Here is a 55,464-nt window from a genome sequence, read left to right as displayed (position 1 = left end):
AATCAAGTGGCCAATCCGCGCGAAGCGGCATTGCAAGGCTTGGCCAAAATGAAAGCCTTGGCCGATTTAGGCTATCGCCAAGGCGTATTGCCGCCGCAAGAGCGGCCGGCATTGTGGATGTTGCGCGACCTGGGGTATACGGGTAGCGACGCCGAAATCATTGCTGCTATGGGTAATACCCCTGCTGGTTTTTTGTCTTCATTGAGTTCGGCGTCTTCGATGTGGACTGCCAATGCGGCGACAGTCAGCCCATCAGCCGATACGCAAGATGGCCGGGTGCATTTTACGGTGGCGAACTTACAAAATAAATTTCACCGCGCCATTGAGCACAAACAAACCGCTCGCACGCTAAAAAGCATTTTCGCGGATTCGCAGCATTTTATGGTGCACGACGCGTTGCCGATGCTTGCGGCTTTAGGGGATGAAGGCGCGGCCAATCATACTCGGCTGTGTCATGACTATGCCGATCAAGGGGTGGAGTTTTTTGTCTATGGCCGTCAGCATTGGGGCGGCGCAATTGCGCCGCAGCGCTATCCGGCCAGACAAACTCGAGAAGCGAGCGAGGCGGTGATTCGTCGGCATGGTTTAGCCGCCAGTCACACGGTGTTGGCGCAGCAAAATCCCGCAGTGATTGATGCCGGGGTATTTCATAATGATGTGATTGCGGTGGGCAATCAAAACGTGTTGTTTTGTCATCAAGATGCGTTTTTAGCCTCTGATCAAGTGTATGCCGAGTTGACGGCCAAAATGGCCGGGCAGTTACACATTATTGAAGTGCCGCGCAATGTTGTGAGCGTGGCTGACGCGGTGAAGTCGTATTTGTTTAATAGCCAATTGCTGGCCAAATCCGATGGCAGTCAGCGTTTGGTCATTCCTGAAGAATGTCGTAATACGCCTGCGGTCTGGGCTTATTTGCAAGCATTGCAAGCTGCTGGTGGCCCGATTAATGAGTTGCTGGTGTATGACTTAAAGCAAAGCATGCAAAATGGCGGCGGCCCCGCTTGTTTGCGCTTACGAGTGGCTTTAAACGACACTGAGGCCAAAGCAGTCAATGCTGGGGTGTGGATGAACGACGCGCTGTATGCACGGCTGACGCAATGGGTTGCGCGGCACTACCGTGATCGTTTAGTTGAGACCGACTTGCTTGACCCAGATTTTTTAATTGAAGTGCGTAGTGCATTGGATGAATTGACGCAGATTTTGCAATTAGGCTCGATTTATCCGTTTCAGATGCAAGGCGTGGATGTTTAAGAACGCCCGTGTCATGGGCTGATCCTGCTAAAATTAGCTCACCATTATCGGTTTCCCTTGGGTTAAGTGCAAATGAGTCGTTTTTTACAAGAAACATTATCAGGAAATACCGCCATCGCCTTGCCGTACTGCTTGCCAACTGGGGCTGGCGTACAGGTTATGGATGAGGGGGTGATTCGCTTTGAGCCGCAAGACATCGACAACACGGCATTAGATCTGGTGATTTCTTGCGGCATTCATGGCAATGAGACTGCGCCGGTTGAATTGGTCGACCAATTGATTGAGCAAATCATGTTGGGGGCGATTAAAGTGCGCGCGCGCGTGCTGTTTATTTTTGGCAATGTGGCGGCGTTGCGATCAGGTTGTCGGTTTGTTGAAGAAGACATGAATCGACTCTTTTCTCGTACGCCCGAAGTTGAAGATGGCGTAGAAAAAAGACGCGCCGCCATGCTAGAAATGCATATCATGCGGTTTTTTCAAGCTAATGCGCCAGCCAAAAAGCCACGCTTTCATTACGATTTACATACCGCAATTCATGGCTCTTTGATTGAAAAATTCGCAATTTATCCGCTGCCTAAGCCGGGCAATGCTTTCTCTAGGGTTGAAATCGCGCGTTTGTCATTGGCGGGGGTCGATACGGTGTTATTGCAATCGACGGTATCGAGTACCTTCTCGTTTTTTTCCAGCCGACATTGTAATGCTGCGGCATTTACCATTGAATTGGGCAGTGCGCGTCCATTTGGCGAAAATCAGCAAATCGATTTATCTAAAATGGCGAGCTATTTGCAGCAATTAATTCAAGGCGAGTTACCAACGCCAGATCTCGTGCCGGAACAGGTGCAAGTATTCCGTGTTTCGCGTGAAGTGATTAAAAAAACCAATGATTTTAAATTTGCCATTGATGCTAAAACCGATAACTTCACGCCTTTAGCGCAAGGTTTGGTTTTGGCGGAAGATCAGGGTGAGGCATTTATTGTTGAAGAAGCTAACGCGCGGATTATTTTCCCGAATCCCGATGTGCCACCGGGTTTGCGAGCAGGCTTGGTGATTGTGCCCGCTAAAGATTTTGATGCTTAAACGCAAAAAAATAAAAAAAGCCATTCGTTTTGAATGGCTTTTTTGTGGGCGAAATGAATTATTTTTTATTTTGACTGCTTGTTTTCGGTTTGGCCGTACTGGTTTTAGCGACGGCTTTACGCGGTGTTTTAGTGGCGGTTTTGTTGGTGGTTTTGCTGGTGGTTTTTTTTGCCGTCGTCACTTTTTTAGTTGCGGTTACTTTTTTGCTACTGGTTTTTCGGCTGGTAACGGTGCTTTTTTGTGCTTTTGTCGTACGAACTTGTGCCGTACTTGGCTTACTGCTAACCGTTGAGCATTGCGTCACTGTTTTTCTATTCTTACCTTTGCCGGTCACCACTTTTTTACACACCCGCTTGCTGCCACTGCTGACTGCGGTCGTTGCTACGGCGCTGCGTTTGTTTTCATTGCTGCTGGCAGCCAGCATGGCGTTGACGTTTAAGCCCTCTGTATTGCCGCCATCGGCCATTCGCCGCGCACCGGTAAAGCGCGAGGTCCAATAGTTAATGCCCATATTGGCCACTTCAACGCTGCGCCCTGCACGGGGTGAATGAATGAATCGATTGTCACCCAGATAAATGCCAACGTGAGAGAACGTTCTGCCTAAGGTATTGAAAAAAACCAAATCGCCCGGTTTTAATTCTGCTTTATCAATGGTTTTGCCTTTTTGCGCCATTTCAAAGGCGGTGCGCGGCAAGGTTAAATTCATCGAATTTTGAAATACATAGCGAATAAATCCGCTGCAATCGAGTCCGGACTCTGGGGTGTTGCCGCCCCAAGTGTATTTCACGCCAATTAAGCTCATCGCCGACAAAAGTAAATCCTGAGCCGGTGTATAGTCAGCTTGTTTTTCTGTCAGTTTGTCGGTGGGTTTTTTGTTGCGCTTCGCCTTGCTCGCCGAATTGCCGCTAGGCTTGCTGCCCCAGCTACTTGGGGTCGCAACTTCGCCAATCGGCATTTCCTCGTCGGCATAGACAGATTGTGCGCTCAAGCTTAAAAGTGTGGTTAGAATGATGATCCATTTCATGGGCAGGAACTGTACGGATGTGCAATCGGGCTGTAAAGCATAAAATTGAAAAATTCCGAATTTTATTGGTTTGATTTAAGGAAATAAGACTTAATGCTGAAAGAAACGTTCACTGTTGTCAGAGATTTACCTCGAGTGAGGGAGATTGTAGCGATTTTAATTCGCTATGGTCTTGGCAATTTGGTGCAAAAATTAGGCTTGAACAAAGGCATAGAACGCGCTAGTGATGCTTTGCATTTGCCCGGCGAGCATGAAGTTGAGTTGTTAGAGCCTGCCGTACGGGTGCGAAAAGCATTAGAGCAATTGGGGCCGACATTCATCAAATTGGGGCAGGTTTTGGCCACTCGGGTGGATATGTTTACCCCGGATTGGATTGCTGAATTTGAAAAACTACAAAGTGAAGTGCCGCCTTTGGATTTTGCCGTTTTATTGCCCGAATTACAGCAATTATTAGGCGATGATCCGCATGTGATTTTTAAGGCTTTAGATCCTATCCCGGTCGGCTCGGCATCGATTGCCCAAGTGCATCGAGCGCAATTGCAAGATGGCACTGAGGTGGTGCTTAAAATCCGTCGCCCAGGGATTATCGCCAAAATTGAGGCCGATTTACGTATTTTGCGGCATGTCGCCAGTTTGGCCGAATTTGAATTTCCTGATTTGCGCCGCTATCAGCCGGTGCGCATTGTCGATGAGTTTGCCAAGTCAATTCGTCGAGAGCTTAATTTGTCGACTGAAGCGCGCAATTTAGAGCGCTTCGTACAAAATTTTGCTGGGCATGACGATATTGAAATTCCGCGCATTTGGTGGCAATGGACTGGCGAGAGCTTGAACGTGCAAAGCTATATTGGCGGCATTGCGGGCAATGATTTAGCTGCGGTCGATGCTGCGGGTATGGATCGAACCATATTGGCGGCACGTGGCGCGGATGCGGTACTCAAAATGGTGCTGATTGATGGCTATTTTCATGCGGACCCGCACCCGGGGAATGTGAAGTATTTGCCGGGCAACCGGATTGCCTTTTTAGACTTTGGCATGGTGGGGCGATTGCCTCGGCCACGACGCGATCAAATCGTCGATTTATTGGCGGCATTAGCTCAGCGTGATGAGCACGGCATTTTGAATGTGTTGCTGGAGTGGACGGGTGACACCTTAGTGGATGAAACTAAATTGGCCAGTGATATTGCCGATTTTATGTTTAATTACGAAAATCTACCGCTAAAAGACGTTCCTTTTGGGCATATGCTCAACGATGTTGCCGTCATTATGCGCGACCATGAAATCACATTGCCATCGGATTTGACGCTGCTGTTTAAGGCGCTGATCACCTTGGAAGGCTTGGGACGGCAGCTTGATCCGGATTTTAAAATGGTGCCGCATCTGACGCCTTTTGTAAAAGAAGTCATTCTTGAGCGCTTGAGTCCTAAAGCTTGGCTTAAAACCGGCAAAGACAATGTGTTTGAAGCCTTCAGTGTGTTGTCCGGTTTGCCCAGTGATATTGGTAAATTGATCAAGCAAGCGAGGCGCGGGAGTTTGAAGGTCGATTTGGATTTAAAGCGCTTGGATCGTTTTGGCAGTTTACTGGCTAAAAGTGCCAATCGCTTAACCATGGGCATTGTGACTGGGGCCTTGATTATTGGTTCGTCGATTGCCATGACGATTAAAACCGGCCCGACTTTATTTGGTATGCCATTGTTGGGATTTTTGGGTTTTATCGTGGCTTTGGTGAATGCCATGTGGCTGATGTTTGCGATTTGGGCTTCAGGTAAAGATGAGCGCTAGGTTTTTAAATAGGGCGCAAGCGCAGTGCGCCAAGTATGGCATTTCTGATTGAAACTCAGGGTATACGCCGGACTACTCGATGGTAAAACGATTTGCTTTATATACCCAGGGATGAGTTTGCTGCCATATTGAGCGGCGGTTTGGCCGTTAAAGGCCACTAACTGCAATTGATCGAGCTCGGCGCACCAAGTGTGTAGCGAGTTCAATTGCGGCGCTTGAATCGCTGTATCTAGGCTGCCAACACGGCTCGCTTGTTGCACCACATCCCAGAGCGCAATGCCGTATTGCTTGATGAGGGTGTAGCGTTCAGCAAAGGGGCGTTGTGTTAAGTCGACGTCAATGAGCTGACTGATGATGGGCCAAAAGGCGTTTCTCGGGTGGGCGTAGTAATGCCCTGCGGTAAGCGAGGCGTCGCCAGGTAAACTGCCTAGTATCAATAGTTGGCAGTGTGGGTCAAAAACGGCATTAAAGCTGGCTTTTTGCATTGGGAGATTGGTCGCTGATTCTCAAGGCCGGTAGCGCTTTGAGCGGTAGTTTTGCGACGCAGTGCCGCAGTGGTTTTGATTCTCGTGATCGACTTACCTCGCCAACGCCTTGTGCTGTCGTCAATGAACGAAGGCGCTGGCTCGATGCAATCCGGTCGAGCTCAGGGGTGCGTTGAGCTCAGAGGATGTACTTAGTTGCCAAAAGCAAGGGCTAAATCATCCAGCGATAAATGCCATTTTTTCAGCATGCGGCTAAATACGGCCAGTTCGGCATCGCAAATTTCTTGATCTGATTTGGCGATGTCCAATGCCAGCGCCGCCAATTGCAGGCGTTTTTGTGGCTCATCAATGGTTTCAAGTAGATCGTCAATGCGTTGCTTATCAATTAAACGAATCTGGCCGTTTTCATCGGCTTCATCGCTAATGTCGGCGCAATAAGCTTGTAATACTTGGATGAAGCCTTTGCGGGTAATGCCAAGAATTTCATAGGCACGTAAGTGCTCTAGTTCTTCGATTTCTTCTGGATCAAAGCTACCGTCACACATCATTTGCATGACTAGGATGCGTGCCATGGCTTCTGGGCTATTGCTGGGGTATTTTTTCATTTCTATTGTTGCTCCTGACTTTTAATCGCCTGCCGAAAAAGGATGGGCAGGGACGTAATTTTTCGTTCGGTATAGCTAAAACAGGCCATGGTTGTTTTTGCTTTAGCAATTGGATGTACTTGGGTGCTGACATCATAATAAAGTTCAAACCGAGTTTGACTGATTTCGTCAATCCCAAGGCGAATCTGCAACACGTCACCATAAAAGGCTTCGTGTAAAAAAATAACGGCGACATCACTTAAAATCAAACCAGCGCCACCGATGTCAACTTCACTGCGATAACCAAGGCTGGCAAGCCATTGCAGCCTAGCTTCGTGCAGTAAGCCCAGTAAGGCATCATGCGCTAAATGCTGGCCATAGTTAATATCGGTAATTCGAACCGTAATATTGCACTGAAATAGATTGCACTCTGGTAAGTCGAGTTTAATTCGTGGCATAGTTAGTTTTAAGTATTGATCTTGCTTTGAGTTTAAGCGTGTCAGCGCATTGCTGCAATAAGCTTTACCTTGTAAGGCTAAAGTCGTTATTTTGGAGGAGTTTGCCCTATGTATCAACGTATCTTAGTGCCAGTCGATCACAGTGATACCAGTGCTGCGGCACTACAAGAAGCCAAGCGCCTTGCTGGGGAGCAGCGGGCGATACTTCGGTTGATTCATGTGATTGACCTTGCGCAGTTTGCTTGGAGTGCCAATGAGTTTTTGGACGTGCCGCAATTACAGGCGTCGCTGCGCATTGGCGGGCAGGCCTTACTGGATTCAAGAGCTGAAGAGTTACGAGAGCTGGGTTTAACGGTGGATGTGGCTTTGCTAGAAATCTGGGGCGGACAAATTGCCCGCACGATTGTCGATGAGGGTGAAAAATGGCATGCCGAGTTGTTGGTCATGGGTACGCATGGCTATGGCGGCTTGACGCATCTGTTGCTGGGTAGTGTGGCTGAGGGCGTACTTCGGCATGCTAAAACGCCGGTTTTATTGGTGAGAGCGCCTGAGCATGTCGCTTAAAACACAATGGACTGCGCCGCTACAGGTGAATGATCATCGACGTGATATTGCCGGTTTGACGTATGTTTATCCGGTGGTTTCTCGCCGTGCTGGCGGGGTTTCGGTCGGCATCAATTTAAACCCAAACAATGCCTGTAATTGGCGCTGCGTGTATTGCCAAGTGCCTGATTTGCAACGCGGCTCCGCACCAGAGATTGCGTTGCCGCAACTGGAGTCTGAGTTAGATTTGATGCTGGGCGACATTGTCAACGGCGATTTTATGCTTCGAGTGGTGCCCGATGGCGTGCGCCGATTGAATGATATTGCATTCTCAGGCAATGGTGAGCCGACGACTTCGGGGCAGTTTGCTGAATGTGTGGCCATTGTTGAGCGTGCACTAGATCGCTTTGCGCTGCGTGGGAAAATCAAAGTCGTGCTGATCACCAATGGCAGTCAGCTCGATAAGGCCCATGTGCAGTTTGCGCTTGAAAAAATGGCGTCATTGCAAGGCGAGGTTTGGTTTAAGGTGGATCGAGCGCCACAGGATGGTTATGAATGGGTTAATCAAATTCGATTGAATCGGCAACAAGTAGTGCGCCGCTTAGCGCAAGCGGCCGCTTTGTGCCCAACATGGATTCAGACGTGCATGTTTGCTGTGGATGGGCAGTTGCCATCGGAGGAAGAACTGCAGGCCTATTTAACGTTTTTGGCGCAGCAAATAGAGGCGGGTGTGCAGCTAGAAGGGGTGTTGTTGTATGGCATTGCGCGTACTTCGATGCAGGCTGAAGCGTCACAGCTAAGTGCTGCACCCATGGTGTGGATGCAGCACTTAGCTGAACGAATTAGATCTTTGGGCTTGCCCGTTAAGCTGACTGCTTAGTGGCTTGCTACTTCATTTTGTTGTGCTTTTTGTAGTAACTCATTCATCAGTTCAGGACGTTCGCTGCGTAAAAGTTCTAATACTTGAATTTCTTCTTTGCGTAGTTTGGCTAGGTCAATGCCTTCGATGTGCACCACGCGTAGTAATTCGGCAACGGGCTTGGGCATGTTGCGGCCACTTTCGTAGCGCGAACCGCCACTTTGCGTTACGCCAATTTGACTCCAGAAGTCTTGCTGGTTCATGCCCAATTGTTTACGGATATCGCGCGGGCTGAATTTCTTGGTCATGTTGAATCCTTTGTATTGCATGATGATTAGATTTTCTTTCATCATATAAGTCATCAAAGTGAGAAACACGGCACTATTCCATATGATTAATGGTGTCTTATTTACTCGCGCAAAACGATTATTTTTGTTAGGCAGCAGGTTCAGCGCATGCGGCGGGTGGAAAATTCAGTCAATGCGCGATGTATTGCGCGCTTACGCTGATTTCACATGCCCTGGCGAGCAATACGCTATAGCGTTCACTTTTTTCTTGAGAAAATAAATCGAAGTCATCGCATGATTGAATGAGGAAATAGGCTGGGTATTTGGGCTTGGCTTTGTTATTGCGTACGCTAAGGCGTGAATTAGGTCTTCGCTGGAGTGGCCATCGCGGCGACTCGATTCTGTTTGCGATGCGGGTGGGTGCTGCTTTAAGCGCGGTGGATGTGGATGTACGCTCATGGGTCTTGCTTGAAGGATTCTTTCTTAAACCTGTCGTTTTTTGATGGGTGGGTTGATTTAAAATGACGTTATCTTGACCACAAACGAGGCTGAGTGTTGGGTAAATAGGGTATTGCGGCTTGTCGCGATATGCCTTCTGTGCTAACTTCGGGAGTTCCCCGATAGTCTCTTTTGCGATGATTGTTATGGCTCAAACGCTCTACGACAAACTTTGGCAGTCCCACGTTGTGCATGAAGAAGCCGACGGTACTTGCTTAATCTATATTGACCGTCATTTGGTGCATGAAGTGACGAGCCCGCAAGCTTTTGAAGGCTTGAAACTGGCCAATCGCCAGCCATGGCGTAATTCATCCATCGTTGCGACGGCGGACCACAATACGCCGACCAATGAATGGGAGAAGGGGATTCAAGACCCCATTTCTCGCTTACAAGTCGAAACGCTCGATGCCAATATCAAAAAATATGGCGCTTTAGCTTATTTCCCGTTTAAAGATTTTCGTCAAGGCATTGTGCACGTCGTTGGCCCAGAAAATGGCGCGACCCTGCCGGGTATGACCGTGGTTTGTGGCGACAGCCATACGTCGACGCATGGTGCATTTGCGGCGTTAGCGCACGGCATTGGTACCTCAGAAGTTGAGCATGTACTCGCTACGCAAACGCTGGTCGCTAAAAAATCCAAAGCTATGTTGGTGCGTGTTGACGGCCAAGTTGGCCGTGGTGTAACGGCCAAAGACATTGCTTTGGCGATTATTGGCAAAATTGGCACTGCCGGTGGTACGGGCTTTGCGATTGAGTTTGGCGGTGAAGCGATTCGTGCCTTGTCGATTGAAGGTCGTATGACGCTGTGCAATATGGCGATTGAAGCCGGCGCACGTGCGGGTATGGTCGCCGCAGATCAAAAAACCTTTGATTACTTAAAGGGTCGTCCTTTTGCGCCGACAGATGCGCAATGGGATGCGGCCGTTGAAAACTGGAAAAATCTCGTTTCTGACCAAGGTGCGGTATTTGACGCGACCGTGGTGTTGCAAGCGGCCGATATTGAGCCGCAAATTACTTGGGGCACGTCGCCTGAGCAAGTGCTCGGCGTCTCTGGCAAAGTACCTGATCCTGCGGCGCAAACCGATGCCACTAAGCAGGGTAGTTACGCGCGCGCCTTGCAGTATATGGGCTTGGCGGCGAATACCCCACTAACTGACATTATGATCGATAAAGTCTTTATCGGTTCCTGTACCAATAGCCGGATCGAAGATTTACGTGCTGCGGCGGGTGTTGTTGCCGGTAAAAAGAAAGCCGATAGCGTCAAACTGGTGCTGATTGTGCCAGGTTCTGGTTTAGTCAAAGCGCAAGCCGAAGCTGAAGGGCTAGATAAAATCTTTATCGCCGCCGGTTTTGAGTGGCGTGAGCCGGGCTGTTCGATGTGCCTCGCGATGAATGCCGACCGTTTGGAATCGGGCGAGCGCTGTGCCTCTACGTCCAATCGCAATTTTGAAGGTCGTCAAGGGCAGGGTGGGCGTACGCATTTGGTGAGCCCTGAGATGGCGGCAGCGGCAGCGATTGCGGGCCATTTTGTTGATATTCGCACCTTCTCTTTGCAATAAGGGGCTGCGCGTGATGAAACTATTCGCAAGCCTGTTGTTGGTATTGTTCACGTTAACGGCATGCAATACGATGTCGGGCTTTGGCAAAGACTTGAAAAAAGTCGGTAATGAAATTGATAAGGCGGCAACAAAATGAAGCCATTTACTAAACTAGATGGTTTGGTCTGCGCGATGGATCGCGCTAACGTCGATACCGACGCGATCATCCCTAAGCAATTTTTGAAATCAATCAAACGCTCAGGCTTTGGGCCTAATCTGTTTGATGAATGGCGTTATCTTGACCACGGCGAGCCGGGAATGGATAACAGCCAGCGTAAACTCAATCCTGAGTTTGAGTTGAATTTGCCGCGTAACCAAGGTGCACAAGTGCTCTTGGCGCGCGACAATTTTGGCTGTGGTTCATCGCGCGAGCATGCGCCATGGGCGATTGAAGATTTCGGTTTTTGTGCGCTGATTGCGCCCAGTTTTGCCGATATTTTCTTTAATAATTGCTTTAAAAATGGTTTGTTGCCGATCGTGCAGCCAGCGGCCGTGATTGATCAACTATTTACTGAAGCCAAAACTGAAGGTTATCGCTTAAAAATTGATTTGCTTGAGCAAACTATCACGACCCCCAGTGGCGAGGTGTTTGCATTTGACGTGACCGAGCATCGTAAGCATTGTTTGCTCAATGGTTTGGACGAAATTGGTCTGACCTTGGCCCATAGTGACAAAATTAAAGCGTTTGAAATCCAGCATGAAGCGGCGCAGCCTTGGCTGTTTGTTAAATAAAGTATTGCGCGGTGGCGCGCCAATAAAATGGCGCGCGTCAACGTATGGCTAATGGATTTTTGATGGTGGTGTCGATCGTAAGGTCGATCAGGCTAGTGGCCAGCCGCATCATGATGCATCAGTTGCAAATGCAATATTTAATTCGAGCTTGTTGATCGGTATTTATTTAGACTGAATCAATATTGTTATTCGAATTTTATCGTATCCTTTTAAAGTCAAAATTAATTTTGGAAAGAAAATCAATGATCTTGCATAAATTTAAAAATCAAAGCGATTTAGATCGTGCAGCAGCAGATCTAATTATTGCCATGGTGCGTGCAAAGCCAAATGCAGTATTGGGTATGGCTACAGGCGGAACGCCAGTGGGTTTGTATCAAGAAATCGTTAAAACCTATCAATCAGGGTTAGTGAGCTTTGCGCAAGCAAAAACATTTAACTTGGATGAGTATGTTGGCTTGCCAGTAACGCATCAAGAAAGCTACCGCAATTTTATGCAACGTAATTTGTTCGATCACATTGATATTCAAGTGGCAAATACGCATGTGCCTGATGGCAATGCGGCTGATATTGATGCTGAATGTCGTTTGTATGACAAAATGATGTTCGAGCAAGGCCCGGTTGATCTGCAATTATTGGGTATTGGCGGTAATGGCCATATTGGTTTTAATGAACCAGATAGCCAATTGTCACGTGGCACTTATCAAGTCACATTAAAAGAAGAAACGCGTGAAGCTAATAAGCGTTTCTTTAATCATATCGATGAAGTACCAACTCAAGCAGTAACGATGGGTATGGGCTCGATTATGCAAGCGAAAGTGATTTTGTTGGTCGTTAAAGGCCAAGAAAAAGCTGAGATCTTAGATCGCACGCTCAATGGCCCTATCACCACCCAAGTGCCTGCGTCATTGTTGCAAACGCACCCACGCGTGATTGTCATGACCGATTGCGATGTGAACTACAAAGTATCGTATTAATTGTTTCGAGTGAATTAAAAAGAGGGGCTAGCCCCTCTTTTTCTACGTTTAAAAATTAAAAACAAAATACCGCGAGAACAGCATGAAAGTATTGATCCTACCCGGCGATGGCATTGGTCCTGAAATCGTAGCGCAAGCTAAAAAAGTACTCACTGTGTTAAAAAATGATGGCTTAGATTTAGAGTTGCAAGAAGCGCCTCTTGGTGGCGCCGCTTATGATCAATACGGTTCACCTTATCCAGAGTTCACGCAAAAATTGGCACGTGAAGCGGATGCGATTTTGCTTGGCGCGGTGGGCGGCCCGCAATACGACACACTCGATCGTCCGCTGCGCCCAGAGCGTGGTCTATTGGCAATTCGTAAAGATCTGAGTTTGTTTGCCAATCTGCGTCCAGCCATTTTGTATCCAGAGTTGGCCAATGCGTCGACTTTAAAGCCTGAAGTCGTTTCAGGCTTAGATATTTTGATTGTGCGTGAATTGACCGGCGATATTTATTTCGGTCAGCCACGCGGTATTCGTGTGAATGAAGCCGGTGAGCGCGAAGGCTTTAACACCATGCTGTACGCCGAAAGCGAAATTCGCCGTATCGGCCACGTGGCTTTCCAAGCGGCGCAAAAACGCGGTAAAAAATTGTGCTCAGTGGATAAAGCCAATGTGCTGGAAACGACTGAATTCTGGAAAGAAATCATCAGCGATATGGCCAAAGAATATCCCGACGTTGAACTCAGCCATATGTTGGTTGACAATGCGGCGATGCAATTGGTTAAAGCACCGAAGCAATTTGACGTGATCGTTACCGGCAATATTTTTGGTGATATTTTGTCGGATGAAGCCTCGATGTTAACCGGCTCGATTGGGATGTTGCCAAGCGCATCGCTCGATGCCAACAATAAAGGCTTGTACGAGCCAAGCCATGGCTCGGCGCCGGATATCGCTGGCAAAGACATCGCTAATCCATTGGCGACGATTTTGTCGGTGGCGATGATGCTGCGTTATACGTTTAACAATGAAGCGGCGGCCCAGCGTGTCGAAAACGCAGTGAAAAAGGTGCTGGCGCAAGGTTTGCGTACGGGTGATATTTTTGAGGTAGGCACTACTCGTGTTTCTTGCTCAGCAATGGGTGATGCGGTCGTTGCTGCTTTGTAATTTGTAATCATTTGTCGCTTAATAATAAGCCCCGCCGCAAATTGCGATGGGGCTTTTTATTGCGGGAAAACCAAGCTAATTAGAGCATCTCGGCTGCATAGTCGGCCAAGCGCGAGCGTTCGCCTCGGGTTAAGGTAATATGCCCGGAGTGGCCCCAGCCTTTAAAGCGATCAACGACAAAGGTTAAGCCTGACGAGCCTTCGGTGAGGTAGGGCGTATCAATTTGGCTAATATTGCCAAGGCAAATCACTTTGGTGCCAGGCCCTGCGCGCGTGATCAGGGTCTTCATTTGTTTTGAAGTTAGATTTTGTGCCTCGTCGATGATAAGGAATTTTTTAAGGAAGGTGCGGCCGCGCATAAAGTTAAGTGATTTGACTTTGATGCGCGAACGAATTAAATCGCGGGTTGCTGCGCGCCCCCAGTCGCCCGCTTCGGCGTCAGTTTGGTTAAGTACGTCCAGATTGTCCTCAAGCGCCCCCATCCACGGCATCATCTTTTCTTCTTCGGTGCCAGGTAAAAACCCAATGTCTTCACCGACCGGGACTGTTACGCGGGTCATAATGATTTCGGTGTAGATTTTGGATTCAAGCGTTTGTGCTAAGCCTGCAGCCAGCGTGAGTAAGGTTTTCCCGGTGCCGGCTTGTCCGAGTAAAGATATAAAATCAATGTCCGGATTCATTAATAAGTTTAACGCAAAGTTTTGTTCTCGATTACGCGCGGCAATGCCCCAAATGGCATTTTTGCTGTGACCATAATCTTTTAGGCTTTCGAGTACGGCGGTTTTACCTTCGATGCTAATCACTCGCGCCTGCATCGGCGTTTCGCCCGATTGAAATAGCAGCTGGTTGACATACAGGTCGACCACATCAGGGCCTTTGATTTTCCAATAGCTGCGATTGCCTTCTTGCCAGCTTTGTAAATCTTTGCTGTTGCGCTCCCAGAACGGCTGATCTATTTCGCGCATGCCGTTGTAGAGTAGGTCGGTGTCTTCGAGGACTTTGTCGTTAAAGTAGTCTTCAGTTGCCAGTCCTAAGGTACGGGCTTTGATGCGCATATTGATGTCTTTGGACACCAAGATGACTTGTCGATTGGGGTACATTTGCTGCAGATGGTGCACGACGCCTAAAATTTGATTGTCGGCTTTGCCCATGGGTAATTGAGCTGGCAAAACGCTGGTAATGGCTTCGGTTTGTAAAAATAATCGACCCGTGGCCTGCTCTTTGCTGGTGGCGCTCAGTGAAACACCGTCATGCAAACTGTGCTCCATGCCGGCGACGAGCTCTTCCATAAAGCGACTGGCTTGCCTGGCGTTTCGCGCGACTTCGGTGAGGCCTTTTTTGTTGGAGTCGAGTTCTTCAAGCGTCATCATTGGGACAAATACATCGTGTTCTTGAAAGCGGAAAATCGAGGTGGGGTCATGCATCAACACATTGGTATCTAGTACAAAGAGTTTGCTGTCACTGGGGGCTTTACGTTTACGGGCGGCCATGATGCACTCCTGATCGTGTGAGACTGTGTTTGAGGATGAGTGTTAGAGCGCTTAGTCGTGTTAAGTGGGTTGAAAAAAAGCGGCCATAAGGCCGCTGCTGGTATTACGGGGTGGGCAGGCTTTGCACAACAGCCAAAACTTGCGCGGCATGATTGGGGACTTTAACGCCGCGCCATTCTTGAATAATGATGCCGTTTTGAATCACAAACGTGCTGCGTTCAATGCCACGCACTTGCTTGCCATACATATTTTTGAGTTTCATCACGCCAAATGCCTCGCAAGCGATTTCATCGGGGTCGGAAATAAGATCAAAAGGCAGGACTAATTTGGCTTTGAAGTTTTCGTGGCTTTTTAGGCTGTCACGACTTAGACCAAAAATAGCGCAATTGGCGGCTAAAAATTGCGGATATAAATCTCGAAAATCGCTGGTTTCGGTGGTGCAGCCGGGGGTGCTATCTTTGGGGTAAAAAAACAATACGAAGCGCTGATTGCTTAGGTTTGCAGTATCAAATACGACATTGCCAGTCCCCGTTAGTGTGAGGGTTGGGCAAGGGCTTAAACTCATGAATTACTCCGCAGGGTTGATGGATGATGCTTACTTTATTGTCGGCAATCTCAGGTATTTGAGCAAGGTTTGTGAGTGCAAAATACAAAAAATGCCGAAGTGGCGCAATTAAGTCGCATTGCTGAGTACAAGCCCTTAGCGAGGCCGCTTAATAACGTTACAATATGGCTAATAATGGTCACATCTGAATGACAGGGCTGTGACAAACCTGCACCAATTACAATGAGTACACACTATGAGCATTAAGTCGGATAAATGGATACGCAAAATGGCACAAGAACACGGCATGATCGAGCCGTTTGTTCCAGGTCAGGTGAAAGAAGTCAATGGCGAGCGTATCGTATCGTACGGCACTTCAAGCTATGGCTACGATATTCGCTGTGCAGATGAGTTTAAAGTGTTTACCAATATCAATTCGACGATTGTTGATCCAAAGAATTTTGATGAAGGCAGTTTTGTCGATGTGTCAGGCAAGGGCTATTGCATTATTCCGCCAAACTCATTTGCGCTGGCGCGGACCGTGGAGTATTTCCGTATCCCACGCAATGCACTGACCATTTGCTTGGGTAAATCGACCTATGCGCGTTGCGGAATTATTGTGAATGTGACGCCGTTTGAGCCGGAATGGGAAGGCTACGTGACTTTAGAGTTTTCTAACACCACGCCATTGCCAGCCAAGATTTACGCCAATGAAGGCGTGGCGCAAGTGCTGTTCTTTGAAGCCGATGCCGATGATGTCTGCGAAACCAGCTATGGTGATCGCCAAGGTAAGTATCAAGGGCAGGTTGGTGTGACGTTGCCAAGAACGTAATTTGAGTTAAGTCGTCTTTTGCTTCTTTAAGCAGGCCTCTTCGGAGGCTTGTTTGCTTTTGCCTGGAATATAATACATAATAATATTATATATATTTGCATTATAAAAGGATGTAGAGATGACCGAAAATTACCGTGATTTAGTGCAAAGCATTAGTGGTAAATTGCGCCAGTTTGCCAAAGAGATTCCTGAAACTCAGCAAGGCTTTATGCAGACCGCAAAGGCGACGCATACTGAGGGCGCTTTAAGTAAAAAACACAAAGAATTAATGGCGATGAGTATTGCGATTGCGGCGCGTTGCCAAGGTTGTTTGGGTTTTCATGCTCAAGCTTGCGTCAAGCTCGGTGTGACGCGTGCGGAATTTATGGAGATGCTGCAAGTCGCGATTTATATGGGCGGTGGCCCTAGCGTGATGACGGGGGCCGAAGCTTTGATCGCTTTTGAAGAGTATGGCGGTGAAAAGGCCGCTGAATAAGGCTTGCAGAGTAATACACTGCAGGTTTTGATGATTTTATAAAAAACACGACCCACCTTGGATGATGGTGTCGTGTTTTTTGTTTTTGCGGATTGGGCTTAGTCTTTTTTCCCGGTTTTAAATTCACTCGCGGCGCGCAAAATGCCGCGCATAATGTCGAGTTCTTCGCGCTCCATTTGGGCTCGCACAAATAAACGGCGTAAACGCGGCATTAAGCGTTTTGGCGCATTGGGTTTCAAAAAACCAATCGTCAGTAACACTTCTTCAAAATGCTCAAAAAACAGCTCTACCGCCTGATGTGGGGCGCGTTCTCGATTTTCTTCGAGGTAACGAATGTCATCGTACCCTTCATCAAAACAGGCTGTGCGCAATTCATACGCCAAGATTTGCACCGCCTGCGATAGATTCAAGCTGGAATAATCAGGGTTAGTTGGAATGGTCACGCGGCGGTTGCATTGCTCAAGCTCGGCAATGGTTAAACCGCTGGTTTCGGCACCAAAGACTAGGGCCACGCAAGCGCCAGTTCGAGCCGCTTGGACTAATTCAGGTGTGAGTTGGCGCGGAGTTTGTAGCGGTTGCGATAGCTCGCGACGGCGGGCGGTCATTGCCACTTGTAAGGTTGTACCTTCCAGCGCTTCGGTCATCGAAGAGACTACTTTGGCGTTGGCCAAAATATCGCGAGCACTCGAGGCGAGGGCGTCGGCCACTTCAGATGGGAACTCTTTAGGGTTAATTAAATAGAGTTGGGTTAAGCCCATGGTTTTCATGGCGCGGGCCGTTGAGCCAATATTTCCGGGGTGGCTGGTGTGCGATAAAACAACACGGATGTTGGATAAGCAAGCGGTTTCATTCATTTGATTTGATTCTTTATTCATAATCGGGTTTGTACTTTTGCGTGAGACGGGTAGAATGCGTGCTTAATATATCTGATCTTTTTTAATAGTGAGAAGTCATGCATCCAATGCTGAACACTGCGGTGCGCGCTGCGCGTCGCGCCGCCACCGTTATTCAACGTGCGTCGAATAATTTAGACTTAATTACCCCAGAAAAAAAAGGTCATAACGATTTTGTTTCTGAGGTTGATCGTGCAGCAGAACAAGCCATTATCGACACTATTTTAGAGGCGTACCCAAATCACGCGATTCTAGCAGAGGAGTCGGGTAGCCGCGGTAACTCTGAATATGTTTGGATTATCGATCCACTTGATGGTACTACAAATTTCTTGCATGGCTTCCCACAATACGCCATTTCTATCGCGCTTGAGCATAAAGGCGTGATCACACAAGCCGTGGTTTACGATCCAAACCGCAACGATTTGTTCACTGCGACCCGTGGCGTTGGCGCATTCTTGAATGACCGCCGTATCCGCGTTTCTAAAGTGCGTGAATTGTCAGATGCATTGGTTGGGACAGGCTTTCCGTATACCAAATTTAATAATTTAGAAAACTACCTGAATATTTTCCGCGATATGGCGCAAAAAGCGGCGGGCGTACGTCGTCCGGGCGCTGCTGCCTTGGATTTGGCGTATGTGGCTTGCGGTCGTTTTGATGGTTTCTTTGAATTTGATTTGAAACTCGTTGATATCGCTGCGGGTACTTTGTTGGTGCAAGAGGCAGGTGGTTTGGTGACCGATCTCAACGGCGAAGAAAAATTCTTGGTTTCTGGCGACGTACTTTGCGGTACACCCCGCGTATTTGGCCAAATGTTGTCGTTGATTCGCGGTCATTTGAAGTAAGCCTGATGTGGTAAAGTTTTTCTTGTCTTAAAGGCTTGCTTTGTCAGCGCCAAATTTTAAACGGGTTCTCTATGGAGGACCCGTTTTGCTATCTATCGTTGGGCTCGCGCTTATCGGGACTATAAAAGTCGATGCTGATTGTTGTCTTCGTGGATACTGAATGGATTGACGATTTCATTGGGGCGGAAAAATGAAATATATTATCTTGTGGTGCGTGGTCTTGTTGGTGGCTTGTGGGCCTAGTCGGCCCGCGCCCATGGTGACGATCGCTGAGCCACAGCGTGAGGCTTTGCAAAAAGCGCACGCTGTAGCCAGTGTGATTGAGCAGCAGGCTGTCGATCAGTTAAATAAAATCGAAGTCGAGTCCAAGTAGTTATTGTGGGTATATTTATCTACGGTATGTTGCTTATGTCTTGTGTTGATATACCCGTTATAAAAGTAGTGAACTGTAGACTTCTGGTTTAAAGCCAACGCTGATTTTTCCCTTGTAATCGAGCACCGGTCGCTTGATGAGTGATGGATTGGTGAGCATTAGGGCGGTGGCGCTAGCGGCGTCGACTAGGCTCGCTTTGCTGGCCTCATCCAGTTTGCGCCAAGTGGTGCCTTGGCGATTGACTAAGACTTCCCAACCGCAATTGGCGATCCAAGATTCAATTAGTGCTGGGTTTAAAACGTCTTTTTTAAAGTCATGCCATTCATAGTCAAAGTGATTTTCCGTGAGCCAAGTTCGCGCTTTTTTTACCGTGTCGCAGTTTGGAATGCCGTACAGTTTCATGGTTTTTTTCCATAGAAAAAGGCCGCCGCAGCGACCTGGTTGTTGATGTGTTGCGCTTAGTGTAATGAAATATCAAAGCTCAAGTCCGGCTCGTCCGCAGGATTGCTGGGGGCTTTTTTGCTGGCTTCTTGTTCTTGTATCGATTGCGCGTTATTGACCATCCATGAGAGGTTGCTGGCCGAATCGGCGTTGCGTAGTGCTTCATCTAGCTCGATTTCATTGTTGCGGTACATGCGATACAGCGACTGCTCAAAGGTTTGCGAACCTTCGGATAGGGATTGCTCCATCGCTTCTTTGATTTCAGAGAGTTCGCCATTTTTGATTAGCTCGGCAATTCGATTGGTGTTGAGCATCACTTCGACGGCAGGCTTGAGTTTGCCACTGTCTTTGCAGCGCACCAAACGCTGCGAAATAATCGCCCGCAATGAGGTGGATAAGTCGTAGAGCAACGATTCTCGTGCTTCTTGTGGGTAGAAATTAACAATCCGGCTTAAAGAGTGATAGCTATTGTTGGCATGCAATGTAGAAATGCATAAATGACCGGCTTGCGCGTACTGCATGGCGTAAGTCATCGTCGCTTGGTCGCGGATTTCACCAATCATTAATACATTAGGCGCTTCACGCATGGCATTACGCAGTGCATCGTCATAACTGTGGGTGTCGGTGCCCACTTCGCGCTGATTGACCAGTGATTTTTTATGGCTGTAGATAAATTCGATCGGGTCTTCCATGGTGAGGATGTGCCCGCTGTGATGTTCGTTGCGATATTCCAGCATGGCCGAAACGGTGGACGATTTGCCTGATCCCGTTGCGCCCACCACTAAAATAATGCCGCGCTTTTCCATAATGAGCGATTTAAGCACCTCGGGCATAAACAGCTCTTCGAGCGTATCGGCTTTGGGTTTAATAAAGCGAGCGACCAGAGCCACGGTGCCACGGCTTTTAAATACATTAACCCGAAAATTGCCTACGCCCGTGACCGGGTAGGCAAAATTCATCTCGAGTTCACGCTCAAAAATGGTGACTCGGGCCTCGCCCATTAATTGATAGGCCAGTTGCTTGACGTGTTCGGCACTTAGAACCTGATTATTCACCGGGTGGCAGAGCCCTTGAATCTTAATCACAATGGCCGAATCGGCAGCTAAAAACAGATCGGATGCGCTACGTTCAGCCATTAGCTTAAAAAACGGCAATAAATTCATCGTGAAACCCTTAGTTGATTAATCGCGCAGTTCGCGGCGTAAAATTTTACCTACATTTGATTTAGGTAAGCTATCAGTAAATGCAATAATTCGCGGCACTTTATAATTAGTGAGCTGTCCACGGCAAAACGCAATGATTTCTTCTGGCGTCAAATTAGGGTCTTTTTTGACAATCACCAGCTTGATGGCTTCGCCGGTTTTTTCATCTGCAACGCCAATGCAGGCGACTTCGAGCACGCCGGGGTGGTTGGCAACGACGTCTTCGACTTCATTGGGGTAAACGTTAAAGCCTGAAACCAAAATCATGTCTTTTTTGCGGTCGACGATCTGGAAAAAACCACTGGGTTTCATGACGGCGATATCGCCGGTGGCCAAAAAGCCGTCCGCGCCCAAGATATCGGCGGTGTCTTCAGGGCGTTGCCAATAACCTTTCATGACTTGGGGGCCACGGATAAATAGCTCGCCACGTTCGCCAACAGGGACTTCTAGGCCGGCATCGTCACGAATAACGGCGTCCGTCATTGGAATAGGTAGGCCAATCATGCCATTAAATTCCATGGTGTTCATGGGGTTCATCATGGCCGCTGGTGAGGTTTCCGTTAGGCCGTAGGCTTCAATTAAGGGGACTTTGGTGGCTTTTTGCCATTTGTCTGCCACGGCGTGTTGCACCGCCATGCCACCACCGAGGGCGAGTTTCCAGGTGCTAAAGTTAAGTTTGGCAAAGTCTGGGTTGTTGAGTAAGGCATTAAATAGGGTGTTGACGCCGGTAATGCAGGTGACAGGATATTGCCCCAGTGTTTTGATGAAATCAGGAATGTCGCGTGGGTTGGTAATCAGTAAATTAGTGGCACCAATTTTACTAAACACCATGCAGTTGGCCGTGAGCGAGAAGATGTGATACAGCGGGAGTGCCGTGACAATCATTTCTTGCCCTTCGGTCACGATGGGGCTAATCCAGGCGTGTGCTTGCTGCATATTGGCCACGATATTGCCATGGGTCAGCATGGCGCCTTTGGCTACGCCGGTAGTGCCGCCAGTGTATTGCAAAAAAGCGATGTCATCATGGTTCAGTGGAACGGCTTGTAGGGTATTGCTCTGACCTTTTTTGATGGCTTTATTGAAAGTAGTATGCCCAGGCAGGGTATAGCTGGGGACCATTTTTTTTACGTAGCGAACAACGTTGTTGACGATGAACCCTTTTGGGAAGCCCAAGAGATCGCCCAATTCAGTCACGATGGTTGTTTTGATCGCCGTATTGCCAATGATTTTTTCGAGGGTATGGGCAAAATTGGCCAAAATTAAAATAGTTTCAGCGCCAGAATCATTCAGTTGGTGTTGTAATTCACGCGGGGTATAGAGTGGGTTGACGTTAACAACGACGTATCCTGCGCGTAAAATGCCAAAAATAGCGACCGGATATTGCAGTAAGTTGGGCATCATTACGGCGATGCGAGCGCCAAATGGCAGTTTTAATGTTTGTTGTAGATAGGTTGCAAACTGGACTGAAAGTTGCTCCAACTCACCATAAGTGATCGATTTTCCCATGTTAATAAAGGCGGGGCGATCTCGATATTTGAGTACACTTTGCTGCATTACTTCGGGGATTGCCGCAAATTCATTCAAATTTACGCTGTGTGGAACACCGGCTTGATAGCTGGCTAGCCAAGGCTTTGTCATTGTTTGTCTCCGTTATGGCCTTACTCTATGGGCAAAGGCACCGGTGAGACAAGTGCATCTTTGTGTGAGGAGTATTTCGCCAGCTTATCTTTTCTGTTAGAATCAGGAAAATCCCGTAAAACACGATGGGAGTGCTTTCAAATGGGCGCGCAGGAATTGCAGCCCATTTTTTGTTTGTAGTTTTGAGAAGAAGAGTATGGCGGCCAATCTGCAATCTGTGTTGGACAATACCTTGCCGGGTTTAGGGTACGAGTTAGTCGATTTTGATATGGGCGAAAAAGGCCTGTTGCGTATTTTTATCGACAAAGACGGCGGCGTAACCATTGATGACTGCGTCGCAGTGAGCAATCACTTGTTGCGTTTATTTATGGTTGAAAATATCCCCCATGAGCGCCTCGAGGTGTCTTCACCGGGATTGGATCGCCTCATAAAAAAACCGGCGGATTTTGAGCGATTTGCCGGAGAGATGGTTAAGGTAAAACTACGGTTGCCCTTGCCTGATCGTCGCCGAAATCTCATCGGCAAGTTATTAGGTTTGGTGGAAGATCAGGTGGTGATTGATGTGGCAGGCGAAGAATTAAAACTCCCCTTGGCATCGATTGATCGCGTTCGGATCGAACCGCAATTTTAAATTGCGCCACCCATTTGGCAAATACTGTTAATTTGGCTTTTGTTCTATGCCGGAGGACTAATTTATGAATCGTGAAATTCTAGTGCTGGTCGAAGCACTTGCGCACGAAAAAAACGTGGAAAAAGAAGTTGTGTTTGGTGCGCTTGAATTAGCGCTCGCTTCTGCAACAAAAAAACGTTACGAAGACGAAGTTGAGATTCGCGTTTCGATCGACCGTCACACCGGTGCGTACCGTAGTTTTCGCGTTTGGGATGTGGTTGAAGATAACGACCACGAAGAACCATCGCGTCAAATTGCGATTACTGATGCCCCAGATTACAGTGCCGATTTGTCGGTGGGTGATGTATGGGAAGTTGAGTTAGACCCGATTGAGTTTGGCCGTATCGGCGCTCAAGCGGCTAAACAAGTGATTTTGCAAAAAATTCGCGACGCAGAGCGCGAACAAAATTTGAATGATTTTTTGCAACGTCGTGAGCATATCGTTTCAGGTAGCATTAAACGCATTGAGCGTGGCAATGCCATTCTTGAACTCGGTAAACTTGAAGCCATTTTGCCGCGCGATCAAATGATCCCAAAAGAAAATTTGCGTGTTGGCGATCGTGTTAAAGCCTTTTTGTTGCGCATCGATCGCAATGGTCGTGGCCCGCAATTGGTTTTGTCACGGATTGCGCCAGAATTCATGGCAAAATTATTTGAACTTGAAGTGCCAGAAATTGAAAACAATTTGATCGAGCTCAAAGGCGTGGCACGTGATCCTGGGATGCGCGCTAAAATTGCCGTTAAGTCCAACGATCAACGTGTTGATCCACAAGGTACTTGTATCGGTGTGCGTGGTACACGAGTTAATGCGGTTAGTAATGAATTGGCTGGTGAGCGTGTTGATATCGTGTTGTGGTCAGCGGATGCGGCCCAGTTTGCGATTAATGCCTTGTCACCGGCTGAAGTGAGCTCGATTATTTTGGACGAAGACACCCACAGTATGGATGTCGTGGTTGATGAAGATAATTTGGCGATGGCCATTGGTCGTGGCGGCCAAAATGTGAAATTAGCGGCTGAGTTAACCGGTTGGAAACTCAACATCATGACCGTTGACGAAGCTGAGCAAAAACACGAAGAAGAATTCACTAAGATTCGCGCTTTGTTTATTCAAGCGTTGGATATTGATGAAGATGTAGCGGATGTCTTGGTACAAGAAGGCTTCAATACATTGGAAGAGGTGGCCTATGTGCCACTGAATGAAATGCTGGAAATCGAAGCGTTTGATGAAGAAACCGTAAACGAACTGCGCTCTCGTGCTCGTGATGCCTTGTTAACTCAAGCTATTGCGCGCGAGGAAAAGCTAGAGCATCAGTCCGAAGACCTGAAGACGCTGGAGGGTATGACCTCGGAATTGGCTACTGTATTGGCTGAGAACGATATACATACCCGTGACGATCTAGCAGATTTGGCGGTCGATGAATTAACCGAAATGACTGGTATCGACGCAGAAACCGCTAAACAACTGATCATGAAAGCGCGCGAACATTTGTTCGCCTAAGGCGCGGGAGAGTAATCAATGAGTGAACCCAAAGTCAGCCAGTTTGCTGCCGAATTAAAAATGCCAACACAAGAGCTTATCGAACAATTGAAAGCAGCTGGCGTGAACAAAAACAATGCCGATGACGTTTTGAGCTTAGATGATAAGCAGCTCTTGCTTGGTCATTTGAAGCAAAAACATGGTCAAGTTGGTGATAAGCCTAAAGTAACATTGGCTCGCAAAGAAACAACTGAGATTCGTAAAACCGACGCCACTGGCAAGTCAAAAACGATTCAAGTTGAAGTGCGTAAAAAGCGCGTTGTTGAGACATCTGCAGCACCTGAAGCGCCAACGCCAGTTGTGGCTCCTGCACCTGTTGCCGCGCCAGCGCCCGTAGCGCCTAAGGTGGCGGTGCCTGTTGCTGCGCCAGTATCGGTGATTGATGAGGCTCAGCGCCAACGTCGAGAGGCGGAAGCCAGTCGCCAAAATGAGCTGTATGCTCGCCAGGCTGCCGAAATGCAAGCCAAGCAAAATCGCAACCAAAAACCGGCTGAAATGGTCGCTCCGGTAGCGGAAGTAGTTATTGCGCCTACGCCTGTTGCGGCACCAGCAGCTAAGCCACAAGTGCAGCAGTCCGCTAAACCAGCGGAAAAAGCGCCAGCTAAAACGACCGAAGCTGCTAAGCCAGCAGTGAAGCCGCATATCAAACCGGGGCATGAAGCGCCACGAGTTGGTGCACGTGTTGATTTCCGTCGCCCGAAAGAAACGCCGATTCATGCACCAGAAAAAGCCGCTCCAGCTGCTGCCGCTGCCGCAAAACCAGCGGATAAAAAACCTGCTGGCGCAGCAGCACCGAAAAAAGATGAAAAAGGCGGCTGGAATGATGGTCGTCAGAAAAAAGGCATCAAAACGCGTGGTGGTGATGCGGGTAATGACTGGAAGTCTAAAAAAGGCGGCAAGAAAAACCATGCGCAGCAGCAAGCCGATAATGCGCATGCTTTTGTTGCTCCGACAGAGCCAGTTGCACGTGAGATCGATGTTCCAGAAACAATTTCAGTTGCCGATTTAGCGCACAAAATGGCCGTTAAGGGCGTTGAAGTCGTGAAAGCGTTGATGAAAATGGGCATGATGGTCACCATCAATCAAGTGTTGGACCAAGAAACAGCAATGATTATTGTTGAAGAAATGGGCCATACCCCGGTTGCTGCCAAGCTGGATGATCCAGATATTTATTTGGATGAAGAAGCTAAAACGGATCACGTATCATTGCCACGTGCGCCGGTTGTGACGGTAATGGGTCACGTTGACCATGGTAAAACCTCTTTGCTTGATTATATTCGCCGCGCCAAAGTGGCCTCTGGTGAGGCGGGTGGTATTACTCAGCATATTGGTGCGTATCACGTTGAAACGGGTAAGGGAATGATTACCTTCCTCGATACCCCGGGTCACGAGGCATTCACCTCAATGCGTGCTCGTGGTGCTCAGCTAACGGATATCGTCGTGTTGGTGGTGGCCGCCGATGACGGCGTGATGCCGCAAACGATTGAAGCGATTCATCATGCGAAAGCGGCTGGTGTGCCAATCGTCGTAGCGGTCAATAAAATTGATAAGCCAGAAGCGAACTTCGAACGTATCCGCCAAGAAATGGTAGCGCAAGAAGTCGTGCCGGAAGATTGGGGTGGTGATACTCAATTTATCCATGTCTCGGCGAAAAAAGGCTTAGGGATTGATGAGTTGCTCGATGCGATTCTGTTGCAAGCTGAAGTGCTGGAATTGACGGCACCGGTGGATGGTCCTGCTAAAGGGATTATTATCGAAGCTCGCTTGGATAAAGGTCGTGGTCCAGTGGCGTCGATGTTGGTTCAATCCGGTACTTTGCGTAAAGGCGACACGGTATTGGCCGGTCAAGTTTATGGCCGTATTCGGGCCATGCTCGATGAAAATGGTAAGTCAATTAATGAGGCTGGCCCTTCAATGCCGGTGGAAATTCTCGGTTTGTCGGAAGTGCCATCTGCTGGTGTTGATGCCATGGTCTTGGCTGATGAGAAAAAAGCCCGCGAAATTGCCATGTTCCGTCAAGGTAAGTACCGTGATGTGAAATTTGCTCGTCAACAAGCGTCTAAGCTCGAAAATATGTTTGCTCAGATGGCTGAAGGCAATGTGCAAAACTTGCCAATCATCATTAAGGCTGACGTACAGGGGTCTTCAGAGGCCTTGTCACAAAGCCTGCAGAAATTATCGACCAGCGAAGTGCGGGTGCAAATCTTGCACAGTGCAGTGGGTGGGATTTCTGAGTCGGATGTGAATTTGGCGCTAGCTTCTAAGGCGGTTATTATCGGCTTTAATACGCGTGCTGATGCAGCTGCGCGTAAATTGGCTGAGGCTGAAGGTGTTGATTTACGTTACTACAACATCATTTATGATGCTGTGGATGATGTGAAGGCGGCCTTGTCGGGCATGCTGGCACCAGAACGTCGTGAGTCGATCATTGGTTTGGTTGAAATTCGTCAGGTCTTTGCTGTATCTAAAGTGGGTACGATTGCAGGTTGCTTGGTGATGGAAGGTGTTGTTAAACGTACTGCTGGCGTGCGTGTCTTGCGTAACAACTTGGTTATCCATCAAGGCGAACTAGAAAATCTAAAACGCTTTAAAGATGAAGCAAAAGAAGTGAAAGCGGGTTTCGAGTGTGGTTTGCAACTGAAAAACTTCAACGACATCCAATTGGGCGACCAATTAGAAGTCTTCGAAGTGGTAGAGATCGCTCGTACGCTGTGATGATATGAGGTGTTCGGAGTGGGGTGTGAGGTGTTCTCACTCCGACACAATAGCGCAAGCCCAAAGTGGTGCTTGCGCTTTTTTGCTTTAAATTAACTAGGTGCTGAGAGGTCGTTCACCTCACTCCTCGCACCGTCCTCCTCACAGAGACTATGGCTAATAAACAATTTACTCGTGCTGACCGCGTTGCTCAGCAAATTCAACGTGATTTGGCAACGGTGATTCGTGCTGAGCTAGATCATCCGCAGGCTTCGTTGATTACCGTGACCGATGTTGAGGTTTCACGCGATTATTCGCATGCGAAGGTGTTTTATACTTTTTTGGGTGATGTGAGTCATCGCCCAGAGATCGCACGTTTACTTGAAGGGACTAAGGGCTTTTTGCGTGCGCAAATTGCCCGTGGGTTTTCTTTGTACAAAATGCCTGAGTTGCATTTTGAATATGATGAATCTATTGAGTACGGCATGAATTTAACGCAAAAAATTGATCAGGCTAATGCATTGCCGAAAGCGCCAGAAGAAGATGGCCAAGCGTAAAATTGATGGTGTTTTATTGCTGGATAAGCCGTTTGGATTTTCGAGTAATGGTGCGTTGCTTAAATGTCGTTGGTTATTGCAAGCAGAAAAAGGTGGTCATACCGGTGTTCTAGATCCTTTTGCGACGGGCTTGTTGCCACTCTGTTTTGGCGAGGCCACAAAATTTGCTCAGCGCATGCTAGATGCTGACAAGGGGTATCGAGCCACGATACGCTTTGGGCAAATGTCAACAACGCTCGATGGCGAAGGGCAAATTAGTGAAACGGGTGAGGCACCTGCTGACCTAGCGGAAATTTTACCAGTTTTGGCTCAGTTTACCGGTCCAATTGAGCAAATCCCCCCGATGTATTCAGCGCTCAAGGTGGCAGGTAAAGCCCTGTATGAATATGCCCGAGAGGGTGTTGTGCTCGAGCGTAAATCTCGTCCAATTACGATTTATGAAATCACCGTAGTTTCGTATGAGGCACCCGTGTTGGTGGTCGATGTGCTGTGCTCAAAAGGAACCTATATCCGTGTGTTGGCCGAAGATGTCGGTAATGCTTTGGGCTGTGGTGCTTATTTGTCGGGTTTGCGGCGAACTTTGACTGGCGGTTTTAAGTTAGAAGACGCCATTACCTTGGATGAATACATTGCGATGGATATGCCGCAGCGTGAGACGGCGCTTCTGCCTGCTGAGCAATTAATTATTGAGTTGCCTAGTGTGGTGCTTAATCCGCCGCAAACTGCATTGATGCGCAATGGGATGGTTATTTTAGATTTAATCAATCCGCCGCAGGGTGAGTTAAGACTTTACGGATATAGCGAAAAGTCGGATAATCCTGTGTTTATTGGTTTGGGTGAAGTGGGCGCTGATGGCGTGCTGCGACCCAAACGACTGCTTTCTACCCATGTAGGGTAGAGAGTTAATGGAGCTGGAGTGGGTTGTATGACTCAATCTATGCTTGTCTAGTCATCGTTAGATGATTTTTTGGAGATGTTTGAATGTCTGTTTCTGTTGCTCAAAAAGCTGAATTAGTAAAAAAATTCCAACACGCGGAAGGCGATACTGGTTCTTCTGAAGTTCAAGTTGCATTGTTGACTGCACGTATCAATGATTTGACTGAACATTTTAAGACACACAAGAAAGATCATCACTCACGTCGTGGTCTTTTGGCTATGGTTTCTCGTCGTCGTCGTTTGTTGGATTACCTCAAGCGCACGAACAACGATAGCTATCGCAGCTTGATCGCTGCATTGGGTCTACGTAAGTAAGACCTAACGAAAAAAGTCGCAGTCAACCGATTGCGACTTTTTTCTTTATGCGCTTTAAGATGTTAAAGCTTTATTCTGCCCAATAGCGATTCCGGCGGCAGAGTAGAGTTAAGGTTGTGCCGGAATCGGCGATGTGCAGGCTAAAAGTGGCCGTCGATCCCATCGCAGCGGAAGTTTCTCTCGCCAAGATCGTTGGCAAACATTGTGAAAAGGACAACGAGTGTTCAATAAAATCAGTAAATCTTTTGCTTTTGGCAAAAACACAGTCACTATCGAAACGGGTGAAATCGCACGCCAAGCGACCGGCGCGGTGATGGTTGATATCGATGGTACTTCGGTATTGGTGACTGTCGTTGCAGCTCGCTCGGTTAAACCGGGCCAAGATTTTTTCCCGTTGACCGTGGATTATCAAGAGCGTACGTATGCGGCAGGTAAAATCCCTGGTGGTTTCTTCAAACGCGAAGGTAAGCCATCTGAGAAAGAAGTACTGACGAGCCGTCTGATTGATCGTCCGATTCGTCCTCTGTTTCCTGAAGGTTTCTTTAACGACATCCAAATTATTGCTACGGTGATGTCGATCAATCCTGAAGTTGATTCTGATATTGCCGCAATGATTGGCGCTTCTGCTGCCTTGACCTTGTCTGGCGTGCCTTTTGATGGCCCAATTGGCGCAGCGCGCGTGGGTTACATCAACGGTGAATACGTCTTGTGTCCTGCGATGTCTGAAATGAAAGACAGCCAAATGGACTTGGTTGTAGCCGGTACTAAGCAAGCCGTATTGATGGTTGAGTCAGAAGCTAGCGAATTGTCTGAAAGTATTATGTTAGGCGCGGTTGTATTCGGTCACGAGCAAATGCAAGTGGCAATCAATGCGATCAACGAACTGGCCGATGAAGTGAATCCAGAATTGTTTGACTGGACGGCGCCCGTTGCCAATGAAGAATTGATCGCTCAAGTTCGCGGCATTGCTGCTGAAGGCTTGGCACAAGGCTTCAAACTACGTCAAAAACAAGCCCGTACACAAAAAATCAATGAAACTTGGGCTTTAGTTAAAAGTGCATTGATTACCGATGAAACAGGCACTTTGGCGGCCAATGAAATCAAAGGCATCTTTAAAGGCTTGGAAGGCGAGATTGTTCGCGGTCAAATTTTGGCTGGTGAGCCTCGTATCGATGGTCGTGATACGCGCACTGTGCGTCCAATCGCGATCCGCACTGGCGTATTGCCGCGCGCGCATGGCTCGGTATTGTTTACGCGTGGTGAAACTCAAGCGATTGTTGCCGCCACTTTGGGTACCAAGCTTGACGAGCAAAAAATTGATGCATTGCACGGTGGTTACACCGACAGCTTCATGCTGCATTACAATTTCCCTCCTTACTCGACCGGTGAAACAGGCCGCGTTGGCGTGCCAAAACGTCGTGAAATTGGTCATGGTCGCTTAGCTAAGCGCGCTTTGATTGCGATGTTGCCGGCGAAAGAAGATTTTGCTTACTCGATGCGTGTCGTCTCTGAAATTACTGAATCAAACGGCTCGTCTTCAATGGCGTCGGTTTGCGGTGGTTCTTTAGCGTTGATGGACGCGGGTGTGCCGATGAAAAATCACGTTGCGGGTATCGCAATGGGTTTAATTAAAGAAGGTAATGCCTTCGCGGTATTGTCAGATATCTTGGGCGACGAAGATCACCTCGGCGACATGGACTTTAAAGTTGCGGGTACTGAAAATGGTATCACTGCACTGCAAATGGACATCAAAATTACCGGTATCACCAAAGAAATCATGCGTGTTGCGCTTGATCAAGCGAAAGAAGGTCGTGTTCACATCATCGGTATCATGAAAGGGGCACTCGATGGCGCGCGTGAAGAAGTGAGCGAACATGCGCCACGTCTTTACACGATGAAAATCAACCCAGAAAAAATCCGTGATGTGATTGGTAAAGGTGGTTCGGTTATTCGTGCTTTGACTGAAGAAACGGGTACGCAAATCGACATTACTGAAGACGGTACGATCACGATTGCTTCTGTTTCGGCGGAAGGTGCTGCTGAAGCACGTCGTCGTATCGAAGAAATTACTGCTGAAGTTGAAATTGGTCGTATCTATGAAGGTCCTGTGGTTAAGATCTTAGACAAAAACGTGGGTGCTATTGTTTCAATCATGCCAGGTAAAGATGGCTTGGTGCACATTAGCCAAATCGCGAATGAGCGCATCAATAACGTGGGTGACTACCTGAAAGAAGGTGAGATCGTTCGTGTTAAAGTGATCGAGCAAGACGAAAAAGGTCGTATTCGTTTGTCGATTAAGGCCGTTTTAAATGATGAAGCGGTTGTTGTGGCGCCTGCCGTTGTGGAAGTCGTGACTCAATCAACATCAGAGTGAAGTGAAGCGTGTAAGCCGCTTCAATAAATAAAAACGGGCACTTTTAAGTGCCCGTTTGTTTGCTTGGTATTTGAACGGCTTATTGCGTTGTAGAACCTGCGTTATTGGTTTTTTTTCCGGCGGTTTTAACTGCGTCAGCCGTGGCTGTTGATGCGGCTTTCACTGAGGCGTCTGCGAAATCGGCAACTTGTTTGGCCGCTTTAGTCATGCTGTCGACCGCGGCTGCAGTGGCTTGTACGGTTGATTTAACTGCGGCTACGGCAACATCTGCACCTGCAGGTGCAGATTTGACAAAGCGGTCTAGACCGGAGACAACATTTTTATTGAAAAACACGCTGCGTTCATCAATGAGTTTGCTGAATTCTGTTTGGGCTTGAGAGGCAATTTCATATAAATTTTTGCCATAAGCGAGTGATTGTTCAATCGCCGTTTCGGATAGTTTTTGTTGGTTAGAAAGTGCGGTTTGAGCATCTTTAAGTGTGCTAAATTGTTTTACATTGCGCGCACTTTCTTCTAGGCTGTTTTTTACAGTTTCAATTTGTAACTGAACAAGACGATCTGCGGTGTCAATTGAAATGCGTGCGAAACGCAAAACTGTTTCTAGTTGTTCGGTCGCAAAGTCGTTTAGTTGTTGCTGTGCTGTTGTCATGCTAAATTCTCCTGAGTGGTAACGGTCTAAACCAGACGCAATCTGGCAATTGCTGCAGTGCACAATACATATTCATTTTGGAAGAGCTTTTTATTGTTGTCAATATAATTTTGTGCGGTGCAGCATGTTGCGCGAGTCTCTGCACAGGGCTATTCTCTGTTGATGTGGTGAGTAGTTCAATTTTTCGAGGATTGAGTCAATGAGTGTCGAAAAGCGTGTCATTAAGAAGTATCCAAATCGTCGTTTGTACGATACCCATACCAGTAGCTATATCACGCTAGCGGATGTTAAGCAGCTGGTGCTAGATGGGACGGATGTTTCTATTGTTGATGCGAAGACGAATGAGGATTTAACGCGCAGTGTTTTGCTTCAAATTATTTTGGAGGAAGAGGCTGGTGGTATGCCTATGTTTTCTTATGATGTTTTGACGCAAATCATTCGTTTTTATGGTCATGCAATGCAGGGGTTGATGGGGAATTATTTAGAAAAAAACATGCAGCTATTTGCTGAAATGCAGGGGCGATTACAAGAGCAAGCCAAATCAACTACATTGGTGGACAATCCATTATTCAGTAATCAAAATCTCTGGGGCGAATTTATGAAATTCCAAGGCCCTGCGATACAAAATATGATGGGAAATTATTTGGAAAGTAGTACGACGATGTTTGTTGATATGCAGCAGCAATTACAAGATCGTGCAAAAAATCTATTTACCGGATTTGGTATGCCTGGTGGCCCTCAGCGTGCAGATGTCGATGATTTACAACCAACGGCACCACCTGAGGTGGTGGAGCCTGTGGTGGTGACTGAGGTGGTTAAAAAAGCGGTTGCTCGGCGTAAAGCAGTGCCTAAGTCATGACATTGTTGGGGTGTAACTGCTCGTCGTATAGCGAAGTTTAAGGTAAAAATCATTGATGTTTAAATGCAGCCCCGTGTGGGGCTGCGTTGCTTTGAGGGAATGTATTATGGCCATGTCGGAATTGTATCTTCGGCGATTTGCTGGTATTGCACGTTTGTATGGTGCGAATGGGTTGATGAGGTTTTATTCTGCCCGCGTCTGTGTGATTGGTGTTGGAGGTGTTGGCTCTTGGGCGGCAGAAGCCTTGGCGCGCTCGGGCGTTGGGCAAGTGACTTTGATTGATTTGGATGATGTCTGTATTTCCAATACCAATCGGCAGTTGCCGGCTCTGAGTGGTGAATTTGGGCGGATGAAAGTTGCTGTTCTGGCTGACCGGATGCTAGCAATTAATCCAGAAATTGATGTTGTTCAAATTGAGGATTTTATTTCTACGGAAAATTTCACTGAGTATTTGGCAGGGAAATTTGAGTATGTTATTGATTGCATTGATAGTGTAAAAACCAAAGCGGCTTTGATTGCGTGGTGTCGGCGTAATAAGGTAAAGCTGATTACTGTTGGCGGGGCGGGCGGTCAAATTGATCCAACTCAAGTCAAAGTGGATGATTTAAGCCGGACACTGCAAGATCCATTGGCGTCCAAGGTTCGCAGTTTATTGCGTCGTGAATATCAATTTCCGAAGCAGGGCAAGAAATTTGGAATCGAGTGTGTGTATTCGACGGAGCAATTGGTGTATCCGCAGGCCGATGGTTCGGTATGTGCGATTAAGCCTCAGGCGGGAGAGGGTGTTCGTTTGGATTGTGAGGGCGGCTTTGGTGCGGTAATGACCGTAACTGCGACCTTTGGTTTGGTGGCTGTTTCTAGGGTGTTGAAAGGTTTAGCCAAATAAAAAAAGCCATGGTTAACCATGGCTTTTTAGTGTCGTATTGTTGCGGTGAATTAAGCAGCTACACCAACAACAACTAATTTAATTGTGCTGATAACGTCGTGGTGTAATGCAAGTGCCACTTCGTATTCACCGATTGCCTTGAATGGGCCTTCTGGTAAACGCACTTCAAATTTCTTGATCTCGATACCGGTTGCAGTGATTGCATCGGCGATATCTTGAGTCGTTACCGAACCGAACAAGCGACCATCCACACCGGCTTTTTGGCCGATGGTGAAGCTTGCGCCTTCCAGTTGAGCGGCACGAGCTTGCGCTTGAGTCAAGATTTCTGCTTGTTTTGCTTCCAATTCAGCACGGCGAGCTTCAAATTCAGCTAAATTAGCTGCATTTGCGCGCTTTGCTTTGCCTTGTGGGATCAAGAAGTTACGTGCGTAACCATCTTTCACTTTAACCACGTCGCCCAATGTACCTAGGTTTGCTACTTTTTCGAGTAGGATAATTTGCATGTTAAGTTCTCCTTGCTCGATTAGTGTTGGTCAGTGTACGGCAACAAAGCCAAAAAGCGTGCCAATTTGATGGCAGTCGACAATTGACGTTGGTATTTAGCTTTAGTACCAGTGATACGTGCAGGGATAATCTTGCCGTTTTCAGAGATAAAGTCTTTAAGCAGAGCAACGTCTTTATAATCAACGTGCAAAATGCCTTCGGCAGAGAAGCGGCAGAATTTCTTCCGCTTGAAAAGATTGCGAGACATGAGGTTTCCTCAATTCAAAAGTTCAAATGCATCAATATGCAAAACCAAAGCATGACGAAAACGTTGGTTTTTTGCTGCGAGAAATCCTTTACATTTTAGCTTTTGTTCTGGGGGTAGTTTAGCAATTGCTTGCGCCACATCGCCCAAAGCCAAAAAAGGAACTTCACATTCAATTTTTCGCGCACTGCCGAGCTGTATTTGTGATGATTGATGGACTATTCGCCCTTCAATCACAGGAATACCTGCAGGTGTGCTGCGTAAACTTGAATCGCTAACCAAAAAACCTTCGATTAGTACTCGGTTTCGTAAGTTCAATTTAGCCGAATTAAGCGGCTAGGCCTTCACCAGCAGCTTGTGACAATGATTTAGATTTTTCTTCTTTCATCATTGGCGAAGCTTCGGTTGCAGCAACATCAGTTTTTAGTGTCAAGTGACGTAAAACTGCGTCATTGAATTTGAATGCGTGCTCGATTTCATCCAAAGTTGCTTGGCTGCACTCGATATTCATCATTACATAATGAGCTTTGTGAATCTTTTGGATTGGGTAAGCCAGTTGACGACGGCCCCAGTCTTCAAGGCGGTGAATTGAGCCTGCGCCTGCAGTAATCAAGGCTTTGTAGCGCTCGATCATTGCTGGAACTTGTTCGCTTTGATCAGGGTGTACGATAAATACGATTTCATAATGTCGCATGAAGTCTCCTTACGGGTTACAGCCTACCGCTAGCGACCACGGTTAGGCAAGGTTGTAGAACCAAAGATGGTAGGCTTTTTTTTGAGTCTAGGCAAGTATTAAGTGGCGGCAATTGCGATTAACGTTCGATTTTGTCGATTTTCCCACTGACGGTAGCCCATATTGCATGATCATCGAGCGGTTCTTTTTTCTCAGCGATGGTTGGCCATGTTTTTGCGAGTTCTGCATTGAGTGCGATGAAGTCATGCATTTGTGCAGGCACGTCGTCTTCTGCATAAATCGCTTCGACAGGGCATTCTGCAACGCAAAGCGTGCAATCGATGCATTCATCTGGATCAATGACGAGAAAGTTAGGGCCTTCACGAAAGCAATCTACTGGGCAAACATCAACGCAATCGGTGTATTTGCATTTCACACAGGCATCGGTCACAACGTAAGTCATCGTTTGTCCTTTTTGTGTTGACTGTAAAAAATGCCACTATTTTAGCAGACTGTTGTCTTGGCTGCTTAACCACAGGCTTTTATCGAAGCGATCATTCCGACGTTGTTATTGCTTCATCACTTCGACGTTTGCATAAGTCCTACTGGGCACCCAGCAGGCGGCGAAAGCCTACTCTGGATGGTGCTGGGTCGAGTTTGGCGCTGCAGGCTCAATTGAATATATATCTCTGCCTGCGATTTAGCCTTGAGTGGGTTGAGTCTATTTTGCATCAAAATATGTCATATAATGACGTATAGCTCGTCATCGCCTATCCAATAACAATTGGGTGTATATACCCTTGGTCTATGTGGCTAAAAAGAAACGATAAGGCATACTCATCGTGGTATTGAAAGTGCTACTTATTGTGAATGCAATATTGGTTTTTGATGCAAAAAAAGGGACGCCAAACTCTTGGGGTATGCCAGTGTGGCAGATTATAAGGCGGGGTCTTGGTGAGGCGTAAGTAGGGTGGTGCCAATAGGCTAGCTCGAAGAGGTTGGCTATTTTTGTTTAGTGCTAAGGAGGGTTGGGTGTCATCAGTCCATCATTATCGTTGATACTGTGGGTTCGGAGGTGATGCATGCGATGCGTTGCCGATCAGCTGAATTTAAATCCGCCTTGGCGCTGTTGACGGGTGGTTTTTTGCCGTTGCTTACGCGATTTTCGAGGCAAACCAAACGTCAGCAGGTCCTGGTGATGATGCGGCTGGGGCCGGTTTTTCTGGTGTTAATTTGGCGTTAACGATGCAGATAATTTCTCTGCTTGTGGATGTTTATGACGGTAAGTTGACTCAGTAAAACAAAGCTCAGTCTCGGTAAGGAGGAAAAGAAACTTCACAATTATGGCAATGTCTTGGTTTTGTTGGTGAGTGAGCGCCTGTCGAATTGCCGTGCAGGATTTAAATATTTTATGGTTTTGCGGCTTTTTTATTTGGAATTAGTTGAAAATACCGAAAAAACGTAGCGTGTCTGTTACGCTCGAACAAAAAAATGAATATAAAATTCAGTTCTAGATTGAATTCTTAGTATTATCGAGAAACTTTTTGTAAATAATTTGCAGTGATATGATGGCTATTAAATTACGCTGTCTTAATTTGAAAGTTTTGTGCTTGATTCCTGTTTGTTACTGGTTGAATATAATCAAGATAAGAATGAAGTAAAATTTAGTATGATCGCGATTGGGAGATTGCTTGTGCTTAAGACGCCACGATTTAAAACATGCGTATTGGCCGTGACGATGGCTGCTTTACCTTGGTTTGCTAACGCAGCGGGTTTGGGGCGACTGAATGTTTTATCCGGCTTGGGGCAGCCTTTTCGTGGGGAGATCGATTTGGTTTCTGTGCTGCCGGGAGAGGCCGATTCCCTCGTGGTGAGTTTGGCTTCGCCGGAGGCTTTTTCGAATGCACAAATTACTTACCCATCAGGCGCTTTGGGCTTGCGTTTTAATATTGAAAAGCGCGGCAATGGTCAGCACTATGTTGCAGTGAAGTCATCGCAGGCGATTTCTGAACCGTACCTTGATTTTTTATTGGAACTTAATTGGGCTTCTGGTCGTATTCAGCGAGAGTACACCGCTTTGATTGATCCGGCTGGTTATTCGCCGACGGCATCGACTAAGTTTGCGGCGAGTGCTTTGCCTGGCGTGCGAAGTTCGGGTGTGATCAAGCCATCGAAACCGAATCAAGTTCAGTCTGGGTCTTTAAATGAAAGGGCGCGATCGACCGAGTCTTCGGCCGAAGCGCGTGATGCTGAATCGTATAAGACAAAAGGCGGCGATACGCTATCGGGCGTGGCGAGGGCCGTACAAACTAGTGGCGTGAGTTTGGATCAGGTGTTGGTTGGTTTGTATCGTAATAATCCTGACGCTTTTGATGGCAATATGAATCGGCTAAAACGAGGCAAGATTTTACGGTTGCCGTCAGCGTCAGAAATGCAAGCCCTTAGCGCCCAACAGGCTAGCAAAGAAGTTAAAGTGCAGGCCGAAAATTGGAATGAATACCGGAGTAAGTTGGGTGATCTAGCCGCAAAATCTTCGGCACGGGACCTAGCGGCACAATCGGCTGGCGGTAAGATCGTCACTCAGGTTGAAGATCAAGGCGCTGGTGCGGTAGATAAAAATAAAGATGTCTTGAAGCTATCCAAAGCAGTCGATTTGGCGAAAAAATCTGGTGATTTGGCCAAAGTTCAGGCTTTAGAAGAAGAGGTGGCGGCACGGCAAAAAGCGCTGAATGAGGCGAATCAACGCGTTGCAGAATTGCAGAAAAACGTCAGTGATATGGAACGTTTGGTTGCGATGAAGGCCAAGGCCAGTGACGTTGCTGCTAGTACAGAGGCCGCTGCTGTGGCCCCGGTTGCTTCAGCCGCTTCGCAAGTTGAGGTCGCCGCACCGTCGACGGTGGCGAGCGAGGTTGTGGCGAGTCGTGTTGCTAGCGCACCGGCGGTAAAAGTCAAAAAACGTGTTGAAGTCGTGGCCGATGTGCCTGAAGAGACCGGTTTTGTGGCGAGTTTATTTGAAAACCCGCTGGCAGTGGGCGGGGGCGCTTTGGCCGTGTTGTTGGGCGTTGGTGGACTGTGGATGGTACGACGACGTCAGCGTCCTAATGTGTTTGAAGATAGCATCATTACTGGCGGTGATTTAAAGGCCAATACGGTGTTGGGCAGTACGGGCGGCGGTGTGATTAGCACCCAATCCACCGAAAACTCGTTTCTGACTGATTTTAGTCGACAAGGCTTAGGGACGATTGATACCGATGAAGTTGATCCGATTGCCGAGGCCGAAGTGTATATGGCGTATGGGCGAGATGCGCAGGCAGAAGAGATTCTAAAGGATGCGTTAAATAAAGATCCATCACGGCATGAAATTCGAATGAAATTGCTGGATATTTATGCCGCTCGGAAAGACTTTATTTCTTACGAAGAGCATGCCTCCGCCTTGTTCGCCATGCTGGGTGGCAAAGGTGAGCATTGGGAGCGAGTAGCGCAAACAGGGCACGAAATCGATCCAGAAAATCCCTTGTATCAGCAAAGTGAAGTGATTGATACTCGGGCTGTCGCTGCTGTTGTCATGGGGGGGGCGGCGGTCGTGGCGACGGCCGAAGCGGCCAGTCAAGACTTAGATTTTGAATTGGACTTAGAGCCGCCTTCTGTCGATCGTGCTGAAGTCGATTTTTCTGAAAATAAAGCGCCAATTGTTGATTTGCCAGTTGAAGAGGCTCGTTTGGAGTCTGAATTTGCTGAAGGCTTGGCTGGTACTGGTCTGGACTTGGACCAGGATTTATCTTTCGATCTTGCAGAGAGTGCGGCGTTAGAACCGGTTGAATCCGATTTTGGGATGGAAAGAATCGAAGCGCCAACGGTGGCTCCAGGTGTAGAAGAGGACGAGTCGCTGCTGGCGGGTGAAATGATGGCCCTCGACTTCCCAATAGATTTGCCTGTGGACGCATCCTCGATGGCGGCGGCACTATCGGATCTGGATGAATTGGCTGAGTTTGATTTCGGTGGTTCACTCAATACAGATACAGATACAGATACAGATACAGATGCCGATGCCGAGTTTGATTTGTCGAGTTTTGACGCTCTGGCGAGTTCTTTGGATCTAGATGCTGATTCAAGCTCACTGGCATCAACTTTTGATTTGGCATTGCCTGAGGAAGCTCTACCTGAATTAGTTCTTTCTGAACCGATTTCTGAAAATATTTCAGCGGTGCCGGCTGCTGAGACGGCCAATGAGATGAACTTAGATTTTAATTTTGATTTGGCCTCGCCACTCGGTTCAGAGTTAGATGCGATATCTGCTGACGAGCAGCTTAATATGGATCTGGCTGAAAATATTGCGTTGGATGATATTAGTTTGAACTTGGATGAGGCGGCGACCTCGAGTGAGATGGACTTCTCAGCGGACGATCCGGTGCAAACAAAAATTGATTTAGCTCGTGCTTATATTGATATGGGGGATGTTGAGGGGGCTCGAGAGATCCTTCAAGAAGCATTGCAAGAAGGAAGTGCGCAGCAGCAGGGTTTGGCGCAGTCACTTTTAGCTGATTTGTAAACTATTAGTGTCTGGAATTAATTTTTGCATCCGGTGAATTTTTTGGCGCTTTGGCTGTGGTTGCTGTTGTTGCTGCCATGGCTTGAGCGCCATTATCTTTGGGTTTTGGTCGTCGTCGTCGTGCTGCTTGCTGCGCAGTATGCTCGGCAACGATTGCAACGGAGCTTGTCAAAATTAAAGTGGCTCTTACTCTTTACCGCGCTGATCTATGGCTGGAGTACGCCGGGGCGCTATATTTGGCTGGGTGTCTTATCTCCTACCGATGTCGGCTTGAGCTTGGGCGTTGATCAAGTTGGAAGATTGCTAGTTGTTGCTGCTAGCTTGCAGATCCTACTTAAAAGGCTGACTAGCAACGAGGTTTTCTCCTCTTTTTACCTGTTTTTATCTCCTTTGCAGTACTTTTCTAATGCACGAGCGCGATTTGCGGTTCGTTTTGCTTTAACATTGCAGGTGGCAGAGTCTTTGCTGGAGTCCAAATTGGACTTCAAGGCTTTATTGTCGCTGATTTTGCAGCCGCAACCTCCGGCAGATCAAGACTTGGTGTTGTCGTATATTCCGATTAATCGGCGGCAACTGAGTCTGCTGTTTGGACAATGTGCGCTGATTGTATATTCTATTTTTTTGGGGATGGGTGGGTTTTGGCGTTGAAACGATTTGCCATAGCGATTGAATACGATGGTCGTGATTTTAGTGGTTGGCAGGTACAGCCTCAGATGGACACCATCCAAGGCGAGATGGAACGCGCAATTGGTCGGCTGGCTGGGCACCCGGTGCGGATGCATGCGGCAGGCCGTACCGATGCTGGCGTTCATGCTACGCGACAAATAGCCCATTTTGATAGTGATGCGCCGCGCCCGATTACCGCATGGGTGCGAGGCGTAAATAGTTTTTTACCCGCAGGCATCTCGGTGCTTTGGGCGCAAGAAGTGCCGCCGCATTTTCATGCTCGATTTGTCGCAACCGCACGCCATTACCGCTATCTCTTGTTGCGTCACCCCATACGGCCAAGTTTGCAAGCTGGACGGGTCGGCTGGGTGCATTACGACCTGGATGTTGCCCAGATGCGTGCTGCCGCGCAATTATTGCTCGGTGAGCATGATTTTAGTAGTTTTCGTGCCGCCGAATGCCAGGCGCGCTCTCCAATCAAGCAACTGCAAAAAATTCAAATTACCGAGCATGGCAACATGCTATGCGTTGATTTTTCTGCGACTGCCTTTTTGCATCATATGGTACGCAATATCATGGGTGCCTTATTACATGTTGGTAAAGGTAAGGCTTCAGCAGAGTGGATGGCTTGCTTATTGGCGCAAAAAAATAGAACTTCTGCGCCGCCTACGTTTATGCCCGATGGCCTTTATTTGACAGGTGTGAGCTACCCCTCTGAGTTCGAACTGGCCTCTTTGCCAGAGTATCGCTACGGATTAATTTAATTAGCCATAAGGTTTTCTGATGCGAACTCGAATAAAAATCTGCGGATTGCGCGATGCAGCTACGGCACGTCAGGTGGCGCTATTGGGGGCTGATGCCATCGGTTTGGTATTTTATCCGCCAAGCCCGCGGCATGTTTCGGTTGCGCTGGCGGCTGAAATCGTTGCGGCATTGCCCGCCTTTGTTGCTTCTGTTGGGCTGTTTGTCAATGAGACTGCAGAAAATGTCAGCGCAGTGTTAGAAAACGTGCCGCTAGACTTGCTGCAATTTCATGGCGATGAAGATTTAGCGTTTTGCATGCAATTTGATCGCCCCTTTATCAAAGCTCTTAGGGTAAAACCTAACATAAATTTGATAGAATACGCGGCGAGTTTTGTTTCTCCCCTGTGTCGGGGTATTTTGCTTGATGCGTGGGTGGATGGTGTGCCTGGTGGAACCGGGGAGAGTTTTGATTGGCAAGCCTTGCCGACCGAGTGGCCGTTGCCATTGATTTTATCGGGTGGCTTGCACCCAGAGAATGTCGCTACTGCGATTGCCTGCGTGCAGCCTTGGGCGGTGGATGTATCTAGTGGTGTGGAGCAGTGTAAGGGTGTTAAAGATTTAGTTTTGGTCGAGTCATTTATTCGCGCCGTTATTTAATTAATCTGCTTTAAAGTTTATGTGAGAGAGTCATGAGCGAAATTTATCAGCAGCCCGATGTCCGTGGTCACTTTGGTCCTCATGGTGGCATTTATGTCGCTGAAACCTTGATGCCAGCCTTAGATGAGCTGCGTATTGAGTTTGAAAAAGCCATCAAAGACCCGGCTTTTATGGATGAATATCGCTATGTGCTAAAGCACTACGTTGGCCGGCCAAGTCCGGTTTATCATGCCGAGCGCTGGTCGAATGCATTAGGTGGCGCGCAAATTTACTTAAAACGCGAAGATTTAAACCATACCGGTGCGCACAAGGTCAATAACACCATTGGTCAGGCTTTGTTGGCCAAACGCATGGGTAAAAAACGCGTGATTGCTGAAACGGGTGCGGGTCAGCATGGTGTTGCATCGGCCACAGTCGCTGCGCGTTATGGCATGGAATGCGTGGTGTATATGGGCGCAGAAGACGTGGTTCGCCAAGCGCCGAACGTGTATCGAATGAAATTGTTGGGGGCGACGGTCGTGCCGGTTACATCGGGAACCAAAACCTTAAAAGACGCCATGAATGAAGCGATGCGCGATTGGGTGACCAATGTTGATTCAACGTATTACATTATTGGTACGGCCGCAGGCCCGCATCCTTATCCGCAATTGGTGCGTGATTTTCAAGTGGTGATCGGCGAAGAATGCAAAGTACAAATGCAAGAAATGATTGGCCGTCAGCCTGACGCTATTTTGGCTTGCGTGGGGGGGGGCTCGAATGCGATTGGTATTTTTTATCCCTACATTGATGTGCCGAACGTGCGTTTAATTGGTGTCGAAGCGGGCGGCGATGGTGTTGAAACGGGACGGCATGCGGCACCATTAACATCGAATGCAAAAAATGGCGTGTTGCATGGCCAGCGCTCGTATCTAATGCAAGATGCTGACGGACAAATTAGTGAAACGCATTCGATTTCTGCTGGTTTGGATTACCCCGGCGTTGGGCCTGAGCATAGTCATTTAAAAGATATTGGTCGCGCTGAGTATGTTGCGATCAATGATGATGAAGCGTTGGCCGCTTTTCATGATTTATGCCTTTATGAAGGGATTATCCCCGCTTTAGAATCGAGCCATGCCTTGGCGCAAGCCGCGAAAATGGCCAAAACCATGCGTAAAGACGAGGTGCTGTTGGTGAATCTCTCGGGTCGTGGTGATAAAGATATTCCGACGATTGCTAAAATGAGCGGCATTCAACTGTAAATTTGTTTGGCGGGGTATATCTCGCCAGCTATTGTCAATCAATGAAGCGGTAAAGATACCTATGTCTCGTATTCAAAGTGTAATGCAACAATTGGCGGCGCAGAATCGAGCTGCGCTGATTCCGTTTATTACCGCTGGCGACCCTCGTCCAGAAGTGACCGTTGAATTAATGCACGCCTTAGTCGATGGCGGCGCCGATGTGATTGAACTGGGTGTGCCTTTTTCTGACCCGATGGCCGATGGCCCAGTGATTCAACGTGCTTCTGAGCGTGCACTTTTGCATCAAGTGTCTTTACGGCGCGTGCTTGAGTTGGTGGCCGATTTTCGCCAAAACAATGCCACAACGCCTGTCGTGCTGATGGGGTATGCCAATCCGGTTGAAGCCATGGGTTATGATGTGTTTGCGCAAGCGGCCGTTGCCGCTGGGGTTGATGGTGTTTTAACCGTGGATATGCCGCCTGAAGAGGCGTTGGAATCCGCTAAAATATTTAAAGCGCGGGGGCTGGATCCGATTTTCTTGTTGGCACCCACCACGCCAGCATCGCGGGTGAAAGCGGTGGCTGAGTTGGCCAGTGGTTATGTTTATTATGTTTCGCTGAAAGGTGTGACCGGTTCAGCGAATTTAGATGTTGCCGATGTCGCCGCTAAATTGGCGGTATTAAAACAATTTATATCTATCCCAATTGGGGTAGGTTTTGGTATTCGTGATGCGCAGACTGCGCAAGCTGTAGCTAAAGTTGCTGATGCAGTTGTGATCGGCTCACGGTTAGTTCAAGAAGTTGAATTAGGCGAAGCGGGTTTAGCTGAGCGTTTACGTACATTCTTATCTGAAGTGCGTATTGCAATGGATAGCGCCCGTCGCTAAGCAGGTTTAAGGAGTGTTTCAATGAGTTGGTTGCAAAAATTATTACCGCCGAAAATTCAAAGCCGCACCACAGCGAGCAAATCGGCCGTGCCTGAGGGTTTGTGGAGTAAATGTAATGCGTGTAATGCCGTGTTATATCGCACTGATCTAGCCAATAATTTAGAAGTCTGCCCAAAATGTGGTTTTCATAATGCAGTGCCTGCCCGTGCGCGACTGAATCAGTTGCTCGATACGGAGGGGCGGTTTGAAATTGGTGCCGAAGTAAAACCGGTTGACATCTTGAAATTTAAAGATGGCAAACGCTATCCAGATCGCTTAATCGCTGCGCAAGCGGCAACCGGTGAAGATGATGCGATGGTCGTTATGCAGGGCTCCATTTTGACCGTGCCGGTGGTGGTCGCTGCATTTGAATTTAAGTTTATTGGCGGCTCAATGGGCTCGGTGGTGGGTGAGCGTTTTGTTCGTGGTGTAAAAGCGGCGATTGAGAATGACATGCCTTTTATCTGCGTATCCGCATCCGGCGGCGCTCGAATGCAAGAAGGTTTGAGCTCATTAATGCAAATGGCGAAAACCAGCGCCATTTTGACCAAATTAGCCGATAAAAAACTGCCGTTTATTTCTTTGTTGACTGATCCCACCATGGGTGGCGTTTCGGCCTCGTTTGCTTTTTTGGGCGATGTGGTGATGGCTGAACCCGGTGCTTTGATTGGCTTTGCTGGTCCGCGTGTGATCGAACAAACGGTACGCGAAACTTTGCCAGAAGGCTTTCAGCGCTCTGAATTTTTGCTAGAAAAAGGCGCGATTGACATGATTGTTGATCGCCGCGAATTACGTCAACGCTTGGCGGATGTGATTACCTTACTTAACCGTCAACCTGCGGCGAGCTAAATGGCTGTTTTTAATGCAGATGATCTGCCCTCATGGTTAAGCTATTTGGAATCTTTGCATCCCGTAGCGATTGATATGGGGCTGGGCCGTGTGACACAAGTGCGAGATGAAATGCGCTTGCAACCACGGTTTCCGGTGTTAACCATAGGGGGTACCAACGGCAAGGGCTCAGTCTGCGCGATGTTGACGCAGATACTGGTGGTTGCTGGCTATAAGGTGGGGACTTATACCTCACCGCATATATTGCATTACAACGAACGAATTGCAATAAATGGCCGCCCAGTTGGTGATGCCGAAGTGCTGACCAGCTTTCGGGCCATTGAGGCGGCGCGCGGCGTGACCAGCTTATCTTATTTTGAATTTGGCACCTTGGCTGCAATGCATCAATTTATTGCGCAAGACGTTGATGTGGCGATTATGGAAGTGGGATTGGGCGGTCGGCTAGACGCAGTTAATATTTTTGAGCCAACCGTTGCTGCCGTAGTGAGTGTTGGTATTGATCATCAAAGTTATTTGGGAGACACCCGTGAAAAAATCGCGTTGGAAAAGGCGGGCATCTACCGTTCAGGCTTGCCTGCGTTATGCGCAGATCCTCAGCCGCCGCAGACATTGCTGGATGTCGCAGCAGAAATCGGCGCCGATTTCGGATTAATTGGTCGCGACTTTGGCTACCAAATGCAACTTGAAGGGCAGCAATGGTCGTGGTGGCATCGCAATGGGCTGCGTCGGCATGCTTTGCCTTTGCCGGCGTTGCGGGGGCAATATCAATTAAATAATGCGTGTTTGGTGTTGGCAGTCTTGGACGCGTGTCAAGCGCAATTGCCCGTGACGTTGGGCGATATTAAGCGCGGTTTACTCGAAGTTGAATGGCCAGCGCGTTTTCAGGTATTGCCCGGTAGACCAACCGTGATACTGGATGTAGCGCATAACCCCCATGCCGCCTTAGTGTTAAAATCATGCTTAGATAGTATGAGTTTTCATCCTAAAACGCATGCCGTGCTGGGCATGATGCAAGATAAAGACATGGTCGGCGTGGTGAGTGTTTTGGCTGATCGAGTGGATTGCTGGTATTTGGCCGCGCCTGCTTTGTCACGCGCTGCGTCAGCAGCCACTTTGGCCGACATTATTTTGCAAATTGATCCGCAAGCACAAATTCAAACGTATGATGCTGTCGCTGATGCTTATCAATCGGCCTGCAAGAGTGCGCTTGAAGCTGATAGAATCTTGGTCTTTGGATCTTTCTTTACTGTGGCTGAGGTCATGGTGGCGCGTGGGCAAGCAAAGTAATGGCAAATGTGAGTGATGAACTGCAGCAACTAAGAAAACGCGCTCGTCGGCGTTTGGTCGGGGCAATCGCCTTGGTGGTGTTTGCCTTGATTTTTTTGTGGACGGTGTTAGATGGTGAGCCACCGAAAAATTTAATCGACAATCACCCAGTTGAAATCATCTCCAGTGCGCCGGCACTCTCGTCGATCGTGCAAACGGCGCCGCTCAATCCGGCACCCGCCTCAGCGGTGCTTGCTGAGGCGGTCTTACCGCAATTGGACGCCTCGCAAGTGGCTGCGGTGACTTTGCCCGGCAAATTAGTGAATCATCAAGTCGAAGTTGATGTGGCGGTGCCAACATCAACACCGATCGCAAGCGCCGTAGCAGCACCCAGTGTGTCGCCGGTGCTGACTGCGACGCCTTCACCTGTCGTGATTAAGTCAACGCCCAAACCCGTGGTTAAAAAGCCCTTACCAGAGAAAAAGCCAGAAGTTGCTGCGGCGACAGAGGCTGATCCTGCTGCCATTTTGTCGGGGAAAACCAGTCATTCGCAGCCAGCTGAAAAGCAACTCGATAAAAAAACCTATTTTATTCAGGTTGGCGCTTATGCCGATGCTGATAAAGCCGCGCAAATGGTGGCGAAACTGAAATCGGCAGGTGTTCGAGTCAGTAGCGAACAAATTAATACCAGTAAGGGCGCGCTAACTCGTGTTCGAGTCGGGCCGACTGAAGATGAGGCGAAAGCCAAAGCCTGGTTAAAAATCATGCGTGATATGGGAGTATCAGGCTCCTTAGTGGCTAAGGCCGCGCCATGACCGCGTTTGACTATATTGCTTTGACCATTGTCGGACTGTCGATTTTGTTGTCGGTGATGCGCGGTTTAACGCAAGAATTATTGGCATTGCTCGCTTGGGTTTTCGCTTTTTGGGTTGCGATGCATTATGCGACGATGGTGGCGCTGTGGATGCCAGAAAGTATTCCAACCGATGCGATACGTTATTTGGCAGCCTTTATCGCGCTGTTTTTTGTGACGTGGTTGTTTTCTGCCATCGTACGAATCACTCTGAACCAATTTGTAAAAGCCACCGGATTCAAGCCGATTGATCGGGTTTTAGGCGCGGGTTTTGGGGTGATGCGTGGTTTTTTATTGATGCTGACCTTGGTGATGCTGGCAGGTTTGACCAGTTTACCCAAAGAACCGATGTGGCGTAATGCCATGTTTAGTCCCTTATTTGAGCAAAGTGCCTTCGTGGTAAAACCATGGTTGCCACTTGCTTTTGCTAGTCGAATTAATTTCGAATGATTTTTTAATGTGTTGTAGACGCAAGGAATCTTGACCAATGTGTGGCATTGTAGGTGTGGTCGCTAAAACTCCGGTAAATCAAATGTTGTACGACGGGCTGCTGGTTCTGCAGCACCGTGGACAAGATGCCGCCGGTATTGTCACTGCTGAACAGCAAGTGCTTCATATGCATAAAGGCCAAGGCCTGGTTCGCGACGTGTTCCGCACGCGCAATATGCGTTCTTTAATGGGGAATGTCGGCATCGGCCACGTTCGCTATCCAACGGCCGGTTCGGCTTCAAGCTTGGCCGAAGCGCAGCCGTTTTACGTCAACAGTCCTTTTGGGATTGTATTGGCGCATAACGGTAATCTGACCAACGATAAGCAGCTAAAAGAAGATATGTACCGCACGGATCTGCGGCACATTAATACCAACTCGGATTCGGAAGCGCTGTGCAATGTGTTTGCGCATGAATTGTCGCGCCGCGTGTCTGGGCCGCAGTTAGATGCCGATACCGTATTTGATGCGATTACTGCGGTGCATAAGCGTGTCAAAGGCGCGTATGCGGTAGTCGCGATTATCGCCGGCTTTGGCATGGTGGCATTTCGTGATCCACATGGTATTCGCCCGCTGTCTCTGGGTTGCCATGAAACGCCAGAAGGCATGGAATACATTGTCGCCAGTGAGTCGGTGGCGCTGGATGTGCTGGGCTTTAAGTTTATGCGTGACGTTGCACCGGGCGAAGCGATTTATGTGACGTTCGATGGCCAATTGTCTAGCCGTCAATGTCATCCTAATCCAGTCTTGGTGCCGTGCATTTTTGAGCATGTTTACTTTGCTCGTCCGGATTCGGTGATTGATGGCATTTCGGTGCATGAGTCTCGCTTGAAAATGGGCGAACAACTGGCCGACAAAGTACGTAAGCTAGTTCCCGCTCTGGATATTGATGTGGTGATCCCGATTCCGGACACCAGCCGTGATGCTGCCTTGCAGTTAGCCGATGCTTTGGGTTTGCCATATCGCGAAGGCTTTATGAAAAACCGCTATATCGGCCGTACTTTTATTATGCCGGGGCAGGCGAGTCGCAAAAAATCAGTGCGCCAAAAGCTGAACCCAATTGCGGTTGAATTCCGTGGCAAGAATGTCTTGTTAGTGGACGATTCGATTGTTCGTGGTACGACGTCAAAAGAAATCGTGCAAATGGTGCGTGATGTGGGCGCGAATAAAGTCTACTTGGCTTCGGCTGCGCCACCGGTGAAGTTCCCGCATGTGTATGGTATTGATATGCCGACGCGTGCTGAGTTGATTGCGACTGATCGTGATGCCGTGCAAATCGCACAAGAAATCGGTGCGGATGTGGTGATTTACCAAGAGCTAGATGCCTTGATTCAAGCCTGTACCGATGCCAGTGGCGGCAAAATTACCGACTTTGAAACCTCCTGCTTTGATGGTAAATACATTACCGGCGATATTACCGATGCCTATTTGGATGAACTAGAGGCAAAGCGAATTTCGCCATTGTCGACCAAGGCGGCTGATGGTGATGCCGATAGCCGTATTTTGGATATGAATATTGGTGTTGCAGAGCAAAATTTAATTTAATCGTATTTGAGTCAAATAAACGGGAGCGATGGCTCCCGTTTTTATTGACTCGTTTTTATTGGCTCGTTTTATTGGATTAAGTCAATCATCATGCTGAATTTAAATGATCTTCACCCCGAAACATTAGCCGTTCGCGCCGGAACGATGCGCTCTGAATTTGGTGAGCATTCCGATGCCTTGTATCTGACTTCCAGTTTTGTGGTGGGTTCTGCCGAAGAAGCCGCACTGAAGTTTACTGGCCAAATGCCGGGGTATATTTATTCGCGGTTCACCAATCCAACGGTGGCGGCCTTTGAGCAGCGTTTGGCCGCCTTGGAGTGTGGTGAGCGTGCGGTGGCTACGGCATCTGGAATGAGTGCGATTTTGGCTTTGTGCATGGCGCATCTGAAGTCGGGCGATCATATTGTGGCGTCCAGTGGCTTGTTTGGCGCAACCATTCAATTATTCAATACCTATTTGGCTAAATTCGGCGTTACGGTGAGCTATGCCGCGCAAACGGATTTGAGTGCGTGGGAAGCTGCGGCGCAAGCAAATACTAAATTGTTCTTTTTAGAAACCCCCAATAATCCATTGACTGAGATTGCTGATATTGCGGCGATTGCTGAAATTGCCCATCGGCATGGCGCGATGTTGGCGGTTGATAATTGCTTTTGCTCGCCCGCTTTACAGCAACCACTTAAATTGGGTGCCGATTTGGTGGTGCATTCGGCGACTAAATTTATTGATGGTCAAGGTCGAGTTTTAGGTGGCGCGGTCGTCGGCAATCATGCATTGATTGAGCCGATCTATCTGTTTTTACGCACGGCAGGGCCGACGTTGTCGGCATTTAACGCTTGGGTGTTGCTCAAAGGTTTGGAAACGTTGGGCTTGCGGATGAAGGCGCATTGTGAAAATGCGCTTAAATTGGCGCAGTGGTTAGAGATGCAGCCACAAATTGCGCGGGTTTATTACCCCGGCTTGCCGTCGCACCCACAATACGACTTGGCGCAACGTCAGCAAACCGGTGCCGGTGGCGTGTTGTCGTTTGAGTTAAAAGGCGGCAAGGCGGCCGCTTGGGCATTGATTGATGCCGTGCAGCTGATGAGTCGAACTGCGAATCTGGGCGATACACGAACCACAATTACCCATCCGGCAACCACCTCACATGGCCGTTTAACGCCTGAAGCGCGTGCTGCTGCGGGGATCTCGGATGGGATGGTGCGTATTTCTGTCGGCTTAGAGTATACCGATGATTTGATTCAAGACTTACTGACGGGTCTATAGGGTATTGCGCGCTATGACTTATGCGCTGCACCTTGCAGGCTAATACCCAATAAAAAACCCGCTTTGCGGGTTTTTTATTGGGCGTGAGTTACTTGCGATTTAGGTCAATATCAGACAAATACCTTGCTGGCGAGCCAGAAAAGTCCGCCAGACATACAGATCGTAACCGGTAAAGTGAGCACCCAAGCGATCGCAATGTTTTTTACCGTACTCGACTGTAAGCCGCTTTTATTGGCAATCATGGTGCCGGCTACCGCCGATGACAAAATATGCGTGGTCGAAACCGGCATCCCCGTCCAGCTGGCGATCCCGATGGCTAAGGCCGCGGTAATTTGCGCCGCATTGCCTTGGGAATAGGTCATGCCTTTATTGCCGATCTTTTCCCCTACGGTATACACAATGCGCTTCCAGCCTACCATTGTGCCTAAGCCCAGCGCCAAAGCGACAGCAATAATGACCCATTGCGGCGCGTATTCCGTGGTGGTGGTGAGGTCTTTACGAAATTGATCTAGACTCTGTTTTTCGTGCGAAGTCCAAATCGGTAATTTACTGACTTTCTTGGCCGTATCATCAACACAAAGTAAGATTCGACGGGTGCTAATGCGCTGTTCCGCACTCAGGTCATTGTATGATTTGACCTTGTTGAGCATGCCATCGAGTGCATTAATTGCGGCATAGGTGACTTCAGGCTTGCATTCAAATTGCGCGGGCAATTCGGTGCTCATTGGCCCTAGATGCAGCGATTGATTGATTTTGTCGGCATGACCAGCATAAAAATCTTTGATATGAATCGCCGCATCACGCGTGCGCTCAATATCATAAATGCTGCTGGTGCGATCAAGCACAAAGTTACCCGGCGCTAAACCGACTAGAACCAACATCACTAAGCCGATGCCTTTTTGTCCGTCATTGGAGCCGTGCGCAAAGCTCAAACCCATGGCTGAGGCAATGAGTGTGACGCGAGTCCAAAACGGTGGATGCTTTTTGCCGTCGATGGCTTTGCGCTCTTCGGGGGTGAGGTGCATGTGCGACTGGCTAAAATAGCGTTTGAGTGCGATTAGCAAAATACCGGCCAGAATCATGCCCAGCGCTGGCGAAATCAGCAATGACAGTAAAATGTCGATGGCTTTTTGGGTGTTAATCCCGTGTAACCAATGATTGCCATTCAGTATGGCATGCATAATGCCAACGCCTAAAATCGAGCCAATCAGCGTGTGTGAGCTTGAGGCAGGAATGCCCAGATACCACGTGCCTAAATTCCAGATAATGGCGGCCGAGAGCAAAGAAAACACCATGATCAAGCCATGGCTGCTATTGACGTTCAGCAGTAGTTCAACGGGTAGCAAATGGATAATGGCATAAGCGACGCCAAGTCCACCGAGTAAGACGCCCAAAAAGTTGAAACAACCGGAAGCAACGACCGCTAAATTCGCCGGCATCGCCTTGGTGTAAATAACCGTCGCGACTGCGTTGGCGGTATCGTGAAAACCATTAATGAATTCGTAAGCTAAAACAAAAAGCAGTGCCAAGGCTAAACTAATGGCTGTAATGGTATCTAAACCGGTGAAAATTTCGGGCATGGTTCAATTGTTACAAAAAGATGATGCGGCGAATTATCGCAGAATCTGTTGTATTCCGTTGGCTTGTTTTGGTGCGTTAGATCAGAGCCGAGTTAAATCAATGCTTGGCAGCGCGGCCATCACCCAGTTGGTCAGCATGAGTGCCAAATTAATGCCCAGAATACACCGTGGCGATCGGGGTGCTGTCTTGCGGTGTTTGATTGCCCACTAGATAATCAGCTAATTGCAGTTGTTCATTGTGTGCTGCAAGCCAAACGTCAACAGACCCTAGTGTGTTGGCCAACGGTGCGTCCCAAGCGACGACGGTGGCCTCTGGCATCGGCGTGGGGCTCTCGCGATAAAACGCCGTGCCTAAAGCTTGGCAGCGCAGTGCTGTGGGCAGGCGCTGGAGCAGAGTGAGCATAGAGAACAAGGTTGAATAATTTAGTCGGTGATTATGCCGCAAGTTAAGCGAGTGAGATGATGAATGAAAAAATTTCAGTCACAACGGCGATACGTGCTTTGCGCGCTCACCAAGTGAGCTACACCGAGCATCTGTATCATTATGAAGAGAAAGGTGGCACTGCGGTGTCGGCGCGAGAATTGGGTGTGCCAGAACATAGACTGATTAAAACGCTGATTATGGAAAACGAAAAAAAACAAGCGCTGGTGGTGCTGATGCATGGCGATTGTGAAGTGTCGACCAAAAATTTAGCGCGGATTGTTGGCTGCAAAGCCATTAATCCTTGTGTTCCTGAGGTGGCCAATAAACACAGTGGTTTTGTCGTTGGCGGCACTTCGCCATTTGGTACTAAGAAGAAAATGCCGGTTTATATGCAAGAATCGATTGCGGCGTTGGATAAAATTTACATCAATGGCGGACGGAGAGGTTTTTTGGTGGGGATGAGTCCGGCGGACTGTATTGCCGTGCTGCAGCCGCAGTTGGTGGATGTGGCCATTCATAATTAACTGTCAAACAGCTGTTGCAAGTCTTGGCTCAGACTGTGCTGTGTGCCGGCATCGATCAGGCCGCGTAAGCGCTCAATCATGCCGCTGGCGACGGTTATTAGGGCGTTGCGTTGTTTTTTATCGATGTCGGGTTGGGTCTTCAGGTATTTTACAATCGCGTGGCTGGTCGATAGCATGAGGCGGTTATTGCAGGTGCTTTGTGCCGCAGGCAGCAGTAGATCAATCGCCTCGGTGAACGCCGATTTAAGCATTAGCTGAACGCCGGTATTGTTGAGCTCATTGATTTCTTGCCCTACTTGCAAAATATATTCTTTCCACGTTGGCCGCAAATTGGCGGCGCTTTCCAGTAGACCTGAAATATGCCGAGTGGTAATAAAACGTTGGCTAATCTGCCGTAGCCATTTATAAGGCGGCGCGTCGCCCTTAGGGGTTTCGCCTTCCACTGTGGCCGGACAAATTAAATCGGCCGCCATAATAAAGCTGGTGGCGATTTCTTGCGTCATCTCCGCATCACTTAAATGCACTTCGATTTGATTGAGTAATTGCGGTTTGCCTTCGTAAATCGCGGTTGCGATCAAATCGATGATTTTGTTTTTAACGCTATGCTCTTTTTTGGCGATTTCTTTTACCAGGCGCAGGTATTTTTCTGCGTCTGACGAATTGTTTTCTCGGCGTGCGGCCAATGCCAGCTGCAGTACCGTGTCGGCGCTAAGCGCAGCGGAGTTGCCGCCGCATTTAACCGCCTGCTCGAGTAGTTTTTTAGCTTTGGCAGAGTCGCCCAGCATATTGGCCAAATTGCCGGCTTTTTGCAGTCGGCTCACGTTGTTGGGCGTCATCGCGAGGCATTTTTCAAATACCGCCATTGCTTGGTCCAGCCGGCCATCGGCCATATACATTGAGGCCAGTTCTTCGTAGGCATCAACATACTGGGCGTGTTCAACAATCGCCGCTTGCAGCGCACCTTCCGCCTGATTTTTTTTGCCTTGCCGTACCAGTGCTTTGGCTAAACCCAACTTGGCCCACGGAATCATTCTTTGGCTCAAAATCTCTTCAAACAGCAATCGCGCTTGTTCCAGCTGCCCGGCTTCAAGTAACAAACTAGACAGCAGCCGCATTAAATCGCTGCGAAAGCCTTCTGCCTTGGGGATCAGCTCTTTGGCAGCAGTAATGGCGCCACTGATGTCATCTTCATTGATTTTGTCGTAGATCGGCTTTAGAAAACGCTTGCGCTTCCACGCTAGCGAGAGGCGTTGCGTTAGTAATGCACTGGTGAAAGGTTTGATCAGGTAATCATCCGGACCAATTTCGGCCACGGCGACGACTTTTTCATACGCCGCTTCAGCGGTAATCATGATCCAGATGGTGTAGAGCGGTAATTCGCTGCTTTGACGTAGTTCTTCGAGTAACTCTTGGCCATTCATGCCTTCGCCAAAATGGTAGTCGCATAATACGACATCGTATTGCGCGTTGCGTAAGCGGCGGCGGGTTTCGCCAATGCTGCTGGCGGCATCCACTCGGTTGATGCCGCATTGAGCGAGCGTCATCCGCAGTGATTGCCGGACGGTGGGGGCATCGTCCGCAATCAGTACATGCGCTTGAGAGAAATCATCGGCCATTTCGATCTGACTTTTTAGCTGTAGTAGGCTTACTATCGGCTATTTTGGCTCAAGCTCAAGGCTTGCTGGTGTTTCTGGTAATGAAGTGCACATTGCTGGCTTGGGAGATGGCTAAAAATTAGTCAGAGCTGACTACAGAAAAACGCTTTCGTAACCAGCGAATGGGTGCGCCGATGATGGGGAGCTTTTGCAGTAATTCTTCGGCGGCATCCCAATAGTCGCGATGCAGCGTCACCAAACCGGCCTCATCAAACACTAAATGCGAGCCTCCGACGATTTGATACGGTTTGCCCTTCAGGCTGAATTCAAAAGTCCATGTGACAAACGCTTGCTGATTTTGTGCGATGGTCTCGCCGATGATAAAACGCGGGTTGTCGGTGGTGGCGAACATGTGTTTAAAAATACTTTCAATGGCTGGCACGCCGGTTACTTCATTAAACGGGTCTTTGAATCTGGCGTTGGCGGCATAAAACTGTTTGGCAAATTGCACCGTATCTGGGGTGAGGGTGCTGTACCAGTTCAGGAGTGGGATTAAGGTGTTCATGGGTTTTTGACCAGATGAGAGAGCAGCGCAAATCGGCAGCGGTACGGGAGTAATTGCAGTAATTTTAATATTTGGGTAAAGCGCCATGGGAAATGGATTTCAAATTTACCTGCGCTGATGCCGTGCCAAATCGTGCTGGCGGCTTGTTCGGGGGTTTGCAAGGCGGGCATGGTGAAGTCATTTTTGGCGGTGAGATGGGTTTTGACAAAACCCGGATTAATTAAATACACATTCAATCCTTTGGGATGCAAATCGCCATACAAAATTTCGGCCAAATTAATCATTGCCGCTTTAGTTGGGCCGTAAACGCTAGCATTGGGTAAACCCATATAGCCCGCCACACTGGCGATTAAGCCAATGCCGCCGCTGCCGCGTGCCATTAGGTCGGGCAAAATGGTGGCCAATCCGGTGTAAACACTGCCCAGGTTGATCTGCAAAGTTTGCGCGGCGCTGGCGGGATTTACTTCCCAGCTGCGCTCAGGCCGGTAATCGGCGGCGCAAAAGACGATCAAATCCACGCCGCCCAAGCGGGCCACAATCTGGCAGTAACTGCTATGCCATGCGGCGGTGTCGAGCACATCAAACGGCAATACCAGCGCATTGGGGTGTTGCTGAGCCACTTGCGCTAGTTGCGGCTGACGGCGCGCCGATAAAATCACTGACGCACCCGCCGCCAGTGCTTGTTGAGCTAATGCTGCGCCAATGCCGCTGGAGGCACCGATTAACCAGACGCGTTGCCCAGCCCAATCTTTGATCGGATGATTTAAAGGGGCAAACATGGCTAGTCTCTTTTCTTAAAAAACAACGTCACTTGGCCAAGCTCAAAGCCAAA

59 protein-coding genes (1 of these 59 only partly in view) are annotated in these 55,464 nt (G+C 48.3%); 37 read left to right on the top strand and 22 right to left on the bottom strand.

Annotated features, from left to right (window positions below; translation table 11 throughout):
- Together astB and astE are read left to right on the top strand one after the other, a co-directional pair.
- Positions 1 to 1,251 carry the 3' portion of an N-succinylarginine dihydrolase gene (gene astB, locus Q0V82_RS03870; RefSeq protein WP_297572871.1) on the top strand. Its footprint begins 105 nt before the window's first position, so only the last 1,251 of its 1,356 coding nucleotides appear in the window; the start codon falls outside the window, past its left edge; it ends in the stop codon at positions 1,249 to 1,251.
- A gap of 72 nt (positions 1,252 to 1,323) precedes the next feature.
- Positions 1,324 to 2,328, top strand: coding sequence for a succinylglutamate desuccinylase (gene astE / locus Q0V82_RS03865; protein WP_297572869.1), 1,005 nt, complete (start codon positions 1,324 to 1,326; stop codon positions 2,326 to 2,328).
- Between the two features lie 58 nt (positions 2,329 to 2,386).
- On the opposite strand, the gene Q0V82_RS03860 is transcribed toward astE, so the two are convergent.
- A complete protein-coding gene (locus Q0V82_RS03860; RefSeq protein ID WP_297572867.1) occupies positions 2,387 to 3,352 on the bottom strand; it encodes a C40 family peptidase in 966 nt (321 codons plus the stop codon).
- A gap of 93 nt (positions 3,353 to 3,445) precedes the next feature.
- Here Q0V82_RS03860 and Q0V82_RS03855 point away from each other — a divergent pair, with 93 nt between their 5' ends.
- Positions 3,446 to 5,131, top strand: coding sequence for an AarF/ABC1/UbiB kinase family protein (locus tag Q0V82_RS03855; protein WP_297572865.1), 1,686 nt, complete (start codon positions 3,446 to 3,448; stop codon positions 5,129 to 5,131).
- On the opposite strand, the gene Q0V82_RS03850 is transcribed toward Q0V82_RS03855, so the two are convergent.
- From Q0V82_RS03850 to Q0V82_RS03840, 3 genes are all read right to left on the bottom strand, one after another.
- Positions 5,128 to 5,616 (bottom strand): DNA-deoxyinosine glycosylase, encoded by a 489-nt coding sequence (locus tag Q0V82_RS03850; protein WP_297572863.1) that lies wholly within the window; start codon positions 5,614 to 5,616, stop codon positions 5,128 to 5,130. The two genes, Q0V82_RS03855 and Q0V82_RS03850, sit on opposite strands and share 4 nt — an antisense overlap.
- Before the next feature lie 191 nt (positions 5,617 to 5,807).
- Positions 5,808 to 6,221, bottom strand: a complete 414-nt coding sequence (locus Q0V82_RS03845; protein WP_226763071.1) for a hypothetical protein — start codon at positions 6,219 to 6,221, stop codon at positions 5,808 to 5,810.
- A gap of 2 nt (positions 6,222 to 6,223) precedes the next feature.
- Positions 6,224 to 6,658, bottom strand: coding sequence for a thioesterase family protein (locus Q0V82_RS03840; protein ID WP_297572860.1), 435 nt, complete (start codon positions 6,656 to 6,658; stop codon positions 6,224 to 6,226).
- 108 nt (positions 6,659 to 6,766) lie between these two features.
- On the opposite strand from Q0V82_RS03840, the gene Q0V82_RS03835 reads away from it, so the two are divergent.
- Positions 6,767 to 7,222, top strand: coding sequence for a universal stress protein (locus Q0V82_RS03835; RefSeq protein ID WP_297572858.1), 456 nt, complete (start codon positions 6,767 to 6,769; stop codon positions 7,220 to 7,222).
- Positions 7,212 to 8,081: a radical SAM protein gene (locus Q0V82_RS03830; RefSeq protein WP_297572857.1), complete on the top strand. Its 870-nt coding sequence runs from the start codon at positions 7,212 to 7,214 to the stop codon at positions 8,079 to 8,081. Before Q0V82_RS03835 ends, Q0V82_RS03830 begins: the two co-directional genes overlap by 11 nt.
- On the opposite strand, the gene Q0V82_RS03825 is transcribed toward Q0V82_RS03830, so the two are convergent.
- Complete coding sequence (locus tag Q0V82_RS03825) at positions 8,078 to 8,368, bottom strand: DNA-binding transcriptional regulator (RefSeq protein WP_297572855.1); 291 nt, start codon at positions 8,366 to 8,368, stop codon at positions 8,078 to 8,080. The genes Q0V82_RS03830 and Q0V82_RS03825 overlap by 4 nt on opposite strands.
- A 308-nt stretch (positions 8,369 to 8,676) precedes the next feature.
- Between Q0V82_RS03825 and Q0V82_RS03820 the strand changes: the two genes are divergently transcribed.
- From Q0V82_RS03820 to leuB, 6 genes are all read left to right on the top strand, one after another.
- Entirely contained in the window at positions 8,677 to 8,850 is a 174-nt protein-coding gene (locus Q0V82_RS03820; protein ID WP_297572854.1) for a hypothetical protein, read from the top strand.
- 141 nt (positions 8,851 to 8,991) lie between these two features.
- Positions 8,992 to 10,404: a 3-isopropylmalate dehydratase large subunit gene (gene leuC / locus Q0V82_RS03815; protein WP_374758522.1), complete on the top strand. Its 1,413-nt coding sequence runs from the start codon at positions 8,992 to 8,994 to the stop codon at positions 10,402 to 10,404.
- Positions 10,405 to 10,417: 13 nt separating this feature from the next.
- The gene (locus Q0V82_RS03810) at positions 10,418 to 10,540 is read left to right on the top strand and encodes an entericidin A/B family lipoprotein (RefSeq protein ID WP_297572850.1); all 123 of its coding nucleotides are present in this window, start codon (positions 10,418 to 10,420) and stop codon (positions 10,538 to 10,540) included.
- Positions 10,537 to 11,175, top strand: a complete 639-nt coding sequence (gene leuD, locus Q0V82_RS03805; protein ID WP_297572848.1) for a 3-isopropylmalate dehydratase small subunit — start codon at positions 10,537 to 10,539, stop codon at positions 11,173 to 11,175. Before Q0V82_RS03810 ends, leuD begins: the two co-directional genes overlap by 4 nt.
- A gap of 242 nt (positions 11,176 to 11,417) precedes the next feature.
- Positions 11,418 to 12,149, top strand: coding sequence for a glucosamine-6-phosphate deaminase (nagB, locus tag Q0V82_RS03800; RefSeq protein ID WP_226763063.1), 732 nt, complete (start codon positions 11,418 to 11,420; stop codon positions 12,147 to 12,149).
- Between the two features lie 82 nt (positions 12,150 to 12,231).
- On the top strand, positions 12,232 to 13,296 hold the full coding sequence (gene leuB / locus Q0V82_RS03795; protein ID WP_297572846.1) for a 3-isopropylmalate dehydrogenase: 1,065 nt from the start codon (positions 12,232 to 12,234) through the stop codon (positions 13,294 to 13,296).
- Positions 13,297 to 13,375: 79 nt separating this feature from the next.
- On the opposite strand, the gene Q0V82_RS03790 is transcribed toward leuB, so the two are convergent.
- Both Q0V82_RS03790 and Q0V82_RS03785 read right to left on the bottom strand, forming a co-directional pair.
- Positions 13,376 to 14,785, bottom strand: coding sequence for a PhoH family protein (locus Q0V82_RS03790; protein ID WP_297572844.1), 1,410 nt, complete (start codon positions 14,783 to 14,785; stop codon positions 13,376 to 13,378).
- Between the two features lie 103 nt (positions 14,786 to 14,888).
- Positions 14,889 to 15,350, bottom strand: coding sequence for a peroxiredoxin (locus Q0V82_RS03785; protein ID WP_297572842.1), 462 nt, complete (start codon positions 15,348 to 15,350; stop codon positions 14,889 to 14,891).
- 235 nt (positions 15,351 to 15,585) lie between these two features.
- Here Q0V82_RS03785 and dcd point away from each other — a divergent pair, with 235 nt between their 5' ends.
- Both dcd and Q0V82_RS03775 read left to right on the top strand, forming a co-directional pair.
- Positions 15,586 to 16,161, top strand: coding sequence for a dCTP deaminase (gene dcd, locus Q0V82_RS03780; protein WP_173533884.1), 576 nt, complete (start codon positions 15,586 to 15,588; stop codon positions 16,159 to 16,161).
- Positions 16,162 to 16,279: 118 nt separating this feature from the next.
- Positions 16,280 to 16,636, top strand: a complete 357-nt coding sequence (locus Q0V82_RS03775) for a carboxymuconolactone decarboxylase family protein (protein ID WP_173533885.1) — start codon at positions 16,280 to 16,282, stop codon at positions 16,634 to 16,636.
- A 98-nt stretch (positions 16,637 to 16,734) separates the two neighbouring features.
- On the opposite strand, the gene Q0V82_RS03770 is transcribed toward Q0V82_RS03775, so the two are convergent.
- Positions 16,735 to 17,511, bottom strand: a complete 777-nt coding sequence (locus Q0V82_RS03770) for an RNA methyltransferase (protein ID WP_297572840.1) — start codon at positions 17,509 to 17,511, stop codon at positions 16,735 to 16,737.
- Between the two features lie 77 nt (positions 17,512 to 17,588).
- On the opposite strand from Q0V82_RS03770, the gene Q0V82_RS03765 reads away from it, so the two are divergent.
- Together Q0V82_RS03765 and Q0V82_RS03760 are read left to right on the top strand one after the other, a co-directional pair.
- Positions 17,589 to 18,371 (top strand): inositol monophosphatase family protein, encoded by a 783-nt coding sequence (locus Q0V82_RS03765; protein ID WP_173533886.1) that lies wholly within the window; start codon positions 17,589 to 17,591, stop codon positions 18,369 to 18,371.
- A 190-nt stretch (positions 18,372 to 18,561) separates the two neighbouring features.
- Entirely contained in the window at positions 18,562 to 18,744 is a 183-nt protein-coding gene (locus Q0V82_RS03760; RefSeq protein WP_297572837.1) for a hypothetical protein, read from the top strand.
- Between the two features lie 57 nt (positions 18,745 to 18,801).
- On the opposite strand, the gene Q0V82_RS03755 is transcribed toward Q0V82_RS03760, so the two are convergent.
- Genes Q0V82_RS03755 through Q0V82_RS03745 form a run of 3 tightly spaced genes read right to left on the bottom strand, consistent with a single transcriptional unit; the run spans position 18,802 to position 22,025 of the window.
- Entirely contained in the window at positions 18,802 to 19,146 is a 345-nt protein-coding gene (locus tag Q0V82_RS03755; RefSeq protein ID WP_297572835.1) for an ArsC family reductase, read from the bottom strand.
- A 56-nt stretch (positions 19,147 to 19,202) separates the two neighbouring features.
- The gene (locus Q0V82_RS03750) at positions 19,203 to 20,348 is read right to left on the bottom strand and encodes a PilT/PilU family type 4a pilus ATPase (RefSeq protein ID WP_297572833.1); all 1,146 of its coding nucleotides are present in this window, start codon (positions 20,346 to 20,348) and stop codon (positions 19,203 to 19,205) included.
- 18 nt (positions 20,349 to 20,366) lie between these two features.
- Positions 20,367 to 22,025, bottom strand: coding sequence for an AMP-binding protein (locus Q0V82_RS03745; protein WP_297572831.1), 1,659 nt, complete (start codon positions 22,023 to 22,025; stop codon positions 20,367 to 20,369).
- A 196-nt stretch (positions 22,026 to 22,221) separates the two neighbouring features.
- Here Q0V82_RS03745 and rimP point away from each other — a divergent pair, with 196 nt between their 5' ends.
- The 7 genes from rimP (at position 22,222) to pnp (ending at position 31,108) form a co-directional block, all read left to right on the top strand.
- Entirely contained in the window at positions 22,222 to 22,656 is a 435-nt protein-coding gene (gene rimP / locus Q0V82_RS03740) for a ribosome maturation factor RimP (RefSeq protein WP_297572829.1), read from the top strand.
- 64 nt (positions 22,657 to 22,720) lie between these two features.
- On the top strand, positions 22,721 to 24,193 hold the full coding sequence (gene nusA, locus Q0V82_RS03735) for a transcription termination factor NusA (protein ID WP_297572827.1): 1,473 nt from the start codon (positions 22,721 to 22,723) through the stop codon (positions 24,191 to 24,193).
- A gap of 18 nt (positions 24,194 to 24,211) precedes the next feature.
- The gene (gene infB / locus Q0V82_RS03730; protein ID WP_297572825.1) at positions 24,212 to 26,947 is read left to right on the top strand and encodes a translation initiation factor IF-2; all 2,736 of its coding nucleotides are present in this window, start codon (positions 24,212 to 24,214) and stop codon (positions 26,945 to 26,947) included.
- A gap of 152 nt (positions 26,948 to 27,099) precedes the next feature.
- Positions 27,100 to 27,483 carry a 30S ribosome-binding factor RbfA gene (gene rbfA, locus Q0V82_RS03725; RefSeq protein ID WP_297572824.1) on the top strand — a complete coding sequence of 128 codons (384 nt, stop codon included), beginning with the start codon at positions 27,100 to 27,102 and terminating at the stop codon, positions 27,481 to 27,483.
- The gene (gene truB, locus Q0V82_RS03720; RefSeq protein WP_297572822.1) at positions 27,470 to 28,381 is read left to right on the top strand and encodes a tRNA pseudouridine(55) synthase TruB; all 912 of its coding nucleotides are present in this window, start codon (positions 27,470 to 27,472) and stop codon (positions 28,379 to 28,381) included. Before rbfA ends, truB begins: the two co-directional genes overlap by 14 nt.
- Before the next feature lie 83 nt (positions 28,382 to 28,464).
- Positions 28,465 to 28,734, top strand: a complete 270-nt coding sequence (gene rpsO, locus Q0V82_RS03715) for a 30S ribosomal protein S15 (protein ID WP_173533895.1) — start codon at positions 28,465 to 28,467, stop codon at positions 28,732 to 28,734.
- A gap of 220 nt (positions 28,735 to 28,954) precedes the next feature.
- A complete protein-coding gene (gene pnp / locus Q0V82_RS03710) occupies positions 28,955 to 31,108 on the top strand; it encodes a polyribonucleotide nucleotidyltransferase (RefSeq protein WP_297572820.1) in 2,154 nt (717 codons plus the stop codon).
- A gap of 79 nt (positions 31,109 to 31,187) precedes the next feature.
- Here the strand turns inward: pnp and Q0V82_RS03705 are convergent, their stop codons facing one another.
- The gene (locus Q0V82_RS03705) at positions 31,188 to 31,757 is read right to left on the bottom strand and encodes a phasin family protein (protein WP_297572818.1); all 570 of its coding nucleotides are present in this window, start codon (positions 31,755 to 31,757) and stop codon (positions 31,188 to 31,190) included.
- A 199-nt stretch (positions 31,758 to 31,956) separates the two neighbouring features.
- Between Q0V82_RS03705 and phaR the strand changes: the two genes are divergently transcribed.
- Positions 31,957 to 32,616, top strand: coding sequence for a polyhydroxyalkanoate synthesis repressor PhaR (phaR, locus tag Q0V82_RS03700; protein WP_297572816.1), 660 nt, complete (start codon positions 31,957 to 31,959; stop codon positions 32,614 to 32,616).
- A gap of 106 nt (positions 32,617 to 32,722) precedes the next feature.
- Complete coding sequence (gene tcdA / locus Q0V82_RS03695) at positions 32,723 to 33,502, top strand: tRNA cyclic N6-threonylcarbamoyladenosine(37) synthase TcdA (RefSeq protein ID WP_297572815.1); 780 nt, start codon at positions 32,723 to 32,725, stop codon at positions 33,500 to 33,502.
- 50 nt (positions 33,503 to 33,552) lie between these two features.
- On the opposite strand, the gene rplI is transcribed toward tcdA, so the two are convergent.
- The 5 genes from rplI to fdxA all read right to left on the bottom strand — a co-directional run bounded on the left by rplI (position 33,553) and on the right by fdxA (position 35,386).
- Positions 33,553 to 34,005 (bottom strand): 50S ribosomal protein L9, encoded by a 453-nt coding sequence (rplI, locus tag Q0V82_RS03690; protein WP_297572813.1) that lies wholly within the window; start codon positions 34,003 to 34,005, stop codon positions 33,553 to 33,555.
- A gap of 20 nt (positions 34,006 to 34,025) precedes the next feature.
- Positions 34,026 to 34,253 (bottom strand): 30S ribosomal protein S18, encoded by a 228-nt coding sequence (rpsR, locus tag Q0V82_RS03685; RefSeq protein ID WP_027467578.1) that lies wholly within the window; start codon positions 34,251 to 34,253, stop codon positions 34,026 to 34,028.
- Between the two features lie 9 nt (positions 34,254 to 34,262).
- Positions 34,263 to 34,568 (bottom strand): primosomal replication protein N, encoded by a 306-nt coding sequence (gene priB, locus Q0V82_RS03680; protein WP_297572810.1) that lies wholly within the window; start codon positions 34,566 to 34,568, stop codon positions 34,263 to 34,265.
- A 10-nt stretch (positions 34,569 to 34,578) separates the two neighbouring features.
- Positions 34,579 to 34,944: a 30S ribosomal protein S6 gene (gene rpsF, locus Q0V82_RS03675; protein ID WP_173533902.1), complete on the bottom strand. Its 366-nt coding sequence runs from the start codon at positions 34,942 to 34,944 to the stop codon at positions 34,579 to 34,581.
- 118 nt (positions 34,945 to 35,062) lie between these two features.
- Complete coding sequence (gene fdxA / locus Q0V82_RS03670; RefSeq protein ID WP_297572806.1) at positions 35,063 to 35,386, bottom strand: ferredoxin FdxA; 324 nt, start codon at positions 35,384 to 35,386, stop codon at positions 35,063 to 35,065.
- 1,230 nt (positions 35,387 to 36,616) lie between these two features.
- Between fdxA and Q0V82_RS03665 the strand changes: the two genes are divergently transcribed.
- The 12 genes from Q0V82_RS03665 to Q0V82_RS03610 all read left to right on the top strand — a co-directional run bounded on the left by Q0V82_RS03665 (position 36,617) and on the right by Q0V82_RS03610 (position 49,944).
- On the top strand, positions 36,617 to 39,472 hold the full coding sequence (locus Q0V82_RS03665) for a FimV/HubP family polar landmark protein (protein WP_297572805.1): 2,856 nt from the start codon (positions 36,617 to 36,619) through the stop codon (positions 39,470 to 39,472).
- 24 nt (positions 39,473 to 39,496) lie between these two features.
- Entirely contained in the window at positions 39,497 to 40,120 is a 624-nt protein-coding gene (locus Q0V82_RS03660; protein ID WP_297572804.1) for a hypothetical protein, read from the top strand.
- Complete coding sequence (truA, locus tag Q0V82_RS03655; RefSeq protein WP_297572802.1) at positions 40,066 to 40,902, top strand: tRNA pseudouridine(38-40) synthase TruA; 837 nt, start codon at positions 40,066 to 40,068, stop codon at positions 40,900 to 40,902. Before Q0V82_RS03660 ends, truA begins: the two co-directional genes overlap by 55 nt.
- A gap of 19 nt (positions 40,903 to 40,921) precedes the next feature.
- Positions 40,922 to 41,539, top strand: a complete 618-nt coding sequence (locus Q0V82_RS03650; protein WP_297572800.1) for a phosphoribosylanthranilate isomerase — start codon at positions 40,922 to 40,924, stop codon at positions 41,537 to 41,539.
- A gap of 32 nt (positions 41,540 to 41,571) precedes the next feature.
- Complete coding sequence (gene trpB, locus Q0V82_RS03645) at positions 41,572 to 42,777, top strand: tryptophan synthase subunit beta (RefSeq protein WP_297572798.1); 1,206 nt, start codon at positions 41,572 to 41,574, stop codon at positions 42,775 to 42,777.
- Positions 42,778 to 42,838: 61 nt separating this feature from the next.
- Positions 42,839 to 43,642, top strand: coding sequence for a tryptophan synthase subunit alpha (trpA, locus tag Q0V82_RS03640; protein WP_297572796.1), 804 nt, complete (start codon positions 42,839 to 42,841; stop codon positions 43,640 to 43,642).
- A 21-nt stretch (positions 43,643 to 43,663) separates the two neighbouring features.
- On the top strand, positions 43,664 to 44,530 hold the full coding sequence (gene accD, locus Q0V82_RS03635; protein ID WP_297572794.1) for an acetyl-CoA carboxylase, carboxyltransferase subunit beta: 867 nt from the start codon (positions 43,664 to 43,666) through the stop codon (positions 44,528 to 44,530).
- Positions 44,531 to 45,817: a bifunctional tetrahydrofolate synthase/dihydrofolate synthase gene (folC, locus tag Q0V82_RS03630; RefSeq protein WP_297572792.1), complete on the top strand. Its 1,287-nt coding sequence runs from the start codon at positions 44,531 to 44,533 to the stop codon at positions 45,815 to 45,817.
- An 8-nt stretch (positions 45,818 to 45,825) separates the two neighbouring features.
- Entirely contained in the window at positions 45,826 to 46,611 is a 786-nt protein-coding gene (locus Q0V82_RS03625) for an SPOR domain-containing protein (protein ID WP_297572790.1), read from the top strand.
- Positions 46,608 to 47,099 carry a CvpA family protein gene (locus Q0V82_RS03620; RefSeq protein ID WP_297572788.1) on the top strand — a complete coding sequence of 164 codons (492 nt, stop codon included), beginning with the start codon at positions 46,608 to 46,610 and terminating at the stop codon, positions 47,097 to 47,099. The genes Q0V82_RS03625 and Q0V82_RS03620 overlap by 4 nt, the downstream gene beginning before the upstream one ends.
- Positions 47,100 to 47,136: 37 nt before the next feature.
- Positions 47,137 to 48,681 carry an amidophosphoribosyltransferase gene (gene purF, locus Q0V82_RS03615; RefSeq protein ID WP_226763029.1) on the top strand — a complete coding sequence of 515 codons (1,545 nt, stop codon included), beginning with the start codon at positions 47,137 to 47,139 and terminating at the stop codon, positions 48,679 to 48,681.
- A gap of 90 nt (positions 48,682 to 48,771) precedes the next feature.
- On the top strand, positions 48,772 to 49,944 hold the full coding sequence (locus tag Q0V82_RS03610) for an O-succinylhomoserine sulfhydrylase (RefSeq protein WP_297572784.1): 1,173 nt from the start codon (positions 48,772 to 48,774) through the stop codon (positions 49,942 to 49,944).
- A gap of 110 nt (positions 49,945 to 50,054) precedes the next feature.
- Here Q0V82_RS03610 and Q0V82_RS03605 read toward each other — a convergent pair whose 3' ends face one another.
- The gene (locus Q0V82_RS03605) at positions 50,055 to 51,524 is read right to left on the bottom strand and encodes an inorganic phosphate transporter (protein WP_297572782.1); all 1,470 of its coding nucleotides are present in this window, start codon (positions 51,522 to 51,524) and stop codon (positions 50,055 to 50,057) included.
- A 148-nt stretch (positions 51,525 to 51,672) separates the two neighbouring features.
- Entirely contained in the window at positions 51,673 to 51,927 is a 255-nt protein-coding gene (locus Q0V82_RS03600; RefSeq protein WP_297572780.1) for a hypothetical protein, read from the bottom strand.
- Positions 51,928 to 51,983: 56 nt separating this feature from the next.
- On the opposite strand from Q0V82_RS03600, the gene ybaK reads away from it, so the two are divergent.
- Entirely contained in the window at positions 51,984 to 52,472 is a 489-nt protein-coding gene (gene ybaK / locus Q0V82_RS03595; RefSeq protein WP_297572778.1) for a Cys-tRNA(Pro) deacylase, read from the top strand.
- Here ybaK and Q0V82_RS03590 read toward each other — a convergent pair.
- From Q0V82_RS03590 to Q0V82_RS03580, 3 genes are all read right to left on the bottom strand, one after another.
- Positions 52,469 to 54,088, bottom strand: coding sequence for a tetratricopeptide repeat-containing response regulator (locus Q0V82_RS03590; protein WP_297572776.1), 1,620 nt, complete (start codon positions 54,086 to 54,088; stop codon positions 52,469 to 52,471). The genes ybaK and Q0V82_RS03590 overlap by 4 nt on opposite strands.
- Positions 54,089 to 54,206: 118 nt before the next feature.
- A complete protein-coding gene (locus Q0V82_RS03585; RefSeq protein WP_297572775.1) occupies positions 54,207 to 54,632 on the bottom strand; it encodes a nuclear transport factor 2 family protein in 426 nt (141 codons plus the stop codon).
- Complete coding sequence (locus Q0V82_RS03580) at positions 54,629 to 55,411, bottom strand: SDR family NAD(P)-dependent oxidoreductase (RefSeq protein WP_297572773.1); 783 nt, start codon at positions 55,409 to 55,411, stop codon at positions 54,629 to 54,631. The genes Q0V82_RS03585 and Q0V82_RS03580 overlap by 4 nt, the downstream gene beginning before the upstream one ends.
- Positions 55,412 to 55,464 lie beyond the last annotated feature (53 nt).

It is taken from the genome of uncultured Deefgea sp., from assembly GCF_947072475.1.
In the GTDB taxonomy this organism is placed as follows: Bacteria; Pseudomonadota; Gammaproteobacteria; order Burkholderiales; family Chitinibacteraceae; genus Deefgea.
Note: the sequence above shows the minus strand (reverse complement) of the source record. Positions and strands in the feature narration are given on the sequence as shown.

What these genes read in the sequence shown, in the direction of transcription:
- astE (WP_297572869.1), top strand. Translation starts at nt 1,324, where the DNA reads ATGAGTCGTTTTTTACAAGAAACATTATCAGGAAATACCGCCATCGCC.
- Q0V82_RS03860 (WP_297572867.1), bottom strand. Translation starts at nt 3,352, where the DNA reads ATGAAATGGATCATCATTCTAACCACACTTTTAAGCTTGAGCGCACAA.
- Q0V82_RS03855 (WP_297572865.1), top strand. Translation starts at nt 3,446, where the DNA reads ATGCTGAAAGAAACGTTCACTGTTGTCAGAGATTTACCTCGAGTGAGG.
- Q0V82_RS03850 (WP_297572863.1), bottom strand. Translation starts at nt 5,616, where the DNA reads ATGCAAAAAGCCAGCTTTAATGCCGTTTTTGACCCACACTGCCAACTA.
- Q0V82_RS03845 (WP_226763071.1), bottom strand. Translation starts at nt 6,221, where the DNA reads ATGAAAAAATACCCCAGCAATAGCCCAGAAGCCATGGCACGCATCCTA.
- Q0V82_RS03840 (WP_297572860.1), bottom strand. Translation starts at nt 6,658, where the DNA reads ATGCCACGAATTAAACTCGACTTACCAGAGTGCAATCTATTTCAGTGC.
- Q0V82_RS03835 (WP_297572858.1), top strand. Translation starts at nt 6,767, where the DNA reads ATGTATCAACGTATCTTAGTGCCAGTCGATCACAGTGATACCAGTGCT.
- Q0V82_RS03830 (WP_297572857.1), top strand. Translation starts at nt 7,212, where the DNA reads ATGTCGCTTAAAACACAATGGACTGCGCCGCTACAGGTGAATGATCAT.
- Q0V82_RS03825 (WP_297572855.1), bottom strand. Translation starts at nt 8,368, where the DNA reads ATGACCAAGAAATTCAGCCCGCGCGATATCCGTAAACAATTGGGCATG.
- leuC (WP_374758522.1), top strand. Translation starts at nt 8,992, where the DNA reads ATGGCTCAAACGCTCTACGACAAACTTTGGCAGTCCCACGTTGTGCAT.
- Q0V82_RS03810 (WP_297572850.1), top strand. Translation starts at nt 10,418, where the DNA reads ATGAAACTATTCGCAAGCCTGTTGTTGGTATTGTTCACGTTAACGGCA.
- leuD (WP_297572848.1), top strand. Translation starts at nt 10,537, where the DNA reads ATGAAGCCATTTACTAAACTAGATGGTTTGGTCTGCGCGATGGATCGC.
- nagB (WP_226763063.1), top strand. Translation starts at nt 11,418, where the DNA reads ATGATCTTGCATAAATTTAAAAATCAAAGCGATTTAGATCGTGCAGCA.
- leuB (WP_297572846.1), top strand. Translation starts at nt 12,232, where the DNA reads ATGAAAGTATTGATCCTACCCGGCGATGGCATTGGTCCTGAAATCGTA.
- Q0V82_RS03790 (WP_297572844.1), bottom strand. Translation starts at nt 14,785, where the DNA reads ATGGCCGCCCGTAAACGTAAAGCCCCCAGTGACAGCAAACTCTTTGTA.
- Q0V82_RS03785 (WP_297572842.1), bottom strand. Translation starts at nt 15,350, where the DNA reads ATGAGTTTAAGCCCTTGCCCAACCCTCACACTAACGGGGACTGGCAAT.
- dcd (WP_173533884.1), top strand. Translation starts at nt 15,586, where the DNA reads ATGAGCATTAAGTCGGATAAATGGATACGCAAAATGGCACAAGAACAC.
- Q0V82_RS03775 (WP_173533885.1), top strand. Translation starts at nt 16,280, where the DNA reads ATGACCGAAAATTACCGTGATTTAGTGCAAAGCATTAGTGGTAAATTG.
- Q0V82_RS03770 (WP_297572840.1), bottom strand. Translation starts at nt 17,511, where the DNA reads ATGAATAAAGAATCAAATCAAATGAATGAAACCGCTTGCTTATCCAAC.
- Q0V82_RS03765 (WP_173533886.1), top strand. Translation starts at nt 17,589, where the DNA reads ATGCATCCAATGCTGAACACTGCGGTGCGCGCTGCGCGTCGCGCCGCC.
- Q0V82_RS03760 (WP_297572837.1), top strand. Translation starts at nt 18,562, where the DNA reads ATGAAATATATTATCTTGTGGTGCGTGGTCTTGTTGGTGGCTTGTGGG.
- Q0V82_RS03755 (WP_297572835.1), bottom strand. Translation starts at nt 19,146, where the DNA reads ATGAAACTGTACGGCATTCCAAACTGCGACACGGTAAAAAAAGCGCGA.
- Q0V82_RS03750 (WP_297572833.1), bottom strand. Translation starts at nt 20,348, where the DNA reads ATGAATTTATTGCCGTTTTTTAAGCTAATGGCTGAACGTAGCGCATCC.
- Q0V82_RS03745 (WP_297572831.1), bottom strand. Translation starts at nt 22,025, where the DNA reads ATGACAAAGCCTTGGCTAGCCAGCTATCAAGCCGGTGTTCCACACAGC.
- rimP (WP_297572829.1), top strand. Translation starts at nt 22,222, where the DNA reads ATGGCGGCCAATCTGCAATCTGTGTTGGACAATACCTTGCCGGGTTTA.
- nusA (WP_297572827.1), top strand. Translation starts at nt 22,721, where the DNA reads ATGAATCGTGAAATTCTAGTGCTGGTCGAAGCACTTGCGCACGAAAAA.
- infB (WP_297572825.1), top strand. Translation starts at nt 24,212, where the DNA reads ATGAGTGAACCCAAAGTCAGCCAGTTTGCTGCCGAATTAAAAATGCCA.
- rbfA (WP_297572824.1), top strand. Translation starts at nt 27,100, where the DNA reads ATGGCTAATAAACAATTTACTCGTGCTGACCGCGTTGCTCAGCAAATT.
- truB (WP_297572822.1), top strand. Translation starts at nt 27,470, where the DNA reads ATGGCCAAGCGTAAAATTGATGGTGTTTTATTGCTGGATAAGCCGTTT.
- rpsO (WP_173533895.1), top strand. Translation starts at nt 28,465, where the DNA reads ATGTCTGTTTCTGTTGCTCAAAAAGCTGAATTAGTAAAAAAATTCCAA.
- Q0V82_RS03705 (WP_297572818.1), bottom strand. Translation starts at nt 31,757, where the DNA reads ATGACAACAGCACAGCAACAACTAAACGACTTTGCGACCGAACAACTA.
- phaR (WP_297572816.1), top strand. Translation starts at nt 31,957, where the DNA reads ATGAGTGTCGAAAAGCGTGTCATTAAGAAGTATCCAAATCGTCGTTTG.
- tcdA (WP_297572815.1), top strand. Translation starts at nt 32,723, where the DNA reads ATGGCCATGTCGGAATTGTATCTTCGGCGATTTGCTGGTATTGCACGT.
- rplI (WP_297572813.1), bottom strand. Translation starts at nt 34,005, where the DNA reads ATGCAAATTATCCTACTCGAAAAAGTAGCAAACCTAGGTACATTGGGC.
- rpsR (WP_027467578.1), bottom strand. Translation starts at nt 34,253, where the DNA reads ATGTCTCGCAATCTTTTCAAGCGGAAGAAATTCTGCCGCTTCTCTGCC.
- rpsF (WP_173533902.1), bottom strand. Translation starts at nt 34,944, where the DNA reads ATGCGACATTATGAAATCGTATTTATCGTACACCCTGATCAAAGCGAA.
- fdxA (WP_297572806.1), bottom strand. Translation starts at nt 35,386, where the DNA reads ATGACTTACGTTGTGACCGATGCCTGTGTGAAATGCAAATACACCGAT.
- truA (WP_297572802.1), top strand. Translation starts at nt 40,066, where the DNA reads ATGTGCGCTGATTGTATATTCTATTTTTTTGGGGATGGGTGGGTTTTG.
- Q0V82_RS03650 (WP_297572800.1), top strand. Translation starts at nt 40,922, where the DNA reads ATGCGAACTCGAATAAAAATCTGCGGATTGCGCGATGCAGCTACGGCA.
- trpB (WP_297572798.1), top strand. Translation starts at nt 41,572, where the DNA reads ATGAGCGAAATTTATCAGCAGCCCGATGTCCGTGGTCACTTTGGTCCT.
- trpA (WP_297572796.1), top strand. Translation starts at nt 42,839, where the DNA reads ATGTCTCGTATTCAAAGTGTAATGCAACAATTGGCGGCGCAGAATCGA.
- accD (WP_297572794.1), top strand. Translation starts at nt 43,664, where the DNA reads ATGAGTTGGTTGCAAAAATTATTACCGCCGAAAATTCAAAGCCGCACC.
- folC (WP_297572792.1), top strand. Translation starts at nt 44,531, where the DNA reads ATGGCTGTTTTTAATGCAGATGATCTGCCCTCATGGTTAAGCTATTTG.
- Q0V82_RS03620 (WP_297572788.1), top strand. Translation starts at nt 46,608, where the DNA reads ATGACCGCGTTTGACTATATTGCTTTGACCATTGTCGGACTGTCGATT.
- purF (WP_226763029.1), top strand. Translation starts at nt 47,137, where the DNA reads ATGTGTGGCATTGTAGGTGTGGTCGCTAAAACTCCGGTAAATCAAATG.
- Q0V82_RS03610 (WP_297572784.1), top strand. Translation starts at nt 48,772, where the DNA reads ATGCTGAATTTAAATGATCTTCACCCCGAAACATTAGCCGTTCGCGCC.
- Q0V82_RS03605 (WP_297572782.1), bottom strand. Translation starts at nt 51,524, where the DNA reads ATGCCCGAAATTTTCACCGGTTTAGATACCATTACAGCCATTAGTTTA.
- Q0V82_RS03600 (WP_297572780.1), bottom strand. Translation starts at nt 51,927, where the DNA reads ATGCTCACTCTGCTCCAGCGCCTGCCCACAGCACTGCGCTGCCAAGCT.
- ybaK (WP_297572778.1), top strand. Translation starts at nt 51,984, where the DNA reads ATGATGAATGAAAAAATTTCAGTCACAACGGCGATACGTGCTTTGCGC.
- Q0V82_RS03590 (WP_297572776.1), bottom strand. Translation starts at nt 54,088, where the DNA reads ATGGCCGATGATTTCTCTCAAGCGCATGTACTGATTGCGGACGATGCC.
- Q0V82_RS03585 (WP_297572775.1), bottom strand. Translation starts at nt 54,632, where the DNA reads ATGAACACCTTAATCCCACTCCTGAACTGGTACAGCACCCTCACCCCA.
- Q0V82_RS03580 (WP_297572773.1), bottom strand. Translation starts at nt 55,411, where the DNA reads ATGTTTGCCCCTTTAAATCATCCGATCAAAGATTGGGCTGGGCAACGC.